Source organism: Paraburkholderia dipogonis, assembly GCF_042680985.1.
In the GTDB taxonomy this organism is placed as follows: domain Bacteria; phylum Pseudomonadota; class Gammaproteobacteria; order Burkholderiales; family Burkholderiaceae; genus Paraburkholderia; species Paraburkholderia phytofirmans.
Map to the genome: position 1 here is coordinate 382970 of NZ_JBHUFR010000018.1, position 57355 is coordinate 440324.

Genomic DNA, 57355 nt, shown 5'->3' on the forward strand with positions numbered 1-57355 from the left:
AACGCGGCGTGGCAAGATTAGTGGTAACTCCAAAACCCTGCCACAGAAACACGCCGACCTGCAAGGCTTTGCAGGCTGCGCTTCGATTCCTAGATTCCGGCCCTGGCACCAAAGAATTCGAAAGACTGCTGTTTCAGTATTTCCTCGAACCCCGCTAGCACATGCTGCTCGCGGGGTTTGTCGTTTCTGGCCCGTCTAAAAAACCTCAAGGGATTCAAACGGCGCGAGCGCGAACGTCGCCCTCACGCCATTCGAAACACCTTACCGCCCCACGACCCGCGCCCCACCCTGCACAGCCGCGCGCCGGCGCTTGAACACATATCCAGCCCACATCACCACCAGCCACGCCGGCACCAGCCACACCGAAACCGACAGACCCGGCGTCATCGCCAGAATCACGAGGATCAGCGCCATGAACGCGAGGCAGATCCAGTTGCTGACCGGAAACCAGAACGACTTGAACACGAGCGTCTCGCCGGCCGCGACCATCGCCTTGCGCGACTTGAGATGCGTCAGGCTGATCAGCGCCCAGTTCAACACGAGCGCGGCCACCACGAGCGCCATCAGCAAGCCGAGCGCTTCGGCGGGAATCAGATAGTTGACGATCACGCACGTGAACGTGGCGAGCGCCGACAAGCCGATCGCCATATACGGCACGCCGCGCCGGTCGACCTTCATCAGCGCGCGCGGCGCATTGCCCTGCTCCGCGAGGCCGTACAGCATGCGGCTATTCGCATACACGCCGCTGTTGTACACCGACAGCGCGGCAGTCAACACCACCACGTTGAGGACGTTCGCGGTCAGCGTCGAACCGATCTGCGAGAAGATCATGACGAACGGACTGCCGCCGGCCGCCACTTCGTTCCATGGGTACAGCGACAGCAGCACCGTCAGCGAGCAGATGTAGAAAATCAGAATCCGGTAAATCACCTGATTCACGGCCTTCGGAATGCTCTTCTGCGGCTGGTCGGCTTCCGCCGCCGTAATGCCGATCAGCTCGAGCCCGCCGAATGAAAACATGATGACCGCGAGCATCATGAACAGGCCATGAAACCCATGCGGGAAGAATCCACCGTAGGACCAGAGGTTGGTGATCGAGGCTTGCGGGCCACCGTGTCCGCTGATCAGCAGGTAACCGCCGAACACGATCATGCCGATCACCGCCACGACCTTGATGATCGCGAACCAGAACTCGGTTTCGCCGTAGGCTTTGACGTTGGCAAGATTGATCGCGTTGATCAGAGCGAAGCACACCAGCGCCGACACCCACGTCGGCACGCCCGGCCACCAGTAGTGAATGTAAGTGCCGACAGCGGTCAGTTCGGCCATGCTGACGAGCACGTACAGCACCCAGTAGTTCCAGCCGGACAGAAAGCCGGGAAAGTCGCCCCAATACTTGTAAGCGAAGTGGCTAAACGAACCGGCCACCGGCTCCTGCGCCACCATTTCGCCCAACTGCCGCATGATCATGAAAGCGATGATGCCGCCGATCGCGTAGCCGAGAATCATCGAAGGTCCGGCTGCCTGCAACACGCTGGCAGAGCCGAGAAACAGACCGGTGCCGATCGCGCCGCCCAGCGCGATGAGCTGGATATGGCGATTCTTGAGCCCGCGCTTCAGGCCGTCTTGCTGTTGTGCACTATTCAACGTTGCGCCCCAGTGTATGGATATCGATCACCCGATCGGACTCGTGGTCCGGCCCGGCAGAACCTGAAATTTTACCGTGGCCGATAAAGCCTAAATACTGGGAGCAACCCGCGCTTGGTTCTGCGCCGCACTTAACGGCGAGGATAGTGATTGTCACTGGCGCAGGGCTTCTGTATGTTGCCCTAGTCGAGCTTTAAGCCTTCGGAGATTCAACATGTCGCCCAAACGTCTGTTTTGCGCCGCTGCTGTGTGTCTCTGCTTCACGGGGGCCGCCGCGCTCGCCCAGACTAACGCGCCCGCCGCGACGCCCGCGCCCGCGCCTGCGCCTGCGCCCGCCATGGCGCCAAGCGTGGCGCCCGCGGCCGAGCCGGCCGACGAACCGGGCACGGAGGCAAGCGCGCCCGAAGCGCCGACGCCGGCACCGATGGCACCGATGGCACCGATGGCACCGAGCATGCCCCCCGCCGCGCCGCCCGCCAAAGCCGCCGCCAAAGCCGCCGCCGCACCGCCGCCCGCAGCGCCCGCCGCACCCATGGCCGGCCCGGTGCGCAACGTCGTGCTGGTGCACGGCGCGTTCGTCGATGGATCGAGCTGGAACGGCGTGGTCGCCAAATTGCAGCAGAAGGGTTATCACGTGAGCTCGGTGCAGAATCCGCTCACCTCCCTCGCCGACGATGTCGCCGCAACCCGCCGCGTCCTCGCGCGTCAGAACGGCCCGACCATTCTGGTGGGACATTCGTGGGGCGGCGTCGTGATTACCGAGGCGGGCGCGAACGCGCCGAACGTCGCCGGCCTGGTGTATGTCGCGGCGATCGCGCCGGACCTGCACGAGTCGGCCATGGATCTGATGAAGCGCGCCGCGCCGGCGTCCGGCGGCGCCGGCATCATGAAGGATTCGAGCGGCTTCCTCTGGCTCGACCGCACGAAATATCACGCCGACCTGGCTGCGGATGTCCCCGAAAATCTGACGCGTGTGCTGGCCACCGCGCAGGTGCCGATCGCCGCGACGGCTTTCAGCGAAACGGTCAGCCAGGTCGCGTGGAAGGAAAAACCGTCGTGGTACGTGCTCACGACTCGCGACCGTGCGGTGTCGCCGGAAGTGGAAAAATTCATGGCCGACCGGATGGGCGCCAAGATCGTGCCGATGGCGTCGAGCCACCTGGCGCCCGTGTCGCACGCGGGCGCGATCGCCGACGTGATCGACCGCGCGGCGCGTGAATTGAGCCGGCAGCAATAGTCGAAGTCAGGCGTATGCGCGAATGCCTTCGCGCATACGCCAGTCGCTCCCAAACTCGTCTCAGCGCAGATTGGTCGTCGCCAGTTCGACGACCTCATCCCCGCGACCGTTCAGCACCGCCTTCAGCATATACAGGCTGAAGCCCTTGGCCTGCGCCCACTGGATCTTTGGCGGCATCGCGAGTTCGTGCTTCGCGGTCACCACGTCGATCACGGCCGGACCCGGATGCGCGAACGCCTCGCGCAACGCCGGCTCGATGTTCTCCGACAATTCGATTCGGACACCGTATATTCCCGCGCCTCGCGCGATCGCCGCGAAGTCGGTCGTCGCCAGATCGGTGCCGGCCTCCAGATAACCGCCCGCCTTCATCTCCATCGCGACGAAGCCGAGCACGCTGTTGTTGAACACCACGACCTTGATCGGCAGATCGAGCTGGCGCGCGGTGAGCAGATCGCCGAGCAGCATCGACAGCCCGCCGTCGCCCGATAGCGAAATCACCTGGCGGCCCGGCTCGACCGCCTGCGCGCCCAAGGCCTGCGGCATCGCGTTGGCCATCGAGCCGTGATTGAACGAACCGTGCAGCGTGCGCTTGCCGTTCATGGTCAGATAACGCGCGGCCCAGAGCGTCGGCGTGCCGACGTCGACAGAAAACACCGCGTCCTCATTGGCGACCTTGTCGACGATGCTGGTGAGGTATTGCGGATGTATCGCGCGACCCGGCGCGGACGGCCGTGCTAGATCGTCGAGGTCTTTGCGCGTATCCGCATAGTGCTTGCGCGCATTCTCCAGGAAACGCCGGTCGCTCTTATGCTTGAGCCGCGGCATCAGCGCCTGCAAGGTCGCCTTCACATCGCCGACCAGACCGAGCTTCAACGGCGCGCGCTTGCCGAGCGCCGAACCGCGCCGGTCGATCTGCACCACGTTGCCGTGCGACGGATAAAAGTTGCGATACGGGAAATCGGTGCCGAGCATCACGAGCGTGTCGCACGACATCATCGCGTGATAGCCGGAGCTAAAGCCGATCAGCCCGGTCATGCCGACATCGAACGGGTTGTCCCATTCCACGTATTGCTTGCCGCGCAGCGCATGCACGGTCGGCGCGCCGAGCTGATCGGCGAAGGCGACCACTTCGTCGTGCGCGCCCGCGCAGCCGCTGCCGCACAGCAGCGTCACGGCGCCCGCCTGGTTGAGCAGATCGGCGAGCCGGTCGAGATCCGCCTCGGACGGCACGATCGTCGAGCGTTCCAGCGTGCCGGCCCATGCGGGCGTCTCGTCGGGCGCATCGCCCAGCGCGACGTCGCCCGGCAGCACGATCACGGCGACGCCGCGCTCTTCGATCGCGGTGCGCATGGCGCGCGCCAGCACGCGCGGAAACTGCGACGGGTTCGTCACCAGTTCGACGTAGTGACTGCACTCCTTGAACAGCTCTTGCGGATGGGTTTCCTGAAAGTAGCCGAGGCCGATTTCCGAAGACGGAATATGCGCGGCAATCGCGAGCACAGGTTGATGATTGCGATGGCAGTCGTACAGGCCGTTGATCAGGTGCAGATTGCCGGGACCGCAACTGCCCGCGCAGACGGCGAGCTTGCCGGTCGCGGCGGCATCGGCGCCGGCGGCGAAGGCGGCCACTTCTTCGTGGCGCGTGTGCATCCAGCGAATCGAACCGAGGCGTTGCAAGCTATCCGACAGGCCGTTCAGGCTGTCGCCCGTCACGCCCCAGATTCGCTCGACGTCTGCCGCCGCCAGTGTTTTGGCCAGATAATCCGCGATAGTCTGCTTACCCATGCTGTACCCCGCTCAGTGAGAAAGACGCCGCCTCCGGAATGCAGGAGAGTAACGCTTCCTCACGAAACGTGCAGTCACGGTGCCGCTGTAAGCGTGGTGCAATGGCCGCGTGTGAAAACGGCCCGTTGCCGCGCGCTCAGCGCAGCATGAACGACATCGCGGACAGGCAATTCAGCATGCGAACCACATGTTCCGCCGACGCCGCGCTAAAGCGCAGCGTGACTGCGTCGACACGTGTGAGCGTCGGCCATTGGCAGAACAGATCGGCGAGCGCGCTGGTTTGCACACGCAGTTCGCATTCCACCGGCTTCGCCTCGGCGCGGGTCGATTGACGCGCGTGTCCCCTTGCGAGATGCTGCTGGACCACTTCACGCGCGGCGGCTTCGATAGCGGCGCGCGCGCTGGCCGGCGATTGCGTGACGCCGCTCGCATGCCCCGTCGCGCTCTTGGTGACGACAAAACGCGCGCCCGGAAAACGCGGCGCGGTTTCTTCGGCGAAGACGTCGTCGCCGGATAAAAGCCCTACCTGTGCACCATATTCTTCCGCCAGCGCGCCATAGATGCCCGCCTCGCCGACCTCGACGCCGTTCAACGAAACGCGTGCGAAAGCAAAGCTGTTGACGGTGTGGGCGAGGATGCCGCGCGTTTGCGACATGGCGTGATAGCCGATCATGAAGACCAGCGCCGCGCCGTATTCGAGCCCGGCCATCATGCCCAAAGTGCGCGGCTTGCCGAGCACGATCTGCGCGCGCGCGTCGAGCAGGTCGGGCAGCAAATTGCGAAAGCCGCCATGAGAGTCGTTGACCCACACTTGCGTCGCGCCGCCGGCGAAGGCGCCTTCGATCGCCGCGTTGGCTTCGAGCGTCATCCAGCGGCGCGCGGCTTCGTATTCGCCGTTGCCCGCGCGTGTCTGTTCAGGGTGAAACACGCCGGCAATGCCTTCGATGTCGGCGGAAATAAGGACTTTCATCAGCGAGTGCGTTCGAGTAGTTGGGCAAGATCGGGCACGGAGTCACGCAGCGATAGACGCTGGTGAGCGTCGCGCCCGGTTACGGATACGGCGCTCCACAAGGCGTCGAGAATCGCCTGCTCGACGCTGTCGGCGCATGCGCGAAAGAGCGGGTCGAGACGTTCGTCGGCAAGAAGCGGTGGGAGCGTGATGAAGTCGGCGCCGTGCGGCACGGTATAGGCCGTTGAAAACGCGAGCGCGATATCGCCGCTGCCGTGGCCGTACACCGAACCCGTACGCGCGAGACCCGCCGCCGCGCGCAAGGAGAGACGTTTGAGCTGGCGTGCGTCGAGCGGCGCATCGGTGGCGACGATCACGATGATCGAGCCTTGCTCCGGCTTCATTGTGGACGTGGCCGATGATGCCGCCGTCGCCGCTTTGGCCGCTTTGGCCGCCCGCTCGGCGAGCATACGGCCGAGCGGCGTGCCGTCGACGGTCAGCATCGGCAGGCGGCCAAAGTTCGCCAGCACGAGTGCGCCGACGGTATAGCTACGGTTCGCCACGCCCACCACGCGCGACGCATTGCCAATGCCGCCCTTCATATCGAAGCACGACATGCCGCGCCCCGCGCCGACCGATCCGCTTGCGACACTTGCGCTGGCGGCTGCACACGCATCGTCGAAATGTTGCGCGGTGACGGCCAGTGCCTGGATATCGTTCAGATACCCGTCATTGCATTCGAACACCAATGGATTGACGGTCGACCACTCGCGCCCAATTCGCGGATTCGCGCGAATGGCCGCACGAATCTGCGCCTGCGCGACGGCGCCGACACCGAACGTGTTGGTCAGCGCGATCGGCGTTTCCAGCGTGCCGAGTTCTTCGACTTGCACGAGCCCGATACTTTTGCCGAACCCGTTGATCACCGACGCCGCCGCCGGCACCTTCGCGAGAAACGGATCGCCGTCATGCGGACGGATCACGGTCACGCCGGTTTGCACGGCGCCTGCATCGAGCGTGCAATGTCCGACTGTCACGCCATGTACATCCGCGATCGTGCCGAGCGGACCGCCTGGCAACGTGCCGATATGCGGCGCGTTTTGAAGCTCGCTCGAATTCATGGCCGGTCGAGCTTCGGATCGAGCGCATCCCGCAAACCGTCGCCGAGCAGATTGAACGCCAGCACGGTCAGGAAAATCGCGAGACTCGGAAACAACGCGATATGCGGCGCCGTGACCATGTCCGCGCGCGCTTCATTGAGCATCGCGCCCCACTCCGGCGTTGGCGGTTGCGCGCCGAGACCGAGAAACGAGAGGCTCGCAGCGGTAATGATCGAGGTGCCGATACGCATCGTGAAGTACACCACCACTGAGGAAATCGTCCCCGGCAGAATGTGCCGCACGATGATCGTCCAATCCGACGCGCCGATGCTGCGCGCCGCCTCGATATACGTGAGTTGCTTGAGCATCAGCGTATTGCCGCGCACGAGCCGCGCGAACGCCGGGATGCTGAAGATCGCGACCGCGCAGATCACGTTGATCATGCCGTTGCCGAGAATCGCCACCACGCCGATGGCCAGCAAAATGCCGGGAAACGCGAACAGCACGTCGGCCACGCGCATGGTGATGCGGTCCCACCAGCCTTCGTAATAGCCGGCCAGCAAACCGAAGAACGTGCCGATCACCGCGCCGATCGCAACGGACAGAAAGCCCGCTTCAAGCGAAATGCGCGAGCCCGCGAGAATGCGGCTGAAAATATCGCGGCCCAGCGAATCCACGCCGAACCAGTGCGCCGCGGACGGCCCCGCGTTCAACGCGTCGTAGTCGAAGAAATTCTCCGGGTCATACGGCACGATGTGCGGTGCGACGATCGCGACCGCAATCAACAGCAGCACGAAGATGCCGGCGCCAAGCGCCACGTGCTGCTTACGGAATTTGCGCCAGAACTCGCTCCACGGCGTGCGGATCGCGCGTTCGGTTTTGACAGGGTTGGCCGCGTTCGGCTCGGTGGCGGTCGTGCTCATGCGGGCCTCACTTGAAACGGATGGTGGGGTTGATCACGGCGTACAGCACGTCCACGACCAGATTGATGATGATGAATTCCAGCGAGAACAACAGCACTTCAGCCTGGATCACCGGATAGTCGCGCATCGAAACGGCATCCACCAGCAGGCGTCCGAGGCCTGGCCAGTTGAACACCACTTCCACCACGATTGAACCGCCCAGCAGAAAACCGAATTGCAGACCCATCATCGTGATGACGGGAATCATCGCGTTGCGCAGGCAGTGTTTGACGATCACGAGACGCTCGGGCACGCCCTTGGCGCGCGCGGTCCGCACAAAGTCTTCGTTCATCACTTCGACGAACGACGCCCGCGTGAAGCGCGCCATCACCGCCGCGACGGCCGCGCCGAGCGTGAGCGACGGCAACACATAGCTCTGCCACGAACCGTCGCCGACGATCGGCAGCCAGCCGAGCTTCACCGAAAAAATCTCCATCAGCAGCATGCCGAGCGCGAAAGCGGGAAACGAAATACCCGATACCGCGAGCGTCATGCCGAGCCGGTCCGGCCAGCGGTTGCGCCACACGGCAGAGACGATGCCGATGCCCATGCCCAGCACGACCGCCCACACCATGCTGGCGAGCGTGAGCAGCAGCGTCGGCATGAAGCGCTCGCCGATTTCCTGGCTGACCGGGCGCTTGCTGCGCGTCGAAATGCCGAAGTCGCCGTGCGCGATCTTCACGAAGAAATTCGCGAACTGCTGCGGCATCGGCTTGTTCAGGCCGAGATCGGCACGCACCAGCGCGACAGTCGCCTCGTCCGCATCGGGACCGGCGGCGAGCCGCGCCGGATCGCCCGGCAGCATATGCACGAACAGGAACACCAGCACGGCGACGATGAAAAGCGTCGGCAGCAGGCCAAAGAGACGTTTGACGAGGAAATTCAGCATGACATTCAATCCGGCAATGATGCGGGCAACGAAAGATCTTGTGCGGCGCGTAGCGGCACGTAGCGGCGCAAAGCAGCGACCGTGCAACGCGGCGTGCCAATGAAACGGCACACCCGCGCTCACGGCCGGCTCATCACTTGATCGCGATCTCGTCGAAATTGAACGAACCGTCCGGCGCCACATACGCACCCGACAGACGCTTGCTGCGCGCGTACACGACCTTCTCCTTGACGAGGAAAATCCACGGCGCGTCGGCCCAGATGCGTTTTTGCGCGTCCGTGTAGAGCTCGGCTTTCTTCGTGCGGTCGGTGGTTTCGAGCGCCTGCTTCAGATCGCTGTCGACGGTATCGTTCTTGTAGTACGCGGTGTTGACCATCTTCGGCGGGAACGAGACCGACGCGAGCAGCGGCGTGATCGCCCAATCCGCTTCGCCCGTCGACGACGACCAGCCCGCGTAGTACATGCGAACCGGCGCCGTCGCGGCGTCTTGCGCGCTTTCCACCTTGGCGACGCGTTGACCCGCTTCGAGCGCTTCGACCTGCGCCTTGACGCCCACTTGCGCGAGCTGCTGCTGCACGAACTGGATCACCTTCTGCGCGGTCGAGTAGTTATACGCGGACCACAGCGTGGTTTCGAAACCGTTCGGATAACCGGCTTCCTTCAGCAACGCGCGCGCCTTGGCCGGATCGTACGGCCACGGGCCCTGCTTCACCGCGTAGTCGACGCCTTGCGGCACCACGCCGTCAGCCGGCGTCGCGTAACCGGCGAACACGACCTTGGTGAGCGCGTCCTTGTTGACCGCATAGTTCAGCGCTTCACGCACCTTCGGATTGTCGAACGGTTTCTGATTCACGTTCAGGCTGATATAGCGCTGAATGATCGACGGCGACGCGATCAGATCGACCTTCGGGCTCGACTGCAATTGCGCGGCCTGTTCGAACGGCACCTGGAACGCGAAATCCGCTTCGCCGGTGCGCATCAACGCAGCACGCGTGTTGTTGTCGACCACCGGCTTCCAGTCGATCGCGTCGACCTTCGGGTAACCCTTCTTCCAGTAACCGGCAAACTTCTTCACCGTCAGATCGCCCGCCGGATCCCACTTCACCAGTTCGAACGGACCCGTGCCGACCGGATGGAACGCGATGTCCTTGCCATACTTCTTCAGCGCGTCCGGCGAAATCATTACCGCCGACGGATGCGCCAGCACGTTGACGAACGCCGAGAACGGCGCCTTCAGCGTGATCTTCACCGTGTACGGATCGACCACTTCGGTCTTCTCGATGCGGTTGAACATGTTGTAGCGCTTGAGCTTGTTCGCCGGATCGGTCACGCGGTCGAAGTTCGCTTTCACCGCCGCTGCGTTGAAGTCCGTGCCGTCCTGGAACTTGACGCCGTGGCGCAGCTTGAACGTGTAGACCTTCGCATCCGGGCTGGCTTCGTAGCTGTCGGCCAGCACGTTGACCAGCTTCATGTCCTTGTCGAAGCCGAACAGCCCCTGATAGAACGACTTCGCGACGGCTTGCGAGAGCGTGTCGTTGGCATCGTACGGATCGAGCGTCGTGAAGGTTGAGGCGACAGCCATTACGGCCGTGGTGTCGGCGTGCGCCGCATTGCCCGCGAGCATCGCGAACACCACCGCGCCGCCGCTGATCAGCGCGCGCAAACGAAACGGAGAAGACGGGACCAGCAGGTTCATGAGGTTGGCTCCAGGCTGCGAAATGAAAACAGGTTGTGATGCTGCGAGAAGAAACGTGTGGCTAGAGGTTCTGCTATCTGGTTTTAGTACGCGCCACCCACGTGATGCCGGGCGACGAAATGATCCGGGCCGACTGCCACGAGCGGGGCCACGATAGGCTCATCGTTCAGCGCGCGGATCGGGCTCGGAATCTCGTCGGCGGCGAGCATGCGCTTTGCGTGACGGCGCGCCGGATCGGCAACCGGCACCGCGCCCATCAGCTTGCGCGTGTACGGATGCTGCGGCGCTTCGAACACCGCGCGGCGCGGGCCGATTTCGACGATCTGGCCGAGATACATCACCGCGACGCGATGACTGACGCGTTCGACCACGGCCATGTCGTGCGAAATGAACAGATACGCGACGCCGAGTTCACGCTGCAGATCGAGCATCAAATTGACGATCTGCGCTTGCACGGAGACGTCGAGCGCCGACACGGATTCGTCGGCGATCACGACTTTGGGGTTCAGCGCCAGCGCGCGCGCAATCGCGATGCGTTGCCGTTGACCGCCGGAGAATTCGTGCGGATAGCGCCGCGCGGCTTCGGGCGGCAGGCCGACTTTGTCGAGCAGCCACGCCACCCGCGCCTGCGCTTCGGCGCCCTGCGCGACGCCGTGCACGAGCAACGGCTCCATGATTGAAAAGCCGACCGTCAAACGCGGATTCAGCGACGCGAACGGGTCCTGGAAAATAAACTGGATATCGCGGCGCAGCGCCTGCAATGCGGGGCCGGTCAGCGAGCTGATTTCCTTGCCGTTGAATTCGATCGACCCGCTTTGACTTTCGACCAGACGCAGCAGCGAGCGGCCCGTGGTCGATTTGCCGCAACCGGATTCGCCGACCAGTGCGAGCGTTTCGCCGGGCCGCAAATCGAAGCTGACTTTTTCCACCGCATGCACGCGGCCCGTTAGGCGGCCGAACAACCCGCTCTTGACCGGAAAGCGCGTGACCAGATCGCGAACCCGCAGAATCGGCGGCGTGGTTTCCTGCACCAGCGGCTGCGTTTCTTCCGCGACGGCGGCAGCGGGACGCACGGCCTGGTCAGTGCCGCTCAGGCTCGCCTGCTCGACGGTCAGGATCGGAAACTTGGCCGGCTGATCGGTGCCTTGCATCGCGCCGAGACGCGGCACGGCGGCGAGCAACGCCTTCGTATAAGGATGCGACGGCGCGGCGAACAACGCGTCGGAGGCGCCCTCTTCCACCTTCTCGCCGCGATACATCACCAGCACGCGGTCCGCCACTTCGGCGACCACGCCCATGTCGTGCGTGATGAAGATCACGCCCATGTTCATCTCGTCCTGCAAGCCGCGGATCAGTTGCAGAATCTGCGCCTGGATCGTCACGTCGAGCGCGGTGGTCGGCTCGTCGGCGATCAGCAATGCAGGTTTGCACGACAGAGCCATCGCGATCATCACGCGTTGACGCATGCCGCCCGACAGTTGATGCGGAAACCGCGCCGCCACACGCCGCGCCTCAGGAATGCGCACGAGTTCGAGCAGACGCAGCGTTTCAGCATGCGCGGCGGAGCGGCTCTTGCCCTGATGCAACGCGATCGCCTCGCTGATCTGATCGCCCACCGTGAAGACCGGATTGAGCGAGGTCATCGGCTCCTGAAAAATCATCGCGATGTCGGCGCCGCGAATCGAACGCATCGTGCCGGACGACGCTTTCGCGAGGTCAAGCACGCTGCCGTCGCGGCGCCGGAAAGCGATGCTGCCGCCGGCAAGGCGCCCACCGCCATGCTCGATCAGCCGCATCAACGCGAGCGAGGTCACTGACTTACCCGAACCCGATTCGCCGACGATCGCCAGCGTCTCGCCGCGCTCGACCGTCAGCGACAGATTGCGCACCGCGTTAAAGGTGGTGTCGCCGCTGCGGAAGGCGACCGACAGATCGTCGACCGCGAGCACGCGTTGTGGCGGCAAGGTTTCGATAAGCGGACGGGCGGTGTGCGATGAAGTCGGCACGGTGGTTCCTTTGAATTCGAACGCGGCTAACGGGGGTTCAAGCGGGGGTTCAAGCTGTGAGCGGCCAGACTGACTAGCGGTAAATCGCCGTGACCGGCGTTTCGCCGAGCCGCGCGAAACCGCGGTACATGCCTTCGGTGTTGAACGGCAGCGTGACGTTGCCGCGCGCATCGACGGCGATCAGGCCGCCGCGTCCGTCGATCTTCGGCAGGCGGTTCATCACCACGTCGTCGGCTGCTTCCTGCAGCGATACGTTGCGGTAGGCCATTTGCGCGGCGACGTCGTAGGCCGCGACCATGCGCATGAACATCTCGCCCGAGCCGGTGGTCGAGACCGCGCAGGTCGCGTCGTCCGCATAGCAGCCCGCGCCGATCAGCGGCGTATCGCCGACCCGCCCGACCTGCTTGTTGGTGACGCCACCCGTCGACGTCGCCGCCGCCACATGGCCGTGCTGATCGAGCGCGACCGCGCCGACGGTGCCGAACTTGCGGTTCGGATCGATCGGTTCATGCGGCGTCGGATCGTCGTCATTCGAAGACGGCGCGGCGGCGAGCGTCGCGCCATCGTGATCGAGCATGGCGCGTTGCTGACCGCGCGCGATCAGCCATTGACGATGACGCGCCTCGGTATGGAAATACTGCGGCTCCGCAAATTCGAGACCTTGCGCGGCGGCGAACGCTTCCGCGCCTTCGCCGGTGAACAGCACATGCTCGCTGCGTTCGAGCACACGGCGCGCGGCAAGAATCGGATTGCGCACGCGTTTCACGCAGCAGATCGCGCCGGCTTCGAGCGTGCTGCCGTCCATGATCGCTGCGTCGAGTTCGTGCGTGCCGGCCGCTGTGTAGACCGCGCCGTGGCCCGCGTTGAAGAGCGGACAATCTTCGAGCAGGCGCACGGCTTCGCTGACGGCGTCGAGCGCGCTGCCGCCGTCGGCGAGCACGCGCTGCCCGGCGCTTAGCACCGCGTGCAAGGCAGCGTGGTATTCGGCTTCGGCGCTGGCCGACATCGACGAGCGCAGGATCGTCCCTGCCCCGCCATGAATGGCAATGACTGCGTTGGAGTTCATCGTTTGGCTTTCGTAGTGCGAGGAGTACGGGAAGTGCGGGTGGCTCGGGTCGCGCCGCGCGCGGGCCGCGCGTTCGTGCCGGCGGCCTCCGCTTGTGGATCGACGAGCCACGGCAGCAGGAATTCGCTGACTTCGGCGGCGGCCTTCACCGAGCGTTTCGCGCGATACGCGACCGCGTCGCACAGCGCTTCGATCACGGCGAGCACGGCCGAATCGGCGTTCGCCGCGAGCCGCCGATCGGCGCGGATGTAGAGCGAGATATCGGCGAACTGCGCGAGCGGTGAACGCGGACTGTCGGTGAGCGCAAGCACGCGAGCGCCACGGCCTGCCGCGCGATGCGCGAGTTCGATCGTGTCTTCGACGTAGCGCGGAAAAGCGAGGCCGATCACGAGATCGCTCTCGCTGGAAGCGAACAGACGCCGCGCGGCATGCGACGGTCCGCCCATCAGCGCGAGCGACTGCACGTTGTCGTGATACGGCATCAAGCCGTGTTCCATCAGACCCGCGAGAAACGCGCTGGCGCCGAAGCCGAGCACGAACACGCGGCGCGCGGCGATGATCGCTTCGACGGCGGCTTCGGCCGCGGCGCTGTCGATTGCCGTGCGGGTGGCTTGCAGATTGTTGGCGGCCTGTTCGAGCGAGGCGTCGACCACATCGTCGCCGGCTGCGAGCGACTCCTGCGCACTGCGCAAGCGCTCGACCGGCGCGAGCGTCGCCTCGAAGCCACGCACCAGCGCCTCACGAAATTGCGGGTAGCCGTCGAAACCGAGCGCGCGGGCGAAGCGATTCGCCGTCGCCACCGAGGCGCCGACCACGCTCGCCAGTTCGTCGATCCGCATGGTCGCCGCGCGAAACAGATTGGCCAGCACGTAGTCGCCCATGCGCCGGTGAATCGGCGTGAGGGTCGGCATGGCCGCGGCAATGCGTGCGGCAATGGCCTGCTCGGCGGAGCCGGATGCAACGGACGGTTGATGAATCATGCGAGCGAGGGCGTGCCGGAGACGTAATGAAAATGAATGAAAGTATATTTACACGGAAATCTCGTAGAAAAAAATTCATTTTCATTTTCGAGGGTTTTCACCGACGAGCGGCGCTGAAAAACGACGCGTGTCGGACGCACCGACACGCAGTATGAAAATCCGTTTTCAGCAAACCGCGGCGCTTTGCTCTGGAATGCGAGCCAGCCGCGCCGCCGGCGACATCACGATGATCGACGCCTGCACGAGGAACGCCACTGCCGCCGCGACCAGACACGCGTCCATGCCCCAGCGCGCGCTGATCGCCGCACCGAGCAACGCGCCCACCGGCCGCGCTCCGTAGGTGGCGGTGCTGTTGAGCGCGGAGACGCGGCCCATCATCCGTTCGGGCGTGATGGCCTGGCGCAGCGTGGTCGAGCCGACCACCCACAGAATCGGTCCGGCGCCGAGCAGGAAGAAGCTCAGCATCGCCAGCCAGAACGACGGCGTGACGAGTGTCGCCACCATCACGAGCGATGCGAGCAGCCCGCACGACGGCCCGATAATCAGCACGCGGCCGAATGCGAGACGTCGCGCGATGGCGGGTGCAGCGAGCGCACCGCACACCATGCCGACACCGTAAGCGCCGAGCGTCACGCCAACCGCCGACGCGCTCAGACCCAGCCGATGCACCGCGTACGGCACATACACCGCTTGCAGCACGAAGAAGCCGAGGTTGAAAAAAACCGCGGTGGCGAGCATCGGACGCAGCAGCGCATCGCGCAGCACGAAACGCGTACCGTCGCGCAGTTCCAGCATGAAGTGACGTTGCGGCAACGCCGTGCGCGGTGGCTCGCGCAAGCCCGCCAGCAACGCGACGGCCAGCGCCGACAGCGCGGCCGCGCAGCCATACGCCCAACCCGCGCCGATCCAGCCGACCAGCAGGCCGCCGAGCGCGGGCCCCGCGGAATACGCCACGCTGCGCGCGAGTTCGAGCCGGCCGTTCGCGCTGGCATACGCTTCGCGCGGCACGAGCGCGGGCACGAGCGACGGAGCCGCGACGTTGTAGGCCACGGTGCCAGTCGCGGCGATGAAGCCGAGCGCGGCGAGCAGCGGCAAGCTCAGCGTATGGGTCATGACGAGCAGCAGCACGCACAGCATGGCGATCGCGCGCACGCTTTCGGCGAGTGTCATCAACGTGCGGCGCGAGCGGCGGTCGGCCCAGACGCCGAGCGGGATCGACAGCAACAGGAATGGCAGCGTCTGGGCGGTTTGCAACAGGCCCGTATCGCGCGCGTCGGCGCCGAGTGCGAAGACCGCGACGAGTGGCGCGGCGGCGAGGCTGATCTGCTCGGCGGATTGCGCGACCAGGTTCGACCACCCGAGCCGCTGAAAGGCGGCCGGCAGTCGAGGCGCGGAAGATGTTGAGGATGTAGCGTGCATCGATGAACTCCTGCAATGTGACAAGAAGGAGTTCATCGTCGTCCGACTCGTGCCGCGGGGCGCTCCGCTTCTTGCGGTGTTATTCTTCGCTCGCCATGAATCTCGAAAGCATCCTCTTCACTCAAGGTTTCGGCTCGCGCCGCCAATGCCGCGCGCTGATCGCCGACGCGCGCGTGAGCATCGGCGGCGTTGCCTGCACCGATGCCGACGCCGATTTCCCCACCGGCGACACCGCCTTCTCCTTCAGCGTGGACGGCGTCGTCTGGCCGTATCGCGAGCACGCCTATCTGTTGCTGAACAAGCCGGCGGGCTATGAATGTTCGCGTGATCCGCAGCATCATCTGAGCGTGTTCAGCCTGTTGCCGCCGCAGTTCGCCGAGCGCGGCGTGCAATGCGTGGGCCGCCTCGATCAGGACACCACCGGCCTCCTGCTGCTCTCCGACGACGGCAAGTTCGTGCACCTCTTCACATCGCCGAAACGCAAAGTGCCGAAGGTGTATGTCGCGACTACGCGTCATCCGCTCGACGACGCGCAATTGAGCGCGCTGCGCGACGGCGTGCTGCTGCACGGCGAGCCCAAACCGATTGCCGCAGTCGACGCGGCGGCGCGCGGCGCTCACACGCTCGCGCTCACCGTGATGGAAGGCAAGTATCACCAGGTCAAGCGGATGATCGCCGCGGCCGGCAACCGTTGCGAGGCGCTGCATCGCGAGCGGATCGGCGGACTCGCGTTGCCCGACACGCTTGCGCCGGGCGCATGGCAATGGCTCGACGAAACCGACCTCGGATCTTTACGGAGCGGGTAAACCGGTAGCGCCCCTTTAAGCTCTTGATGCAGCAGGAAAACGCATGAGCGGCTGCCCACATAGCGCGCGCGGCGCCTGGTCACGCGCTGCGTCGCAGCATGATCTTCCTTACACCTCGCCCTATACTCGTTTAAACAAAGACTACAAAGAGTTCAAGGAGGGGCGCCATGATCATCCACGATGGTTTCCAGATTTCGTCCGTGATGATTGCTTTCGTGTGCGTCGGACTGATCCTGATCGGCGGATTGCTGGTCGTGATGCGGCTGCGCCACAAATATCATCCGAACCTGATCGGCGCATTGATCGGCGCGATGCTGTGTTTCCTGTTGCTGGAAGCATTGCCCGCGCTGACGTAGGCCTCGCGAGGCCGCGTCGCGCTGATGAAGTAGAGCGCGGCGCGGGTTGGATTGTCCAGGCGACGCCTGGAGAGATGGCTTTTCCCCGCGTTTTTTCGTGGTTTCTGCGGTGCGTGAGGCGGCTTGGTACGGCGAGCTTCGCGCTACGCCTTCACGCCTTCACGCCTTCACGCCTTCACGCCTTCACGCCTTCACGCCTTCACGCAGAAAATCTTCCACGCTCGGATACCGCAAGCGCACCCGCAATTCCCCTTTAAGACGCCGGTTTATCAGCCGCCTTGATTCACGCATGAACGACAGCAAGGTCGGCTCGATCTGCGACTCCGCTTCGGCTCGCGTGATGCGCGGCGCGCGCGCGAGACCGAACGCGTCCGCGACCTCGTCGAAGTACTCGCCCATTTTCAGCGACGTGTCGTCGGACGCGTGCACGACGCGCCCCGGCCGTCCGTGCGTGGCGAGGCGCACGAGGATCGCGGCCAGATCGTCGGCGTGAATGTGGTTGGTGTAGACGTCGTCGGCATCGATCAGGGCCGGCGTGCGCTTTTCGAGCCGCGCGAGGGGCAGGCGGTTGCCCGCATAGATGCCCGGAATCCGCGCGATGCTCGCGGCGACGCTGCCGCGCGCGGTCGCGCGCCGCAATTGCCGTTCGGCCGAAACGCGCCGCTTGGCGCGCGGGTTGGCGGCTTGCGTCGCGCGGGTCTCGTCGATCCACGCGCCGCCACAGTCGCCATAAACGCCCGTCGTGCTCGCGTACACGAGGCGCACGGGCGCACGCGAAGCGGCGGTCCGGCGCACCCCGTCGGGTACAATATTGGCTGCTCCAGATTCCGCCCACGAGGCACGAAGTTGGCGCAACCGCCCCACCGGCGGGACCGCAGGCGCCACGGCGGCCCGCGCTAAAGCGCGGCGCGTGCCTAAAGTAGCGAGCAAGGCGCCGGTACGGCGGTCGTCGTCGCCGGTTTTCTGTGGCGGCGCGAGATGCAGCACCGTCGGTGCGAGGCCCGCCAACCGTTTCAGGCTGCCGCGCACGTCGAGATCGCCGACCAGCGGCGTGACGCCCGCGGCGCGCAATTCGGCGCAGCGCCCGGCGTGGCTGGTCAGCGCGAAGACATGCGCGCGCGGCCGCAGCAAGGGCACGCAGCGCATGCCGACATCGCCGCAACCTACGATTAACACGCGCGGCCGGCGGAAGTTTCGTGTCGCTTTCATGGTGGACGCATTGTAGCCGTCAAGCGCGGCACGTACCGCGCAGTTGACACGCCGGGTCCGATCGCGCGGGTCCGATAACGATTACCGACTTTTCGATTTCGAACACTTTATGGCATTTAACGTCACGCTCCGGCAAAGCGGCCGGCAGTTTCAGGTAGAACAGGACGAACCGGTGCTGAGCGCCGCCTTGCGCCAGGGCGTCGGCCTGCCCTACGGCTGCAAGAACGGCGCTTGCGGTTCGTGCAAGGGCACTGTGGTCAGCGGGGAAATCGAGCAGCGTGCGCATTCGTCGTCGGCTTTGTCGAACGACGAAAAGACGCGCGGCATGGCGCTGTTTTGCTGCGCGACCGCCTGCACCGATCTCGAAGTGGACATCCGCGAAGTGGCGGGCGTCGGCGACGTGCAGGTCAAGAAGCTGCCCTGCCGCGTGAACGCGATCGAGCGCAAGGCCGACGACGTCGTCGTGCTGAAGCTGCAATTGCCCGCCAACGAGCGTCTGCAATATCTCGCCGGCCAGTACCTCGAATTCATTCTGAAAGACGGCAAGCGCCGCAGCTATTCGATGGCAAATGCGCCGCACACCGAAGGTCCGATCGAATTGCACATCCGTCACATGCCCGGCGGCGCGTTCACCGATCACGTGTTCAACACCATGAAAGAGCGCGACATCCTGCGCTTCGAAGCACCGCTCGGCACGTTCTTCCTGCGTGAAGATTCGGACAAGCCGATCGTACTGCTCGCATCGGGTACGGGCTTCGCGCCGCTGAAGGCGATCGTCGAGCACGCGGTGTTCAAGAACCTGAACCGGCCCATGACGCTCTACTGGGGCGCACGTCGCAAGAAGGATCTGTATCTGCTCGAGTTGGCCGAACAATGGGCGCGCGAGATTCCGAACTTCAAGTTCGTGCCGGTGCTCTCGGAACCGGACGCGGGCGACGCATGGACGGGCCGCGTCGGTTTCGTGCATCGCGCGGTGATCGAGGATCTGCCGGATCTGTCGGCGTATCAGGTGTATGCGTGCGGCGCGCCGGTGATGGTCGAGTCGGCGCAACGCGATTTCACGCAGCACCACGGTTTGCCGGGAGACGAGTTCTACGCGGATTCGTTCACAAGCGCAGCGGATCTGGCGAACGCGGTTTGATGGGACACGCGGCCTGATCGAGCAATCGGTCAGGCCGCGCCTGAGCAACGTGTCAGCATGATGGCCGGCGCACAAAAATCTGTTTCGACGCCGTCCAACGCAAATTCATGGTTTACACCGGCGCTTTCCTTGTCGTATTCTTTCGCGCATGAACCGCATCCAGTCCGAACTTCGACGTCGCCGCTCGCCGCTCCCCTAGGGACGCCGCTGGCTTCGTCACGGATTCGCGCCACACCAAGGCGCAAGCTGTTCGAATCATGAAAGCCACGGCATGCCGTGGCTTTTCTGTTTTTCCGGCCGCTGGTTTGTAGTTGGCCAATCTTCATCCACCCCTCACCCCCGCTGTCTGGAGCCTGCCGTCATGAATTTCAATGAATATCCGATCGAGTCGCTGATGTACATCACGAACCGGCCCGAAATCGTTTTCACGCACGGCAAAGGCTCGTGGCTCTACGACAACAACGGCAAGCGATATCTGGACTTCATCCAGGGCTGGGCGGTCAACAGCCTCGGCCATTGCAACGACGGCATGATCGAAGCGCTGAACAAGCAGTCGCAATTGCTGATCAACCCATCGCCGGCCTTCTACAACCAGCCGATGGCGCAACTCGCCGGTCTGCTCACGCAACATAGCTGCTTCGACAAGGTGTTCTTCGCGAACAGCGGCGCTGAGGCCAACGAAGGCGCGATCAAGCTCGCTCGCAAGTGGGGCAAGAAGTTCAAGGACGGCGCGTTCGAAATCATCACGTTCGATCACAGCTTCCACGGCCGCACGCTCGCCACCATGTCGGCGAGCGGCAAGCCGGGTTGGGACACGATCTATGCACCGCAAGTGCCGGGCTTCCCGAAGGCGGATCTGAACGACATCGCGTCGGTGGAAAAACTCATCAACGCGAAAACCGTTGCCGTGATGCTGGAACCGATTCAGGGCGAAGGCGGCGTGATTCCCGCCACGCGCGAATTCATGCAGCAACTGCGCGAGCTGACGAAGAAGCACAACCTGTTGCTGATCGTCGATGAAGTGCAAAGCGGCTGCGGCCGTGCCGGCACGTTGTTCGCGTACGAACTGTCGGGCATCGAGCCGGACATCATGACGCTTGGCAAGGGCATCGGCGGCGGCGTGCCGCTCGCAGCGCTCCTCGCGAAAGCGGAGATCGCCGTGTTCGAGGCCGGCGATCAGGGCGGCACCTACAACGGCAATCCGCTGATGACCGCGGTCGGCTACTCGGTGATTTCGCAACTCACGGCGCCGGGTTTCCTCGAAGGCGTGCGGGCGCGCGGCGAGTATCTGCGCGCGAAGCTGCTGGAGTTGTCGGAAGAGCGCGGCTTCGAGGGCGAACGCGGTGAAGGGCTGCTGCGCGCACTGCTGCTCGGCAAGGACATCGGCAACCAGATCGTCGAAAAAGCGCGCGACATGCAGCCCGACGGCCTGCTGCTGAACGCGGCACGTCCGAACCTGCTGCGCTTCATGCCGGCGCTGAACGTGACGAACAAGGAAATCGACCAGATGATGGCGATGCTGCGTTCGATTCTCGACACACTGTAAGCGAACAGGACCGCGCGTATGACGACGAGCGCAACGTTATCCATCCGCCGCTTCGAAGCGAGCGACACCGATGCCGTGGTCGCACTGTGGCAACAAGCCTTCCCCGAGTACCGGGACGTGACGCGGCCGCAGCGCAATCCGCATCTGTCGATCGCCAACAAGCTGGCGACGCAGCCGGAACTGTTCTTTGTCGCGGTGCTCGGCGAGCGGATCGTCGGCACGGTGATGGGCGGCTACGACGGCCATCGCGGCTGGCTGTATTCGCTCGCGGTGGATGAGTCGCTGCGTCGTCACGGGATCGGCACGCGTCTCGTCGCGCATGTCGAAAACGCACTGACGGAGCGCGGCTGTCCGAAGCTGAATCTGCAGGTGTTGTCCGCGAAGGCCGACATCCGTGCGTTTTACGAGGCGCTCGGTTATCGCACCGATGCGGTGATCAGCCTCGGCAAGCGTCTGGGTGAATTCGCGGACGCCGCGCCTGCCGCCTGACTTGAGTCACCCCAGATAGACAAAGGCCGCATGCGTTTTCACGCATGCGGCCTTTCTTATAGGCAGAGCAAACTAATCAGGCTTATTCACCCAAATACGCGGCGCGCACCTTCGGATCATCCAGCATCTGCTTCGCGTCACCCGACATCGTGACCAGACCCGAGTCCATCACGTAGCCGCGATTCGCTGCTTGCAGCGCCAGACGCGCGTTCTGCTCGACCAGCAGCACCGTCATGCCTTCCGCCGAGATCGCCCGCACCACTTCGAAGATCTTCTCGACCATGATCGGCGACAGGCCCATCGACGGTTCATCCAGCAGCAACAGCTTCGGACGCGAGATGATCGCGCGCGCCATCGCCAGCATCTGCTGTTCGCCGCCCGAAAGCGTGCCCGCGTACTGCGTCGCACGCTCCTTCAGACGCGGGAAAAAGCCGAACATGCGATCGACGTCGGCCTTGATGCCGTCCGTATCCGTACGCAGATAAGCACCCATCTGCATGTTCTCGACGATCGACATGCGCGCGAAAATACCGCGGCCTTCCGGCACCATCGCGAGCCCCTTCTTGAGCAGCAGGTGCGGCGGCACGCCCTTGATCGACTCGCCCATGTACTCGATGTCGCCGATCGTGTAAGGCTTCAGACCCGTGATCGCCTTCATGGTCGTGGTCTTGCCCGCGCCGTTCGCGCCGATCAGCGTGACCAGCTCGCCCTGCGCAACCTCGAGGTCGATCCCCTTGACTGCCTGGATGCCGCCGTAATTGACCTGCAGGCCCTTGATTTTCAACATTGCTGTAGCCATTAGTGGACCCCCGCACCCAGATAAGCTTCGATCACCTTCGGATCCTTCTGCACGTCCTGCGGCAGACCTTGCGCAATCACCTTGCCGTAGTCGAGCACCGTCATCTGGTTGCACAGACCCATCACGAGTTTCACGTCGTGCTCGATCAGCAGGATCGTCTTGCCGTCGGCGCGGATCTTGTCGAGCAACTTGGTCAGCTCGACCTTTTCCGTCGCGTTCATACCGGCGGCCGGTTCGTCCAGCGCGAGCAGCTTCGGATCCGTTGCCAGCGCGCGGGCGATTTCCAGACGACGCTGGTGGCCGTACGACAGGTTGCGCGACGTGTAGTCCGCGTACTGCGCAATGCCGACGTACTCCAGCAGTTCGATCGCGCGTTCCTTGATCTCGCGCTCTTCCTTGCGCTCTGCCGGCGTCTGGAACACCGCGCCCAGCAGGCCGTGCTTGGTGCGCACGTGGCGGCCGACCATCACGTTTTCCAGCGCGGTCATGCCGCCGAACAGACGGATGTTCTGAAACGTGCGCGCGATACCGGCCTTCGCCACCTGATAGACCGCGGTCGGCGTGTAGTTCTCGCCGTCCAGCTTGAACTCGCCCGAATCCGGCGTGTACAAGCCCGTGATCACGTTGAAGAAGGTCGTCTTGCCGGCGCCGTTCGGGCCGATCAAACCGTAAATCTGGCCGGACTTGATCTCAAGCCCGACCTCGGACAGCGCCTGCAAACCGCCGAAGCGTTTGTTCACGCCCTTCACGGACAGTCGAATGTTATCGCTCATAGTTATTCACCTCGTGTCCGTTAGGCCCGTACCGGCTTCTTGCCGCTACGCTTCGACAGTTTCGCGATCTTGTCTTCATGCTTGGGCGACGGCCACAAGCCTTCCGAGCGGTACAGCATGATCAGCACCATGGCCAGTGCGTAGACCAGCTGACGGATCACTTCCGTATCGACGATTTCATGACCGAACACCATGTTCTGCAGCGGACCCATGGTCGAGCGCAGGAATTCCGGCAGCACCGCGAGCAGCACCGCGCCGAGAATCACGCCGGGAATGTGGCCCATGCCGCCCAGCACCACGCACGCCAGCACCACGATCGACTCCGGCAGCGTGAACGATTCCGGCGACACGAAGCCCTGGAAGGAGCCGAACATCGCGCCCGACAGGCCGCCGAACGACGCGCCCATCGCAAACGCCAGCAGCTTCACGTTACGGGTGTTGATGCCCATCGCCTTGGCGGCGATTTCGTCTTCGCGGATCGCGGCCCATGCACGGCCGATACGCGAGTGCTGCAGGCGCGTACACACCCAGATCACCAGCAGCGCGGCCAGCACGAACAGGTAGTAGTACGAGTACACCGACGGGAACTGGAAGCCCAACAGCGAGTGCGTTTGCGCGAGGCTGAAGTCGCCGACGTGCACCGGGTCGATCCCCGTGATCCCCTTCGGGCCGTTGGTGATGTTCACCGGACGGTCGAGGTTGTTCAGGAAGATCCGCACGATTTCCCCGAAGCCCAACGTCACGATGGCGAGGTAGTCGCCGCGCAGACGCAGCGTCGGTGCGCCGAGAATCACGCCGAAGAACGCGGCAACCGCCATCGCGCAGGGCACGATGATCAGGAACGGCACGTGCAGGCCGTTCGGTGCGAGATGCGCGATCCACTCGAACTGCGAGGCCAGATGCGGCGAACTCAACAACGCGGACGTGTAGGCGCCGACCGCATAGAACGCGATGTAGCCCAGGTCGAGCAGGCCGGCGAAGCCGACCACCACATTGAGGCCGAGCGCGAGCATCACGTACAGCATCGCGAAGTCGAGCACGCGGACCCAGTAGTTGCCGCCAGCGGCGCCGATGATCATCGGTGCGGCGATCACGAAGATCGCGGTGAGGATGCCGACGGTCAGCGTCTTCGTCAGGTTCTTTTCAGGGATGAGCGTCGTGGACGGCTCGATCGGTTGAATTGAGGTCATGTCTGTTTTCTCCCGGGATCAGGCGCGATCCGCAACACGTTCGCCAAGCAGGCCCGACGGACGGAACACCAGCACGATGATCAGCACGATGAAAGCGAACACGTCCTGATAGTTACTGCCGAACACACCGCCAGTGAGGTTGCCGATATAGCCGGCGCCCAACTGTTCGATCAGGCCAAGAATCACGCCGCCCACCATCGCGCCGCCGAGATTGCCGATACCGCCGAGCACCGCCGCGGTAAAGGCCTTCAGGCCGGGGATGAAGCCCATATAGAAGTGTGCGTTGCCGTATTCCGACGCGATCATCACGCCGGCCAGAGCGGCGAGCGCCGAGCCGATCATGAAGGTGGCCGAGATCACGAAGTTCGGGTTCACGCCCATCAGCGAGGCATTGCCCGGGTTTTCCGCGATGGCTCGCATCGCGCGGCCGAGCTTGGTCTTGTGGACCAGCAGCAGCAGGCCGCCCATCACGAGGAACGCCACCACGATGATCACGATTTCAGTCATCGAGATCACGGCGCCAGGCGTCGTGTCGGTGGCCTTGATCACGTTCAGCGGGTCGGTGGGCAACAGCTGCGGGAACGGCAGCGGGTTGCGCGACCAGATCATCATGGCCAGCGTCTGCAGCAGGATCGACACGCCGATCGCGGTGATCAGCGGGGCGAGACGCGGCGCTTTGCGCAACGGCCGGTAGGCCACGCGCTCGATCGTGTAGCCGACCGCCGCGCACACAATGGCCGCAATGATCAGCGCGATGATGAGCGTCGGCACATTGCCGAGGCCGGGGAAGTGGTTCTGAAGCACGCCTATGGCTGAGAGCGCAACCATCGCGCCCACCATCAACACATCGCCGTGAGCGAAGTTGATGATGCCCAAGATGCCGTAAACCATCGTATAGCCCAGTGCGATGATGGCGTAAACGCTGCCAAGCACCAGCCCGTTGAGGACCTGCTGGATGAAAATATCCATTTAATGCTCCTTAGCCCGTGCGACTGGATTCGCGTTCTTCATCAGCCGGTGGGCGGTGATGCGGTACGCCAATCTCAACGGCACTGCGGGTACTGATGTAAAAGACCGGTAAGGGTTATCCGCCGCCGGTTTGCCATGACGACCGGGTTGCGGTCGCAGGCTCGCCTTGAGCGGATGCAAAAACGGCACCGTTGGGTGGTTTCGGTGCCGTCAGGCTGAACGTTCCGTCATCACATCTTCACGACGTCGAGAACCGCTTTTTTGCCGTCCTTGAAGTCGTAAAGCGTAATGGCGCCCTCTTTCAAATCACCCTTGTCGTCGAACGCGATGTGACCGATTACCCCGTTGTAATCGGTCGACGGCATCGCAGCCAGCACCTTGGGCGCCTCGATCGAATTAGCGCGCTTCATTGCATCGACAATCACGTACACAGCGTCATACGTGAACGGCGCGTAAATCTGCACCGGTGTGTGGAAGCGGTCCACGTACTTCTTCTCGAAGTCCGCTCCCTTGTCCATTTTCGAAAGCGCAAGTCCTGCCTCCGAACAGACCAGGTTTTGCACGGCGGTTCCCGCCAGCTCACCCACCTTGTCGGTACACACACCGTCGCCGCCAAGGATTTTTGCCCTGATACCGAGCGCCGCCGCCTGTTTGGTAAACGGCCCGCCCGTTGCGTCCATGCCGCCGAACATGATCACGTCCGGCTGAACACGCTTGATCTTCCTAAGGACGGCCTGAAACTCCGTAGCCCTGTCATTCGTGGTTTCGCGCGCAACGATCTTTGCCCCGCTCGCCTGTACTGTCTTCGCAAACTCGTCCGCCAGGCCCTTGCCGTAGACGCTCGAGTCATCGACGATCGCGATGCGTTTCGCGTTAAGCACTTTCGTTGCGTAGTTGGCGAGCGCCGGCCCCTGCTGGGCATCGGTCGCGACCACGCGATAAGTCGTCTTGAAACCTTGTTGCGTGTACCCCGGGTTCGTGGACGACGGCGAGATTTCCAGGATCCCGGCATCGCTATATATCTTGGACGCCGGAATCGAGACGCCGGAATTCAAGTGGCCGATCACGGCGACGACATGATCGTCGACGAATTTTTCAGCGACCGCCGTGCCCGTTTTCGGGTCCGCAGCGTCGTCTTGCGCGTCGAGCTCCAACTGGATCTTGTGGCCGTCGATAGTCAAACCCTGGGTGTTGATTTCATCGATCGCCAAACGCGCGCCGTTTTCATTGTCTTTACCGAGATGTGCAATGGGCCCAGTCAATGGGGCCGCATGGCCGATCTTCACGACAGTCGCTTCGCTCGCCGGTGCCGCTGCAACCGTCGCCGCCGACGCACCCGCTCCCGCCTCGCCATCCTGTTTCTTGCCGCACGCGGTCAACATCGCGACCGCGGCCGCGATGGACACGGCGTAAGCAAATCTGACTCGCATTAAGTAGGTCTCCTGCGCCTTCCAGAAACTATTGTTCGGGGCCCTAAGGCCTTGAGAACGCGCGCATTGTAACTCCAATTTTGCGACGGGCAATATTGTTGAACCGGCAGGGTTTTCCTGCATTGCAACCTTATTTTGAGAGCGAAATCCCCTAAAAGGCGCAACCCGGTTGCGATTGTTTTTCGTGCATCAGTTGCACCAGCGTTGCACCCAATGGCATCAAGTGTTGCAGCGAATTCCCCCGACGCCCGGTTAGAGCGCGGTTCGCCTTAGATATTACGTTTCCATCGATATCGAGACGCACGCACTATCTTAGTGCGTCAAAAAAACGCGCGACCGGCTTAGGTCATATAAAACGGGGACGCATCAATTATAAATCTATAAAAAACCAGATCACATTTCAAAGAAATTTGTGCGAGCGGACACCAAAACGGGCAATTTCTTATGATCTGACACTTTATATTCAATGAGCTTGTTGAAGTCTGGAGATAAAAAAAGCGCGCCCTGGGGCGCGCTTTTCTTTCAGCAGTTGGCGGATTGTCAGGCCGGCAGACCGAGCCCGCGCGGCAGCGGAAACGCGATGTTTTCCTCGATGCCCTCCAGCGCGCGCACGTTGCGCACGCCCAGTTCACGCAGCCTGGCGATTACCGCCTGCGCCAGCACTTCCGGCGCCGAAGCGCCAGCCGTCACGCCGATGCGGCGTTTGCCTTCGACCCAGACCGGATCGATCTGATCAGGCGAGTCCACCATATAGGCGGGCACGCCGAGCTTTTCGGCCAGTTCGCGCAGCCGGTTGGAGTTCGAACTATTCGGGCTGCCCACTACGATCACGACGTCGCATTGCGGCGCCATGAACTTCACAGCGTCCTGACGGTTTTGCGTGGCGTAGCAGATGTCCTGCTTCTTCGGCTCGCGGATGGACGGGTATTTGGCCTTCAACGCGCCGATAATCTCGGCGGCGTCGTCGACCGATAGCGTGGTTTGCGTAACGAAGGCGATCCGCTCGGGGTCGGCCAGCTGCAAGGCCTGCACGTCGTCGATATCTTCCACCAGATGCATGCCCTCGCCCGCCTGTCCCATCGTGCCTTCGACTTCAGGATGGCCTTTGTGGCCGATCATCACGATGTCGAAGCCGTCTTGGCGCATCTTTGCGACTTCGATATGTACTTTGGTTACGAGCGGACACGTCGCGTCGTACACGCGCAACCCGCGCGACTCGGCTTCCGAGCGCACGGCCTTCGACACCCCATGCGCGCTGAAAATGACCGTGTTGCCGGCCGGCACCTCTTCAAGCCGCTCGATGAAGATCGCGCCTTTTTTGCGCAGATCCTCGACGACATATGCGTTATGGACAATCTCGTGACGCACGTAAATCGGCGAGCCGTGCAGCTTGATAGCCCGCTCGACGATCTCGATCGCCCGGTCGACGCCGGCGCAGAACCCGCGCGGCTGCGCCAGCAGGATCTCGGTTTCAGCAAGAGTCGTATCCGTGGTGCTCATGTTTACAGAATCCCGATGATTTTCACTTCAAATGCCAGCGCCTGGCCTGCAAGCGGGTGGTTGAAATCGAACAGAGCCGAGGTTTCGCCGACTTCTTTAAGGACGCCGGCGTAACGGCCGCCACCCGGCGCGTTGAATTCGACCAGGTCGCCCGGCGAAAAATCCTCGCCGATCATGCTGTTTTCCCGCAACGTGGCCAGCGACACGCGCTGAATCAATTCCGGATTGCGGGGACCGAACGCCTGGCCCGGCGCTAGCTGAAAGGTCGAGTGGTGGCCCACCTTCAAACCTAGCAAAATATCTTCCAACGGCGGCGCCAGTTGGCCGGCGCCGAGCAGCAGCGTGGCCGGCTTGTCGTTAAACGTATTGATGACTTCGGCGCCATCGGCAAGGGAAAGCCGGTAGTGAAGCGTCACATGTGAACCGGGTTTCACTTCGGAAATGTCGATGATGCTCATGCAATGCTCGCTCAGTCGAAGCGCGCTGCACGCGTGCGCCGCTGGCGCGGTCGACGCGTGTGGCAAACCGTCGGGTGCCGTGCGCAAAGCGTCTATTGTAAGCCACATGGCGGGCTGCGGCTTGCGTCGTGGCGCCCCAATCCGAAGCGGAGGACACTATATATATGGCAGATGACGTCACCCTGTTTGAAGAGGCCGCCCTCGAGGCGGCGACCAGCGAGGCGCCGCCGCCTAAGGCGCCGGCTTGCGGCGCACTCGCGCCCTCGCCGCTCCTGCGGGGCAAATGGCTTAAAGACGACATGCCGCGCGAGCGGTTGCTGAGGCAAGGGCCCGGCGTGCTATCGGATACCGAGATGATCGTGTTGATACTCGGGTCCGGCCTGCCCGGTCACGACGTCTTCAGCATCGCGCGCGAGTTGCTGGACCGTTTCGGCTCGCTGCGCGCCATGCTCGACGCGACCTACACGGATTTCGACGGCCTGCGCGGCATCGGCCCGGCGAAAAAAGCGCAACTGCTCGCCATCATGGAAATGGCGCGACGTTCGTTGGTCGACAAGCTGCGTTCGCGCTCGCTGCTGAATTCACCCGAAGCCGTGGAAAATTACCTGCGTTTGCGGATCGGCGGGCGTCCACTGGAGGTTTTCGTATCGCTCTTCCTTGACGCGCGGCATCGACTGATACACTGCGAGGAAAGCGCGCAAGGCACGCTCACGCGCATGGCCGTGTATCCGCGCGAAATCGTGCGGCGCGCACTGAGCCTGAATGCCGCCAGCCTGATCGTCGCGCATAATCACCCGTCGGGCGCGGTCCAGCCGAGCGCAAGCGACTGCCGTCTGACGCATACGCTGCGCGACGCCCTGACACTGATCGACGTGCAACTGGTCGATCATCTGGTGGTCGGCGTCGACAGCGTTTACTCGTTTGCGCGCGCCGGCTGGCCGTGAGACGACACGAACCGGACTCGCGCAGACATTGCGCCGGGTCTGGCATCGCAAATAAGGTTTGATTTTGCGGCTTTTTTTCCGCTATAATTCCGGTTTGCCTATTTCCAACCCCCTGTTCCGAAGCCACCAAGGCGTTCCGGAAAGGAAACGTGCCTAGAGTTGTCACAAGCTCAGCGCGAGTCTTTTCGGGAAACTTTCACGGCGTTCGAACTCAGAATTAGCGTATTAGGAGTGCTCTCATGGCACGCGTATGCCAAGTAACTGGGAAAGCGCCGATGAGCGGCAACAACGTTTCCCACGCGAACAACAAAACCAAGCGCCGGTTCCTGCCGAACCTGCAAAGCCGCCGTATCTGGGTGGAAAGCGAAAACCGTTTCGTGCGTCTGCGCATTTCGAACGCCGGTCTGCGCTTGATTGACAAGAACGGTATCGACTCCGTGCTCGCAGATCTGCGCGCACGCGGCGAAGCCTAAGGAGTAAATCATGGCAAAAGGCGCACGCGACAAGATCAAGTTGGAATCGACCGCAGGCACGGGTCACTTCTACACGACGACGAAGAACAAACGCAACATGCCGGAAAAGATGCTGATCAAGAAGTTTGATCCGGTCGTCCGTAAGCACGTTGAGTACAAGGAAACCAAGATTAAATAAATCTTGGCTCCAGCCTGACGAAGGCAAAAGACAAGCAAAAAAGCCTCGCATTCGTGCGAGGCTTTTTTGTTTTCAGCGCGTGTTTGTTTTTGCTCCAAGGTTTCTGTTGCTACCTATTCGCCAACGCAAACAGTCTTATGTCGTTCGGCCAGCTTTCCCTCATCCGTCGCGGCGCGTATCCTTTCTCGTTTTAGCGGCGAGCGAATGGCACGCCGTCACCGCAAAACGAAAAGACGGAGATGTAGGCAATGGAATTCGATGTGGCGATTGTCGGTAGCGGTCTGGCTGGGTTGAGCGTCGCGCTCAATCTGGCTGAGACACGGCGTGTGGCGGTGGTCGCCAAGCGATCCATGACCGAAGGCGCAAGCGACTGGGCGCAAGGCGGCATCGCAGCAGTTCTGGATTCGGCAGACAGCATCGAAAATCACGTGCGCGATACGCTGATCGCAGGCGGCGGTCTTTGCGACGAAGCGGCCACGCGCTTCATCGTCGAACATGGGCGTGCGGCGATCGAATGGTTGATCGCGCAAGGCGTGCCGTTCACCAAAGACGACGCCGCCGAACTTGGCTTCCACCTCACACGCGAAGGGGGTCACAGTCACCGCCGGATCATTCACGCGGCCGACGCAACGGGCCATGCCGTGGTGGCCACGCTCAGTGAGCGGGTGCGCCGCCACCCGAACATCACGCTGCTCGAAGATCACTACGCCATCGACCTGATCACGTCCGACCGCCTCGGTTTGCCGGGTCGACGTTGTCACGGCCTGTACGCGCTAGATCTGCGAAGCGGGCGCACGGTCACGATCGAGGCGCCGCATACCGTGCTGGCCACCGGCGGTGCGGGCAAGGTCTATCTCTACACCACGAATCCCGACACCGCGACGGGCGACGGCATCGCAATGGCGTGGCGTGCCGGTTGCCGCGTGTCGAATATGGAGTTCATCCAGTTCCATCCAACCTGCCTGTTCCATCCATATGCGAAGTCATTTCTGATCTCGGAGGCAGTGCGCGGCGAAGGCGGCATTCTTAAACTACCGGACGGCACGCGCTTCATGCCGAATCACGACGAACGCGCCGAACTCGCGCCGCGCGACATCGTCGCGCGGGCGATCGACTTCGAAATCAAGAAGCGCGGCATCGACTGTGTGTATCTCGACATTAGCCATCAACCGCCTGAATTCCTGCGCGAACATTTCCCGACGATTCTGGCGCGCTGCCAGGAATTCGGCATCGACATCACCAAAGAAGGGATTCCGGTTGTGCCGGCCGCGCACTACACGTGCGGCGGCGTCGTCACCGATCTGGCGGGCCGCACGGATCTCGCGGGCCTCTATGCGGTTGGCGAGACGTCATGCACGGGCCTGCATGGTGCAAACCGGTTGGCCAGCAATTCGTTGCTCGAGTGCCTGGTGATTGGGCGCTCCGCCGCGCAGGCCATCGAAGAAGAAGGCTTTAGCGCCGCCGTCCACGCTCCGCTGCCGGACTGGGACGAAAGCCGCGTGTCCGATCCCGACGAAGAAGTCGTGGTCGCGCACAACTGGGACGAACTGCGCCGCCTGATGTGGAACTACGTCGGCATCGTACGAACCGACAAGCGGCTCGCGCGAGCGAAGCACCGGCTCGCCCTGCTGCGCGACGAGATCCACGAGTACTACGCGAACTTCAAGGTGAGCCGCGACCTGCTCGAATTGCGCAATCTGGTCGACGTGGCGTCGCTGATCGTCGAAGGCGCGCGTTCGCGGCGCGAGAGCCGCGGCCTGCACTTTAGCCGCGACTGGCCGGCGACCTTGCCCAAAGCACTGCCGACCGTGCTCTCGCCGGAGCATGTACGCAACCGCAACGTGTGATCGAGGCAAGCGAAAACGAAAAGGCCATCGCCGAAATGATCCGGCGATGGCCTTCTGTCCAATTCGACGTGACTGATTGCGCGCTTGAGCGTCAGACGATCCGCATGGAGTAATCCGTTGCGCGCACGTCTTTCGTCAGCGCACCGATCGACACGCGATCGACGCCGGTTTCCGCAATCGTACGCACCGTGTCGAAGTTCACGCCGCCCGACACCTCCAGCACCGCTCGCCCCGCTGTGATGCGCACCGCGTCACGCATGGCATCGAACGAGAAATTGTCCAGCAGAATGGATTGCGCGCGATGAGCCAGCGCCGTTTCCAACTGCTCAAGCGTCTCGACTTCGATCTGGATCGACACGCCCGCATTCAGCGCCAGCGCCGCGTCCATAGCCGCGCCCACACCGCCAGCCGCGGCAATGTGGTTTTCCTTGATGAGAATGCCGTCGTATAGCGCGAGCCGTTGGTTCGCCCCGCCACCCACGCGCACCGCGTACTTCTGCGCGAGCCGCAAGCCCGGCAAGGTCTTGCGCGTGTCGAGAATGCGCGTGCGCGTATGCGCGACAGCATCGACATAACGGCGCGTCGCGCTCGCTACGCCCGACAGCAATTGCAGGAAGTTCAGCGCGTTGCGTTCCGCGGTCAACAGCGCGCGAACGGGGCCGCGCATTTCACAGACCGTTGTGTCGGCCGTCATCCGCTCGCCTTCTCGATAACGCCACTTGACTTCGATACGCGGATCGACCTGGCGCATGACCGCTTCGAACCACGGCACACCGCACAGCACCGCATCTTCGCGCACGATGATGCGGGCCTCGCGCACGTCGTCCGCGGGAACGAGGCGGCCTGTCTGGTCGCCCGTGCCGATGTCTTCGCCCAGTGCGTCGGTTACGTTGCGCGTCAGCGCGGCGTCGAATGCCGTGCCGTACTGCGCGTAAATTTCAGCGAACAGCGGCGACACCGCTTCGAGCTTGTTGCCTTCTGCCGCGCCCATTAAGCCGCCCCCACGTTCGAATAGAGTTGCGTGTCGCGCGCGAGATCGCCGCTTGCCTGCACGCGCTTCTTGTGACGCGCCGCGAAGTCCAGCATCCGGTCGATCGGCAGGCGCGCACGCTCGCCGATTGCACGATCGACGAAAATTTCGTTGTGGCCGCGCTCGAGCACATCGGCCAGGTTCGCGAGGCCGTTCATCGCCATCCACGGACAATGCGCGCAGCTCTTGCAGGTTGCGCTGTTGCCGGCCGTCGGCGCGGCTATCAAGGTCTTGCCGGGCGCCGCGAGCTGCATCTTGTGCAGAATGCCGAGATCGGTCGCCACGATGAAATGCGTTGCGTCGAGTTTTTGCGCCGCGTCGATCAATTGCGTGGTCGAACCCACCACGTCCGCTTGCGCGACAACGTTAGCCGGCGACTCCGGATGCACCAACACTTTCGCGTTCGGATATTCGGCGCGCAGCAGATCGAGTTCGATACCTTTGAACTCGTCGTGCACCAGACACGAACCTTGCCATAGCAGCATGTCCGCGCCGGTCTTGTTCTGGATATAGCTGCCGAGGTGCCGGTCCGGCGCCCAGATGATCTTTTCGCCGCGCGCGTGCAGATCGGCAACGATCTCCAGGCCGATCGACGACGTCACCATCCAGTCCGCGCGCGCCTTCACCGCCGCACTCGTGTTCGCGTACACGACCACCGTGCGGTCCGGGTGCGCGTCGCAGAACGCCGAGAATTCATCGACCGGGCAGCCGAGATCGAGCGAACAGGTCGCATCGAGATCTGGCATCAAAATGCGTTTGTCCGGACTGAGGATTTTTGCCGTCTCGCCCATGAAGCGCACGCCCGCGACGACTAGCGTTTGCGCGGCGTGATCGCGCCCGAAGCGCGCCATTTCCAGCGAGTCGGCCACGCAGCCGCCGGTTTCGTCGGCCAGCTCCTGCAATTCCGCATCGACATAGTAGTGCGCGACAAGCACCGCTTTCTCGCGTTCGAGCAATGCGCGGATGCGTGCCTTCAGCGCCACCTTCTCTTCCGCCGACGGCATGTCGGGCACCTTCGCCCACGCCTGCCCGATGCCGCAGGTCGTGCCCTGCGCCTGCGGCCGGTCGTATTCGACGGTCCTGATCGCCTGCTGATCCATGATCTCCTCTGCCTTCGCTCTGCCGCCGCGGACTGTCAATCGGTGTCGTTGCAGTTTCCGCGGCCCAAAAAGCAAAACCCCGCCAACGCGGGGTTTTGTGACGTACAGAGATTTTAATGGATTTCGCTGTCAGGCATAACGACGCAGTCGCATCGCAAACTCTTGCAGCGCTTTAATACCGCTCTGCTCAGCGCGATGACACCAATCTTGCAACTGGATCAGCAACTGGTCGCGCGATGCATTCGAGCGCTCCCACATGGCAGCGAGCTCATTGCGCATGTCGATGTAGGTCTTGAGCTTCTGACTGTTCGCGAAGATTTGCGGCAGCTGGCGTTTTTGCGGCTCGTCGAGACCCGCTTCTTCCTTGTGGAACCAGCTACGCGCGCCGCGCATGACCTGATACTTCTCGCGCGCGCCGACTTCCTTCAAATGCGCCAGTTCCTGACGATAGGCGCGCTTGAGCGCCTTACCGTAACGCGCCATCACTTCGTAGCGGTTGGCCAGCACGGCTTGCAGCGTATCCTGATCGAGCACCAGCTTGCCGGTAGTCAGACGCGGGGTGGGTGCCACCTTCTTCACCTTGGCCAGACGGAATGCCGACATGATTCGGATGTACATCCAGCCGATATCGAACTCGTACCACTTGTTCGACAGCTTGGCCGACGTTGCATACGTGTGGTGATTGTTATGCAGTTCTTCACCGCCGATGATGATGCCCCACGGGAAGATGTTGGTGCTCGCATCCGACGAGTTGAAGTTGCGATAGCCCCAGAAGTGCGCCAGGCCGTTGACCACGCCGGCGGCCCAGAACGGGATCCACACCATTTGCACGGCCCAGATGGTCAGACCGACGACGCCGAACAACGCGACGTTCAGCACCATCATCAGGCTCACGCCGAGGATCGGGTACTTGGTGTAGACGTTGCGTTCCATCCAGTCGTTCGGCGTGCCGTGACTGAACTTGCGCATGGTTTCTTCGTTTTTCGCCTCGACGCGATACAGTTCCGCGCCTTCGAGCAGCACCTTCCAGATGCCGCGCGTCTGCGGGCTGTGCGGATCTTCTTCGGTCTCGCACTTGGCGTGGTGCTTACGGTGAATCGCGGCCCACTGGCCGGTCAACATGCCCGTGGTCATCCACAGCCAGAAACGGAAAAAATGACTGACGACCGGATGCAGCTCCAGCGCACGGTGCGCCTGGCAGCGATGCAGGTAGACCGTCACGCCGATGATCGTGATGTGCGTCGCGATCGCCGTGTACAGCACAAGTTGCCACCACGAGAAGTGCAGCAGACCGTGGGCAAGGAAGTCGAGCAAAGAATTCAACAAGGCAATTTACCTGTGGAACGAGAGACACGAGACACACGCAAAATGCGCGTGTCAAGAAAGTGAAAGCATACAGCGGGATTGGACGACATTCTACTTGAAGCGTTCCAAGTGTTTGTAACAAATAGGGATTTTTTGTGCGGGATCAACCGAGGGAACGCGCCGAATGCCTGAGTAAGACCTGTTGGCGCGCTCAAAGTGCCCGTCAGCGGGCGCTGTCGGACGGATTAACTGCCGAGGCGGTCATTGTTACCGGTTGCGGCATCACGTCGCTGACGTTGCCGACGATTCGCACTTCGCGTTGCGCGAATGGAATCGTGATGTCGTGTTCGGAGAACAGACGCCAGATATTGCGATTGACAGCCGAGCGCACACCCGAAGTGCCGGTGGCCGCGTCCTCGATCCAGAAGCCCAGTTCGAGGTTGATCCCGTCCGAGCCGAAACCGGCAAGATAAGCCGTCGGCGACGGCTCCTGCAGCACCCGCGGCACGCCCTGTGCGGCTTCGGCGAGCAACGTCATGGCCTGCTCGACGTCGGACGTGTAGGCGACCTGCACCGCCGCCTTCGCGTGGCCGCGCGTCAAATAAGACGACTGGTTCTGCACCACGTCCGTAATCAGCTTCTCGTTCGGAATCAGCGTTTCGATGCCGTCCAGCCCGCGTACAACCGTGTAGCGCGTACGAATCTGCGTGACCATGCCCTGCAGGCCGCCCACGCTGATCGTGTCGCCGATACGCAGCGAGCGGTCGATCAGGATGATGAAGCCCGAGACATAGTTGCTCGCGATCTTCTGCAGGCCGAAGCCGAGTCCGACACCCAGCGCGCCGCCGAACACGCCCAGCACGGTGATATCGATGCCGACCAGCGACAGGCTGATCAACACCGCCGCCAGCACGAACGCCGCCCGGCCGACCCGCGCCACCACGACCTTCAGGTTGGCGTCGAGCGTCTTCGAGCGCATCAGGCGGTCTTCGAAGGTGGAGCCGAGCCACATCGCGACGATCATCGTCACGCACACCCACAGCAAACCGGAGATAAGCGAGAGCAGCGTCAGATGCGCGTTGGCGACGCTGAAATGCACGCCGGCCATCCACGCGATCACGTCGTCCTGGATGCCCATCACCGTGAGCACCATGCCGACCCAGACCACCAGCGAGACGATTTTCTCGACGAGGAAAAGCAGCGGGTGAGTCTCGCCGTCGTGGCTGAAAACCCGTCGCGCGAGGAAAAACACGATGTAAATCAAGCCGATGCCGAAGAGCGGCACCAAAGCCAGGTCGAGCAGCGCCGTGTGCATGAACTGGCCGGTGATCGACCGCGCAAGCCACACGAGGACCGCGCCGATCAGCGGAAAGAACGCGCGGTTCAGGCTTTCCGCGCCGAAACGCAGCGTCTGGTAACGCGTCTGCCGGCGCAGATCCAGCGCGCGGCGCAACGCGCGCGCGAGCAGCCACGCGATCGCGAGCGTCGCGACCAGCACGCCGACCTGCCATAGCATCACGGGCTGGCCGAAGTCGCGCGCGAGGTCGCTGAACATATGAGGGAAGAGACGGTTTTGCATGATGTCGCCGCAAATCGCCGGCGCACGGACAGATTCTTGAATCAAACCCGCGCGCGCCGGCAAAAGCCTGTTGCGCTTAGCTCTGGCGTTCCAGCACGGCGGCGAAAAAGCCGTCGGTTGCGTGGCGATGCGGCCACAGCGAAAGGTAATCGCCCATTTCCAGGTCGATGCGCTGCTCGGCCAGCACGTCGCGCGCGGGCACCAGAGCGAAATCCGGATGGTCGGCGAGGAATTGCTGCACCACGGCTTCGTTTTCCGCCTCCAGAATCGAGCAGGTGGCGTAGACGAGACGGCCGCCCTTCTTCACCAGACGCGCCGCGCTGGCCAGAATCGACGCCTGTTTCGGCGCCAGTTCGGCGACCGATTCCGGCGACTGACGCCACTTCAGGTCCGGATTGCGGCGCAGCGTGCCCAAGCCGCTGCACGGCGCGTCGACCAGCACGCGGTCGATCTTGCCGGCAAGCCGCTTGATCTTGGCGTCGTGTTCACTGTCGATCAGCACCGGATTCACGTTCGACAAACCGCTGCGCGCAAGCCGCGGCTTCAGCTTGGCGAGACGCCGCTCGGAGATGTCGAAGGCGTACAACCGGCCGGTGGAGCGCATTGCGGCGCCCAGCGCCAGCGTCTTGCCACCCGCGCCCGCGCAGAAGTCGACGATCATCTCGCCGCGTTTGGGCGCGACCAGCGAGCACAGCAACTGGCTGCCTTCGTCCTGCACTTCGACCCAGCCGTGCTGGAACGCGTCGAGCTTGGTGAGCGGCGGCTTGCCGACCACACGCACGCCGAACGGCGCGAACGGCGTCGCGCCGCCCTCGATGCCGGCCTTCGACAGCGCGTTCAGCACGTCGTCGCGGCTCGCCTTGATCGGGTTCGCGCGCAGATCCAGCGGCGCCGGGTAATTCAGCGCCGCGGCCAGTTGCGCCAGTTCCGCGGCGTCGAAACGATTTGAGAGCGCCTGATAGATCCAGTCAGGCAGATTCAGGCGGATCCGCAACGGCAAGCTTTCCGGGTCGATCTTCGACACGTGTTCGAGCCAGATCAACTCCTGTTCCGACACGAACGGCTTGAGCGCGTTACGCCCGGCCGTCTGCATCAGGCCGAGCAACGCCATGCGGCGTGCCGGGCTGCCGGCGCCGCCTTCGGCCAGATGGGCGAATTCCATCCGGCGACGCAGCACCGCGAAGACGGCCTCGGCGATCACGCCGCGCTCGCCGTGCCCGAGCTTCGGATGCGCGCGGAAGAAACGGCTCGTGGTGGCATCGGCCGGGCCGGTAAGTTTTAGGACTTCAGCCAGCAAAGTCTCAGTTTGTCCAATCAGAAAACCATGCAATCTCATGCGCCCTCTCCGGCGGTGTGACCGGCAAAGAGCCATTGCGGCTCCGGCGGCGTAAGCGTGACACGCAGGCCATCCAGAGCAAGACGCCCTTCGACGAACCAGCGCACCGCGCGTGGATAAATGATGTGTTCGGTTGCCAGCACGCGTTCGGCGAGCATGGCGGGGGTGTCGCCTGTTTCGACCGGAACCGCCGCTTGCGCGACGATCGGCCCGTGATCGAGCTGCGACGTGACAAAATGCACGGACGCGCCGTGCAGCCGCACGCCCGCGTCGAGCGCCTGCTGATGGGTTTTCAGGCCCGGAAAGCTCGGCAGCAGCGACGGATGCACGTTCAGCATGCGCCCGGCGTAACGATCGACGAAACCGGCTGTCAGCACCCGCATGAATCCAGCGAGCACCACCAGGTCTGGCGCGAAACTATCGATTTCTTTGGCGAGCGCGGCGTCGAAGCTGTCGCGCTCGGGAAACTGGCGGTGGTCGACCACCGCCGTGGCAATGCCGTGCGACGCCGCGAACGCGAGGCCCGCGGCGTCGGGACGGTTGGCAATCACGGCGGCGACTTGCGCCGGCCAGGCCTCGCTTGAGCACGCTCGAACGATGGCTTCCATGTTGCTTCCCCGTCCGGAAATCAGGATGACGAGTTTTTTCATGCGCGGATTTTATCATTCGGGGACACCGAAACCGCGACGCGCCGCCGTCTACTGCGCTGAACGTTTATAATCGATTGTTTTGCGGCACCCCGCCCGCTCCATCTCAAACCCGCTATCGTGAGAGTCTTCCGCGGTCTTCCCAATGCTGAAAGCCGTGCGCCCTGCGCACTGACCATCGGCAACTTCGACGGTGTCCACCGCGGCCATCAGGCTTTGCTCGCCCATGTGCGCGCAGCTGCCGACGCGCGCGGCCTGCCCGTCTGCGTGATGACCTTCGAGCCGCACCCGCGCGAGTTCTTCAATCCGGCGGGCGCGCCGCCGCGCATCGCCATGCTGCGCGACAAGCTCGAGGCGCTGCGCACCAACGGCGTCGACCGGGTGGTGGTCGAGCACTTCAATCACACGTTCGCGAGCCAGTCGCCGGACACGTTCGTCGAACGGATCATCGTCAACGGGCTGCATGCGCGCTGGGTGATGATCGGCGACGACTTCCGCTACGGCGCGAAACGCGCGGGCGATTTCGACTCGCTCAAGGCCGCGGGGCAGCAATACGGTTTCGAAGTCGAGCAGATGGCCACGGTGGCCGACCCGTCGGGCGCGCGCATTTCCAGTTCGGGCGTGCGCGCCGCGCTGGTGGCGGGCGACCTCGACTCGGCGCGCGCCGCTCTGGGCCGCGATTATCTGATCAGCGGCCATGTCGTGCACGGCATGAAGCTCGGCCGCGATCTCGGCTTCCCCACGCTCAATCTGGCGATTGCCCACAAGCGGCCTGCGCTCTCGGGCATTTTCGTGGTGCGCGTGCACGGTGTAGCGGACGAACCGTTGCCGGGCGTCGCGAGCCTCGGCCTGCGTCCCACGGTAGACGACTCCGGCCGCGTGCTGCTCGAAGTTCACCTGCTCGACTGGCACGGCGACGCGTATGGCAAACTCGTGCGCGTCGAATTCCTGAAGAAGCTGCGCGACGAGGAAAAGTACGTCGACCTCGAGACGCTGACCGCCGCCATCGCGCGCGACGTCGCCAACGCCCGCGCGTGGTTCGCGGCAGTCGGCGCCGGCACGCCGGGCAGCCGTTCCACGGGCTTCGCCACCTCGGCCACTGATCGAATTAGATAGCCGCCGTGGTCCATGCAAGCGTGCTGAGCGCCGCGTGTGTGGACCCTCGCCGCGCGCATCGAAGGGCGTCCGTGGATCACGCGACATGCCTGCCGGGCGCGCCCAACGCCCTCGCGCATCGTGCGCATTCCGCGCGCTACCGCGCATAGAAAGAATTCACCGCGACCTCATCATGAGCAATAAGAAAGCCGATTCGAAACCGCAGTCACGCTACCCGGTCAACCTGCTCGACACGCCGTTCCCGATGCGCGGCGACCTGCCCAAGCGCGAGCCGCAATGGGTCAAGGAATGGCAGGAGCGCAAGGTCTACGAAACGATCCGCGCCGCCTCCAAGGGCCGCAAGAAGTTCATCCTGCACGACGGCCCGCCGTATGCGAACGGTGACATCCACCTCGGCCATGCGGTGAACAAGATCCTCAAGGACATGATCGTCAAGGCGCGCAATCTGGCGGGCTTCGACGCGGTCTACGTGCCGGGCTGGGATTGCCACGGCATGCCGATCGAAATCCAGATCGAAAAGCAGTTCGGCAAGTCGCTGCCGGCCGCTGAAGTCATGCAGAAGGCGCGCGCCTACGCGACCGAGCAGATCGAGAAGCAGAAGGTCGGATTCCGCCGCCTGGGCGTGCTCGGCGACTGGGACAATCCGTACAAGACCATGAACTTCACGAACGAAGCCGGCGAAATCCGTGCGCTCGCGAAGATCATGGAGAAAGGCTACGTGTTCCGCGGCCTGAAGCCGGTGAACTGGTGTTTCGACTGCGGCTCGGCACTCGCCGAAGCGGAAGTCGAATACAAGGACAAGACCGATCCGACCATCGACGTGCTGTTCAGCTTCGCCGAGCCGGAAAAGACGGCGCAAGCGTTCGGTTTGAATGCGCTGCCGCGCGAGGAAGGCGGCATCGTGATTTGGACCACCACGCCGTGGACCATCCCCGCCAACCAGGCGCTGAACCTGCATCCGGAAATCGTCTACGCGCTGGTCGATACGCCGCGCGGCCTGCTGATCCTCGCTGAAGAGCGCGTTGAAGCGTGCCTGAAGCTGTACGGCCTCGAAGGCACGATCGTCGCCACCACGCCGGGCGCGAAGCTCGTCAACCTGCGCTTCAACCACCCGCTCGCGTCCGCGCATCCGGGCTACAAGCGCACGGCGCCGGTCTATCTCGGCGACTACGTGACGACCGAAACGGGTACGGGCATCGTGCACTCGTCGCCGGCATACGGCGTGGAAGACTTCGTGTCGTGCAAGGCGCACGGCATGGCCGACTCGGACATCATCAATCCGGTGATGGGCGACGGCCGTTACATCGAATCGCTCGCGCTGTTCGGCGGCCTGTCGATCTGGGCGGCCAACCCGCAGATCGTCGAAGCGCTGCAAGGCGCCGGCTCGCTGATGCGCACCGAGAAGTACACGCACAGCTACATGCACTGCTGGCGCCACAAGACGCCGATCATCTACCGCGCGACGTCGCAATGGTTCGCCGGCATGGACGTCAAGCCGAACGATACCGACAAGACGCTGCGCGAAACCGCGCTCGAAGGCATCGAGAACACCGCCTTCTATCCGGCGTGGGGCAAGCAGCGCCTGTTCAGCATGATCGCCAACCGCCCGGACTGGACGCTGTCGCGCCAACGCCAATGGGGCGTGCCGATGGCGTTCTTCGTGCACAAGGAAACGGGCGAACTGCATCCGCGTACGCTGGAGTTGCTTGAGGAAGTCGCGCAACGCGTGGAAAAGGCCGGCATCGAAGCATGGCAAACGCTCGACCCGCGCGAATTGCTCGGCGACGACGCCAACATGTACGAAAAGAACCGCGACACGCTCGACGTCTGGTTCGATTCGGGCACCACGCATTGGCACGTGCTGCGCGGCTCGCACAAAGACGAACTGCAATTCCCGGCTGACCTGTATCTGGAAGGCTCGGACCAGCATCGCGGCTGGTTCCACTCGTCGCTCTTGACCGCCTCGATGCTCGACGGCCGTCCGCCGTACAACGCGCTGCTCACGCACGGCTTCACCGTGGACGGCGAAGGCCGCAAGATGAGCAAGTCGCTCGGCAATGGTATCGATCCGCACGAAGTGGCGAATCGCCTCGGCGCGGAAATCATCCGCCTGTGGATCGCGTCGACCGATTATTCGGGCGAACTGGCGATCTCGGAAGAAATCCTGAAGCGTGTGACGGAAGGCTATCGCCGTATCCGCAACACGCTGCGCTTTCTGCTCGCGAATCTGTCGGACTTCGACTTCGCGCAACACGCGCGTCCGGTCGAAGACTGGCTGGAAATCGATCGCTATGCGGTGGCGCTGTCGGCGAATCTGCAGAACGATATCCTCTCGCACTACGACAAATACGAATTCCACCCGGTGGTCGCCAAGCTGCAGACGTTCTGCTCGGAAGACCTCGGCGGCTTCTATCTGGACGTGCTGAAGGACCGTCTGTACACCACGGCCGCGGACTCCGTCGCGCGCCGCTCGGCGCAGACCGCGCTGTATCACATCGCGCACGGCCTGCTGCGTCTGATGGCGCCTTTCCTGTCGTTCACCGCCGAAGAAGCGTGGAAGATCTTCCAGCCGAATAGCGAAACGATCTTCACCGAGACGTATCACGCGTTCCCGGCCGTGCCGGACGCCGGCGCGCTGCTCGACAAATGGACGCTCCTGCGCGCCGCGCGCAGCGACGTGACCAAGGCGCTGGAAGAAGCGCGCGTCGCGAACCTGATCGGTTCGTCGTTGCAGGCGGAAGTGGAAATCCGCGCGAGCGGCGCACGCTACGACGCGCTCACGAGCCTCGGCGACGACCTGAAGTTCGTGCTGATCACATCGGCTGCAACGGTCGTGAAGGTCGACGGCGAAGCCGAAGAAGGCGTCGAAGTCATCGCCTCGAAGTATCTGAAGTGCGAACGTTGCTGGCACTATCGCGCGGACGTCGGCGCGAATGCCGAACACCCCACGCTGTGCGGCCGCTGCTTCAGCAATCTGTTCGGCAACGGTGAAATCAGGAGCGCGGCATAATGGCCAGAACCATGTCGAAAACCGCGCCGAAAACATCTGCTGCAAACGGGTCGCTGGCGCCCTGGCTGGGCGTCGCGCTGATCGTCATCCTGTTCGATCAGCTGACGAAAATCGCGGTGCAGAAAGTGTTCGCCTACGGTGTCGCGCACGAGGTCACGTCGTTCTTCAATCTGATCCTCGTGTACAACCGCGGTGCGGCATTCAGCTTCCTCGCGATGGCGGGCGGCTGGCAACGCTGGGCGTTCACCGCGCTCGGCGTGGTGGCCGCGTTGGTGATCTGCTATCTGCTCAAGCGTCACGGCGGGCAGAAAATGTTCTGCACGGCGCTCGCGCTGATTCTCGGCGGCGCGCTCGGCAACGTGATCGACCGGCTTGCGTATGGCCATGTGATCGACTTCCTCGATTTCCACCTGCGCACGTGGCACTGGCCGGCGTTCAATCTCGCCGACAGCGCGATCACGGTCGGCGCGGTGCTGCTGGTGCTCGACGAGTTGCGGCGCGTGCGCGGCTCGCGCTAACGGCACACGCTGACTGCGCGCTGACGTTTGCGCGCAAGTACGCTTTGAAAGACGCGGCGGCGGGGACGCAACGCCTCGCTGCCCGCCATCATGCTTTGTCGGAGGCTTTCGTTGGCAACCGCAGAACTCGCAGGAAAACACCTCGTCCTCGGCATGACGGGCGGCATTGCCTGCTACAAGATCGCCGAACTCACGCGTCTGTTGACCAAGGCCGGCGCAACCGTGCAGGTCGTCATGACCGAAGCGGCCACGCAGTTCATCACCCCCGTCACCATGCAGGCGCTCTCGGGCCGTCCGGTCTACACCAGCCAGTGGGACGGGCGCGTGCCGAACAACATGGCGCACATCGATCTGTCGCGTGAAGCGGATGCGATCGTGATCGCGCCCGCCTCGACCGACTTCCTCGCCAAACTCGCGCACGGCATGGCCGACGATTTGCTGTCCACGTTGTGCGTCGCCCGCGACTGTCCGCTGCTGGTGGTACCGGCCATGAACCGGCAGATGTGGCAGAACCCGGCCACGCAACGCAATGTCGGACAAGTGCGCGCGGACGGCATCGAAGTACTCGGACCCGATTCCGGCCCGCAGGCGTGCGGCGAAGTCGGCGACGGCCGCATGCTCGAAGCCGCGGCCACTTACGAAGCGATCGCCTCGTTCTTCGCGCCGAAAATTCTCGCCGGCAAGCGTGTGCTGCTGACCGCCGGGCCGACGTTCGAACCGCTCGACCCGGTACGCGGCATCACTAACCGCTCGAGCGGCAAGATGGGCTTCGCGCTGGCGCGCGCCGCGCAGCAGGCGGGCGCCGAAGTGCATCTGATCGCCGGCCCCGTCGCGCTCGAAACGCCGTGGGGCGTGTTCCGCCAGGACGTGCAAACCGCGCAGCAGATGCATGACGCGGTGATGCGCTCGGTCGCGGACGCCGACATTTTCATCGGCGTGGCCGCGGTGGCCGATTGGCGTGTCGATCACGCCAGCGAGCACAAGATCAAGAAGACTGCGGAGCGTGCGCTGCCCACGTTTTCCTTCGTTGAAAATCCGGACATTCTGGCCTCGGTGGCGAAGCTGCCGCATCCGCCGTTCGCGGTCGGTTTCGCGGCGGAAAGCGGCGATCTGGAAGTTCACGGCGAAGAAAAGCGCGTGCGCAAAAACGTACCGCTTCTGATCGGTAATCTCGGCCCGCTGACCTTCGGCCTCGACGACAACGAAGTGATCCTGTTCGAAGCAAGCGGCGCCACGAAGCTGCCACGCGCCGACAAGCAGACGCTCGCGCGCGCGCTGATCGCGGAGATCGCGAAGCGTCTGCCCGACACAAGTCTGATTCGCTGAACGATTCCGGCGGTCGCTTGAATGCGGTCGCCGTGGGTTGCGTTGGCGAAGGGAATCATCTGGAGCGGTACTGACATGACGCGACTCTCCGTACTCGATCAAACGCCCGTGATTGCCGGGCACTCGGTGGCGGATGCGATTGCCGCCACGGTCGAACTCGCGCAACTCGCCGACGACCTCGGCTACACGCGTTACTGGTGCGCCGAGCATCACGGCTTGCGCGGCGTGTCGAACCCCTGCCCCGAGGTAATGCTGGCGCGCCTCGGCAGCGTGACCCGGCACATCCGGCTCGGTTCCGGCGGCGTGATGCTGCCGTACTACAGCCCGTTCAAGGTTGCTGAGCAATTCATGATGCTCGAAGCGCTGTTCCCCGATCGCATCGATCTGGGCGTGGGACGCGCGCCGGGCGGCGACATGCACACGGCGCAAGCCGTCGCTGCCGGAGCCTACAATCGCGGCGATATCTTTCCGCAGCAGGTGGCCGATCTGCTTGGGCTGATGCACGGCACCTTGCCCGCCGATCACATTGCGAGCGGCGTGCTGCTGCAGCCGCAAATCGATACGCGTCCGCAGGTGTGGATGCTCGGGTCGAGCGAATTCGGCGGCTTGCTGGCGGCGCAGCTCGGCATTCCCTTCGCGTTTGCGCACTTCATCAACGCGCATTTCGGGCATCAGGTCGCGCAGGCGTATCGTGAGCGCTTCAAGGCCGGCCAGGACATTCAACAAGCGTATCTCGCGGCCGCCGTATTCGTGATTTGCGCCGACACCGAACAGGAAGCGGCCGATCTGGAGAAAGCCGTCGATCTGCGCCGCGTGCAAATGGCCTACGGCCTGAACGAACCGATCCCGACGATCGAACAGGGCGTCGCGCAGGAATACGGCGAGCGCGAGCGTCTGGTGATCGATCGCGAAAAGCCGCGCAGCATCATCGGTACGCCGGAAACGGTCACTGAGCGCTTGCACGCCTTGCAGGAACAGTTCGACGCCGACGAACTGATCGTGCTCACCGTTGCGGGCAGCTACCGCGCCCGTCTGCGCTCCTATGAACTTCTCGCCGAAGCGTTCCAGCTCGAACGCCCGGCTTCCACTTCTTAACCTTCGAACCTGCATGAAACTCGACCTGAAGATCCTCGACGCGCGCATGCGCGATCAGCTCCCAGCTTACGCCACCACCGGCAGCGCGGGCCTCGACCTGCGCGCGTGCCTCGACGAACCGTTGACGCTGAAGCCCGGCGAAACCGCTCTGGTGCCTACAGGTCTGGCGATTCACGTCGGCGATTCGGGCTATGCCGCGTTGATTCTGCCGCGCTCGGGCCTGGGACATAAGCATGGGATCGTGCTGGGCAATCTGGTCGGCCTGATCGATTCGGATTACCAGGGTCAACTGATGATTTCGACGTGGAACCGTGGCGAGACCACGTTCGTTTTGAATCCGATGGAACGTCTTGCGCAACTGGTAATCGTGCCGGTCGTGCAAGCGGAGTTCAATATCGTCGACGATTTCGAAACCAGCGATCGCGGCGCCGGCGGCTTTGGCAGCACAGGCAAGCATTAAGTCTGTCACGTTTGCCTAAAACCGTGCTGAATAAGCTTAAATCAGCACGGTTCCCTCCCCCTTCACATATCCCTCGCCCTTCGCGAGCGGCAGATTAAATTCGGACTTGTCCCATTTGGACATGACCACCCTCCACCTATAAATCAATCAACATCACTAACGATTCGGTCGGCCTAAAAAATTAATCGACATTCGGCCGTCTTATTGCTTGCCTTTCCCACTCTTATCCACGCAAACGCAGGAGGCTAAAGACCGAAAGCACATTCTTAGATCAGACCTGTTATTTAGGCATACGTATTAATTTTAACGTATTGCTGATAATCAACCGTCCGGACAGAACTCTTTTTTAGCCCATGCGGGCGCTCGGTGTTCGCCGGTCTACGCTGAATGGAGCTTGTATGAAGATCGAATATGATGCAATCGTTGGTTCAGGCGCTAACGAATGGTATGGCACGATCATCGTTTCCAACCTGCGCTATGAAGACGGTAGTGCGGTCGCCGTCAACCAGTTCCTCGAGTTCAACTTTCGCTCGCCGGCCAATCTCGACGCTACGGCTATCCAGCCGTCGTACAGCACATGGGTCATCGGCGACATCACCGCGGACGCCACGCAGATTGGCGACGGCACCTTCGATGTCACGGCCATGATCCGCTACCTGACCAGCTATACCATGCAGCCGGCCGACCAGATTACGATCGGCGTGAACGGTGATCTCTTGACCGACCCGCAAACCTGGCTCGATTCATTCGTGTTCGCCGCCGACGAGGCGCCCGCCATCAGCGGGACGGTGTCCGTAACCTGCGCGCCCGCGCCGGATCCGGCGCTCGCCGGCATTGCGCCCGTCCTCACCCTCACGCGAGGGGACGCAGACGTCACGATGCCGCTTGGCTATGGGGCCACTGACAGCATCACCGTCGACCAGGGCACCTACGCGGTGACGGGCGACAGTGTCAGCACGAGCGATCAGACGGTCATAGCGCCGCTTGTGATCGACCACAACACGATCGACGTCGTGGCTGGCGCGACGGCCACGCTAGGGGTGACATTCGCTCCCGTCGAATACTATTGCGCACTCGATATTTCGATTGGGTCGCTGTCTGGGTTATCGACCGAAACGCTCAACGTCACATTGACCGACAGCACGACAGGCGAAACGCTGGCCGCATTCGCCACGACGACCAACCACGTCACTTCCTTGCGCAAGCTGCCGCCATCGGGCACGGCACGCGTGTCGATTCAGAACGTCGCACTCGACAATGTCGACTATTCGTTCAACGTCCCGCTTGTCACGCTGACGAACTCACTGCAGACCGTAGCCATCGACAATTCCATGGTGAAAACGGAAAACGTCGACACCACGGGATACGCCAGGGTCGCGATCAATGTCACCGCCGACGACCCGCTCGACCGGCAGCTGCCGTTGCGGCTGATCGGCGGCAGCATGAACTATCTGCAGAACGTCACGGCAACGTCGCAACAGACCGCTTTCTCGGCCCTCGTTCAACCGGGCGACTACACCGTAGTGGCCGACGATTTCCTCGACACCAGCGTCGTCTACGCGGTCGAGACATCATCGCTTTTGAGCGTGCCAGGCAGCGGCAGCGCTGAACTCGACGTGACGATCGAGGCATCGGCCAATCTCAGTGTGCGCGGCTTTCCCGCCTACCTGTGCTTCGGCGGCTGCGCCAACCTGACGCCGTCCAATCAGGCGGACTTCGCTGCGGCACGCGCGACCTCGGTCTTCGACTACGCCGGCACCGACGGCGCCGGCGATTCGTCCGTCTATCTGACCGACGACCCGCAGACCCGAGCGACCATCACGCTCGCGCGCACCGTCGAAACCCAACTGGGCAACATTCAGCCCGTCTTGCCCGTCATGGTGTCGTACACGTGCAATCTGTCGCTCGGCGACACGCCCACCATCCTCGCCAACGCCGACGCGCACGCGCACAGTTTTTCCAACTACATTCTGGCGCTCAACATCGCGATGGAGGCCGTCGACACCGAGCACCCAGTCCCCGCGGGCTTTATCGTGAACCCCGACTTTCTGGGCGCTTGCCAGCAGGCCAACTACGGGGCGACCTACCCGATGCCCGTGCGTGGACCGCTACAGCAGGCACTCGACCGCTGGTCGATCACGGCCGCCATTCCTGTCGACGTCAGCGAGACTATTGCGGGCTACGTGCTCGCGGTGAACTGGCTGACGCGCACGGTCGCGCCCAGCGTGACGTTCGGCTGGCAGATCAATCTCTGGGGCGTCGGCTTCTCGGAATGGATCTACGCGGACGACATCGATCCGGCCGAGATGGCGCAACAGACCGCGGACTATGTGACGAGCCTCGGCGTCTACAGTGCGCCCTACGCGCCCGACTTCCTGGCGATCGACCGCTACGAAGCCGACGACTTCACGCAACGCGCCTACGTGAACGGCTACTGCTACGGCCCACGCGAATGGGATCGCTACTTCGATTTCTGCAAGGCAGTCAGCCGCGCGCTCAAATTGCCGGTGATGCCATGGCAGATGCCCGCGAGCCGCATTCCGAACACGACCGACCCGGTCGCGACGAATTTCGACTCTCAACACTGGGGCACGGGCGGGAGTTGTCTGCTCGGCGATCCCGCAATCGGCTCCGACTACCACAACGTGCATCCCACCATTCTCGCGTTGCAGTTCCCGGAAGCGTTCCAGCAGAACATGGGTGCTACGGCCGAGGACATGTTCATCCGCTCCGAACCATTCGACATTTCGAGCCCTCTGTACGCCGACTTCCCGTTGCGAGGCATCTTCAGCGTGCTGCTCGGCGGTGGCGCAACGACGGGCATCGTCTCCGCAATCGGTAATCCCGAGCCTTGGGCAAGACAGAAACTGAACGCTTACATGAACAAGCCGATCACATTCGATCAATAACGTCGGCTCGAAAAAAACGGCGTGGACCTAGTCCACGCCGTTTTTTTCCAGTACTACCGCGTACGCTTACTCGATTTCCACCGCTTCCGGATTCGGATTGCGCGGCGCCGGATGTTCGTCGAAGGTCAACTGCACCTTGTCTTCGGCATCCACATCAACCGACACACGGCCGCCGTTCATCAGCTTGCCGAACAGCAGCTCGTCGGCCAGTGCACGACGGATCGTGTCCTGGATCAGACGTTGCATTGGCCGCGCGCCCATCAACGGATCGAAACCGTGCTTGGCGAGATGCTTGCGCAGCGCGTCGGTGAAGAGCGCATCGACCTTCTTCTCGTGCAACTGATCTTCCAGTTGCATGAGGAACTTGTCGACCACGCGCATGATGATTTCCTCATCGAGCGAGCGGAAGCTGATCGTTGCGTCCAGACGGTTACGGAACTCAGGCGTGAACATACGCTTGATGTCGACCATTTCGTCGCCGGTTTCCCGACGATTCGTGAAGCCGATCACCGACTTGCCCATTGCCTCGGCGCCCGCGTTGGTCGTCATGATGATGATGACGTTGCGGAAGTCCGCCTTGCGCCCGTTGTTGTCCGTCAGCGTGCCATGGTCCATGACCTGCAGCAGCACGTTGTAGATGTCCGGATGCGCTTTCTCGATTTCGTCGAGCAGCAGCACGCAATGCGGCTTCTTCGTGACAGCTTCAGTCAGCAGACCGCCCTGGTCGAAACCGACATAGCCCGGCGGCGCGCCGATCAACCGGCTGACCGCATGACGTTCCATGTATTCCGACATGTCGAAGCGGATCAGCTCGATGCCCAGCGTGAACGCCAGTTGCTTCGCCACTTCGGTCTTGCCGACACCGGTCGGACCGGAGAACAGGAACGCGCCGATCGGCTTATCCAGCTTGCCGAGACCCGCGCGCGCCATCTTGATCGCGGCCGACAGCGCGTCGATGGCCGGGTCTTGCCCGAACACCACGCTCTTCAGGTCGCGATCCAGCGTTTGCAGCTTGCTGCGATCGTCTTGCGACACGCTTTGCGGCGGGACGCGGGCGATCTTCGAGATGATTTCCTCGATCTCATTCTTGCCGATGGTCTTCTTCTGCTTCGACTTCGGCAGGATGCGTTGCGCCGCGCCCGCTTCGTCGATCACGTCGATCGCCTTGTCCGGCAGATGACGATCCGTGATGAAGCGTGCCGACAACTCAGCCGCCGCCGACAGCGCGCCCGACGAATACTTCACGCCGTGATGCTCTTCGAAACGCGACTTCAGGCCACGCAGGATCGCCACCGTCTGTTCGACGGTCGGCTCGGTCACATCGACCTTCTGGAAACGGCGCGACAACGCCGCGTCTTTTTCGAAGATGCCGCGATATTCCGTGAACGTGGTCGCGCCGATGCACTTCAGCGTGCCCGACGACAACGCCGGCTTCAGCAGGTTAGACGCATCGAGCGTGCCGCCCGACGCGGCGCCTGCGCCGATCAGCGTATGAATTTCGTCGATGAACAGGATCGCGTGCGGACGTTCCTTCAATTCCTTGAGGACCGTCTTCAGACGCTGTTCGAAGTCGCCGCGATATTTGGTGCCGGCGAGCAGCGCGCCCATGTCGAGCGAATACACCTGGGCATCCGCGAGAATGTCCGGCACTTCGCCGCGCGTAATGCGCCAGGCGAGACCTTCGGCGATCGCCGTCTTGCCGACGCCCGCCTCACCGACTAGCAGCGGATTGTTCTTGCGACGGCGGCACAGCACCTGGACGACACGCTCGACTTCCGACTCGCGTCCGATCAGCGGATCGATGCGGCCGTCTTTCGCCATCTGGTTCAGGTTCTGGGTGAACTGCGCGAGCGGGGTTTCCTTCTGCGCGGCGGCTTCGTCGGATTCGGCATTCGCGTCGCTCGCTTTCGCGGCGTCCGTGCTGCTCGTCTTGGCGATGCCGTGCGAGATGAAATTCACCACGTCCAGACGCGTCACGCCCTGCTGTTGCAGGTAGTACACCGCATGCGAATCCTTTTCGCCGAAGATCGCCACCAGCACGTTCGCGCCGGTCACTTCCTTCTTGCCATTCGAGGTGGACTGCACATGCATGATCGCGCGCTGGATCACACGCTGGAAACCCAGCGTGGGCTGCGTGTCGACGTCGTCCGTGCCAGGCACGGTCGGCGTGTTGTCATGAATGAAGTTGCGCAGGTTCTGGCGCAGATCCTCGATATTGGCCGCGCATGCACGCAACACCTCCGCGGCCGTTGGGTTGTCCAACAGTGCCAGCAAAAGATGTTCGACCGTTATGAACTCGTGCCGCGCCTGGCGTGCTTCCATGAACGCCATGTGCAGGCTGACTTCCAGTTCCTGGGCAATCATGCTTCCTCCATCACACACTGCAGCGGATGCCCGGCCTGCCGTGCGTGGGTAACGACTTGCTCGACTTTGGTCGACGCGATGTCCCGCGTATAGACCCCACAAACTCCCCTGCCCTCGCGATGCACCTTCAACATTACCTGTGTTGCGGTTTCACGATCTTTATTGAAATATTCCTGCACGACCATCACGACAAATTCCATTGGCGTGAAGTCGTCATTCAGCAGCACCACCTTGTACATGGATGGCGGCTTGAGCTTTTTCTCCTGCCGCTCCAGTACGGTGCCGTCCTGCTTGTCCGGGATAATCGCCATACACCCATTCTAAACAACTAGGACAGGCCCGCAATCCTGTCAAAACCCGGCAACCGGCCGGTGAGCCCGTTCGCTACGCCTGATGGGTGATTACCCGCCATGGGTGCGTTGAATCGACGAGCCGATTGCGGAGCCGGCCCCTATCCTGTGATGCCTTGCGGCCGTGTTGCACCGCAGTCGGATCGAGTATCGCACAACCTGCCTTAACTGGCTGACGGCTCGCCCGGCCTGAACTTGAGCGGTGCGCGCCGCAGAACAGCATGTGAGTCGATTATGCGACTTTTCAAGACGGCCCGCTTGCGCAACCGCACATAACGAAAGCGGGAAAAACCCTGGAAAGGGCCTGTTTGCAACGTCACAACTGCGTCTCAAAATTTTCTTGACACCCGAATAAAGAGCCTCAACAATCAAGCTGGCACTTTTTTCACTGCGCCATAATTTCGAAAAAATGCCGATGGTGAGCTTGTGAGGAGGGAGCGGCTGCATCGCGCGGTCGTCGAGCTTTTCGAGGGCTCGTGGTAGTGACATGAGTTACAGGGGAAGTTGGAATGGCAACTGGTACGGTCAAATGGTTCAATGACGCAAAAGGTTTCGGATTCATCACGCCTGACGAAGGTGGTGAGGATCTGTTTGCACACTTCTCGGCCATCCAGATGAATGGGTTCAAGACCCTCAAGGAAGGCCAAAAGGTGACCTTCGAGGTCGTGCAAGGCCCGAAAGGCAAACAGGCATCGAACATCCAGGCACCTGCCTGATACTGCTCGATACCCGTCCTTTGAAACCCGGCTTCGTGCCGGGTTTCTTTTTTTGGACGTCGGTATCTAGCCGTGCTGATCGGACGAACGTCCCATATATCGGGTCGCGCTCCGGTTCAATGCCGGCTTCCGGTTTTGCGATGATGGCCGTGCACCGTTTCCGCACCAGGCGTCGGCAGGCAGCACCGGCGCCACGCCTATGCGGCGGTATGGCGCATCATCGAGCGCTGCAGTTCCAGACTTCGGGCGACGTCGCCTTCGTACACGGCAATGCCCTGGTGTGTCAGGTTCGAACGGGCGTCGAGCGCCGGCGTGATGCCGATGCTCGCCACCAGCCGGCAGAACCAGTAGTCCTCGGACAGGTACGCCCGCGTCTCGGGATCGATGCCGGTGTCGAAAAACGCATAGAAAAAGTCAGCCGCCTTGCCCGCGTCGAATTCCGGGCGGCCGACAAAGCGCGAGCGGCACTGCAACTCGGGATACTCCCGAATCAGCGCGAGAAACACTTCGCGCCGGATCAGCATGAAGCCGGTCGGCGCATCGAGCGCATCGAGGAATCCGTCCGCGTCCGGTTCGAGCGTGTCGGAACGCGCCGCCGCCGGATACGACGCGTGCATCGCCCGGAAGTCCGCGCGCGTCGAACCGGCCGGCAGCGGCTGCGCGAGACCCGCGGCGGGCCAGCCATCGTTCTTCATCGGATAGACGCCGGCCACGACCGGACGGTTCGCCCGCAGAAGGCGCACGACATCCTCGCCCTTGAAACCGATATCGCTATCGATCCACATGAGATGCGTAAAGCGATCGTCGGCAAGGAACTCCGCGACCATGGTGTTGCGGGCGCGTGTGATGAGACTGTCGAAACTGTTGAAGTTCACGCGCACGCCGAAGCCGTATTGCTGCGCCAGATCGTGCAGATCCAGAAGCCCGAGCGCGTAACCGGTGGTGACGACGGCGCCATAGCTCGGCGTCGCGACATAGACATTCGCGACGATGGGTGTGAGGTTCGTATTCATCGTTATTGTGTTTGCATGCAGTGATGCGGCCGAGGCTCGGGCCAGCGTGCACGAGCCTCGCGCCGGGCGAGCGGGCGCTCGCTGCGGCGTAACTTAACCGACGCCGCAACGCAGGCATCTCAATAACAGTTCGCAATGCCTATCACGCTCGTGACGGCCGCGCCGGCGAAGCGATAGCGCGTTTTTTGCGGTGTCGCGATGCGTCCGAATTCGCGACATTCCGCGCGCTCAAAACAAACAACCCCGGCCGCTTCTCAGCGCCGGGGTTGCGGATACGACCTGCGTCAGTTCAGCGCAAATCACTCACATATTTTCGATCAGCACCTGGCCAAAGCCCGAGCACGACACCTGCGTCGCGCCTTCCATCAAGCGCGCGAAGTCGTACGTGACGCGCTTTTGCAGAATCGATTTTTCCATCGACTTGATGATCAGGTCCGCCGCCTCGGTCCAGCCGAGATGGCGCAGCATCATTTCCGCCGAGAGAATTTCCGAACCCGGATTCACGTAGTCCTTGCCGGCGTACTTCGGTGCCGTGCCGTGCGTGGCTTCGAACATCGCGACCGAATCCGACAGGTTCGCGCCCGGCGCGATACCGATACCGCCGACCTGCGCGGCCAACGCATCCGACACATAGTCGCCATTCAGGTTGAGCGTGGCGATCACGTCGTACTCCGCCGGACGCAGCAGGATCTGCTGCAGGAACGCGTCGGCGATCACATCCTTCAGGACGATGTCGCCGCCGGTCTTCGGATTCTTGATCTTCATCCACGGGCCGCCGTCGATCAGTTCCGCGGCGAACTCTTTTTGCGCCAGCGCATAACCGTAGTCGCGGAACGCGCCTTCGGTGAACTTCATGATGTTGCCTTTGTGCACCAGCGTGACCGAGCGGCGTTCGTTGTCGATCGCGTATTGAATCGCTTTGCGCACCAGACGCTCCGTGCCTTCACGCGACACCGGCTTGATGCCGATCCCCGACGTATCCGGGAAGCGGATCTTCTTCACGCCCATCTCTTCGCGCAGGAACTTGATGACCTTCTTCGCCTGTTCCGATTCGGCCGGCCATTCGATACCGGCGTAGATGTCTTCCGAGTTCTCGCGGAAGATCACCATGTTGGTTTTCTCCGGCTCACGCACCGGCGAAGGCACGCCCTTGAAATACTGCACCGGCCGCAAACACACGTACAGGTCGAGCTCCTGGCGCAGCGCGACGTTCAGCGAGCGGATGCCGCCGCCGACCGGCGTGGTGAGCGGGCCCTTGATCGACACGACGTATTCCTTGAGCACCTGCAGCGTCTCTTCCGGCAGCCACACGTCCGGGCCATACACCTTGGTCGATTTCTCGCCGGCGTAGATTTCCATCCAGTGGATTTTCTTTTTGCCGGCGTACGCTTTTTCGACCGCGGCGTCCACGACCTTGATCATGACCGGCGTGATGTCGAGGCCGGTGCCGTCGCCTTCGATATACGGAATGATCGGCTGATCGGACACGTTGAGCGAGAAATCGGCGTTGACGGTGATCTTGTCACCACCGGTCGGAACCTTGATGTGCTGATACGGCATGATCGGACTCCAGTGAAGGCTGTGCTGAAAGCTGATGGGGAGACTGCGAAATGGGGCGCTCCTCGCTACGCGCAATGCCGGACGACTGCAAGCGGCCTGGCCGCTATTCTAGCCCACGCAGCGGCCGCTCCGAGGCGGCGGCGGCTCGGGGTTTTCCAACATGGACGAATGCTAAACGGTGAGGCATGAGTCTTATGTCTTATATAAGACCCTAGGCATCTGGCCACGCATTATGCTTTATTATCCCGCCATTTACGGTCGGCCCGGCGCCTCCTGGCGCTCTCGCAGGCCTCGCTTCGTCATTCTTCTTTTGCCTATGCGCCTTCTCGCTCTGAACAAACCGTTCGGCACCATCTGTCAGTTCTCGCCGCACGAGACGCGCGCGTCGCTAGCCGACTGGGTCAAGGTGCCCAACGTGTACCCCGCGGGCCGGCTCGATTCCGACAGCGAAGGCCTGCTGCTTCTCACCGACGACGGCGCATTGCAAGCGCGTATCGCCGAGCCGCGTCACAAGCTTGTCAAACGTTACTGGGCGCAAGTGGAAGGCGCCGTCGATGCGGCCACGCTGAAAAAACTCGCGCGCGGTGTCGATCTCGGCGACTACGTGACACGGCCTTGCCGCGCGGAATACGTCGAGCCGACGGACGCCCTCTGGACACGCACGCCGCCGATCCGTTTTCGCGCCGCGATACCGACCACATGGATCGAGCTATCGATCACCGAAGGCAAGAACCGACAGGTGCGTCGCATGACAGCCGCGGTGGGGTTCCCGACGCTGCGTCTGGTACGTGTCGGGATCGGCGCGCTCGACATTTTTTCGCTGGGGCTGCAACCGGGAGAGAGCGTCGAATTGTCACCGAAGGCGCCGTGGGAAGGCATCGCCTGATCATCCGCACACACGCGTCGACTGACGATCGAAGCCACAACACGCCTGCGATTCACGTCGCCAAAAAATAAGCTAACTCGTTGTATCCGCAAACAAAAATAGCGCGTGAAACTAGTGTGAAAACGCGTGAAACAAATGCATGCGCGCGTACGCCGCAGTCTCGCATTCGCCCCAACGCAAGCGCATATAACTTTTCCGCAAAATTCACGTCAACCGGCGCGCGAGCTCAGGCGTTATTCGACGCAGATGCCGCCTAAAGCTATCCGGCATTCAGCCTTAAGGGCCTTTGTGCAAGCCGCTCTTGCGGTAGGTGCGGGCAGTCTGAGCGCTAAAGCAGACGTGTCGAAAAATTTGTCGATGCGGATGTCAACCGAAAGGTGGATGGCACGTTTACCGACATGACTCTACATATAACCGGGTCATTTGGTTAATTAACTAAAGCTGAGGATTCACAAAATGAACAAACTGATCGCCGCTCTGGTCGCTGGTCTCTTCGCAACGGCAGCATTCGCACAAGCTTCGGCACCGGCAGCAGCTTCGGCAGCTCCGATGGCAGCAGCTTCGTCGGCAAAGAAGACCACGAAGCACGCTCACAAGAAGTCGCACAAGAAGGCAGCAGCAGCTGCTGCAGCTTCGGGCGCTTCGGAGTAAGTTTGTTGTAAAAACGCAGTCAAGAACTAGCTTCATTGCCGTTCTTACGGCGTTGAAAGGCAGATCACCGCAAGGCGATCTGCCTTTTTGTTTTTGACGCGCTCGCGTAACATTCGCGGGTTAATTTCCAGCAAGGAGTCATGCCGTGCGATTTTCCATGCGCTCGTTGATTGCGCGTTTCGCTGTTGCCGTTGCACTGCCGCTCGCCGCACTGCCCGCATCTATTACATTGGTCGCTACCGCCGCCGCGCCCGCGCATGCGCAGCAGATGCCGGCCGGCGCCAAGCAGCCTGGCGAATTTCCCCGTGCGAAGCTGACCGCGGGGATGTTCGTGATCGACGCCGCCGTCGCCGCGAACGACGCGGACCGCGAGCAAGGCCTGATGTATCGCACGAATCTCGCGCCGAACGAAGGCATGCTGTTCGTCTTCGGCGAAAATGCCGTGCACTGCTTCTGGATGAAGAACACGCTGATCCCGCTGTCGATCGCGTTCATGCGCGCCGACGGCACGGTCACCGACATCGACGAGATGCAGGCCGA

At 62.6% G+C, this 57355-nt stretch carries 51 protein-coding genes (1 of these 51 only partly in view); 21 read left to right on the plus strand and 30 right to left on the minus strand.

Annotated elements, in window-relative coordinates; all coding sequences use genetic code 11:
* Positions 1–261 precede the first annotated feature (261 nt).
* Positions 262–1647, minus strand: a complete 1386-nt coding sequence (locus ACFSNN_RS25425) for an amino acid permease (protein WP_134458027.1) — start codon at positions 1645–1647, stop codon at positions 262–264.
* 214 nt (positions 1648–1861) lie between these two features.
* Between ACFSNN_RS25425 and ACFSNN_RS25430 the strand changes: the two genes are divergently transcribed.
* The gene (locus tag ACFSNN_RS25430; RefSeq protein ID WP_134458026.1) at positions 1862–2884 is read left to right on the plus strand and encodes an alpha/beta fold hydrolase; all 1023 of its coding nucleotides are present in this window, start codon (positions 1862–1864) and stop codon (positions 2882–2884) included.
* 60 nt (positions 2885–2944) lie between these two features.
* On the opposite strand, the gene poxB is transcribed toward ACFSNN_RS25430, so the two are convergent.
* From poxB to ACFSNN_RS25480, 10 genes are all read right to left on the minus strand, one after another.
* Positions 2945–4669, minus strand: coding sequence for a ubiquinone-dependent pyruvate dehydrogenase (gene poxB, locus ACFSNN_RS25435; RefSeq protein WP_134458025.1), 1725 nt, complete (start codon positions 4667–4669; stop codon positions 2945–2947).
* Positions 4670–4805: 136 nt separating this feature from the next.
* A complete protein-coding gene (locus ACFSNN_RS25440) occupies positions 4806–5639 on the minus strand; it encodes a M55 family metallopeptidase (RefSeq protein WP_134458024.1) in 834 nt (277 codons plus the stop codon).
* Positions 5639–6739 (minus strand): DmpA family aminopeptidase, encoded by a 1101-nt coding sequence (locus tag ACFSNN_RS25445; protein WP_134458023.1) that lies wholly within the window; start codon positions 6737–6739, stop codon positions 5639–5641. Before ACFSNN_RS25445 ends, ACFSNN_RS25440 begins: the two co-directional genes overlap by 1 nt.
* Positions 6736–7641 carry a glutathione ABC transporter permease GsiD gene (gsiD, locus tag ACFSNN_RS25450; RefSeq protein ID WP_012434093.1) on the minus strand — a complete coding sequence of 302 codons (906 nt, stop codon included), beginning with the start codon at positions 7639–7641 and terminating at the stop codon, positions 6736–6738. Before gsiD ends, ACFSNN_RS25445 begins: the two co-directional genes overlap by 4 nt.
* Before the next feature lie 7 nt (positions 7642–7648).
* On the minus strand, positions 7649–8569 hold the full coding sequence (gene gsiC, locus ACFSNN_RS25455) for a glutathione ABC transporter permease GsiC (RefSeq protein WP_134458022.1): 921 nt from the start codon (positions 8567–8569) through the stop codon (positions 7649–7651).
* Positions 8570–8702: 133 nt separating this feature from the next.
* Entirely contained in the window at positions 8703–10265 is a 1563-nt protein-coding gene (gene gsiB / locus ACFSNN_RS25460) for a glutathione ABC transporter substrate-binding protein GsiB (RefSeq protein WP_134458021.1), read from the minus strand.
* Between the two features lie 83 nt (positions 10266–10348).
* Positions 10349–12271: a dipeptide ABC transporter ATP-binding protein gene (locus tag ACFSNN_RS25465; RefSeq protein WP_134458020.1), complete on the minus strand. Its 1923-nt coding sequence runs from the start codon at positions 12269–12271 to the stop codon at positions 10349–10351.
* A gap of 73 nt (positions 12272–12344) precedes the next feature.
* Entirely contained in the window at positions 12345–13337 is a 993-nt protein-coding gene (locus ACFSNN_RS25470) for an isoaspartyl peptidase/L-asparaginase family protein (RefSeq protein WP_134458019.1), read from the minus strand.
* The gene (locus tag ACFSNN_RS25475; protein ID WP_134458018.1) at positions 13334–14317 is read right to left on the minus strand and encodes a MurR/RpiR family transcriptional regulator; all 984 of its coding nucleotides are present in this window, start codon (positions 14315–14317) and stop codon (positions 13334–13336) included. Before ACFSNN_RS25475 ends, ACFSNN_RS25470 begins: the two co-directional genes overlap by 4 nt.
* A gap of 165 nt (positions 14318–14482) precedes the next feature.
* On the minus strand, positions 14483–15736 hold the full coding sequence (locus ACFSNN_RS25480) for an MFS transporter (RefSeq protein ID WP_377688780.1): 1254 nt from the start codon (positions 15734–15736) through the stop codon (positions 14483–14485).
* Positions 15737–15831: 95 nt separating this feature from the next.
* Here ACFSNN_RS25480 and ACFSNN_RS25485 point away from each other — a divergent pair, with 95 nt between their 5' ends.
* Positions 15832–16542, plus strand: a complete 711-nt coding sequence (locus ACFSNN_RS25485) for a pseudouridine synthase (RefSeq protein ID WP_134458017.1) — start codon at positions 15832–15834, stop codon at positions 16540–16542.
* 167 nt (positions 16543–16709) lie between these two features.
* Positions 16710–16898 carry a hypothetical protein gene (locus ACFSNN_RS25490; protein ID WP_134458016.1) on the plus strand — a complete coding sequence of 63 codons (189 nt, stop codon included), beginning with the start codon at positions 16710–16712 and terminating at the stop codon, positions 16896–16898.
* A 183-nt stretch (positions 16899–17081) separates the two neighbouring features.
* Here ACFSNN_RS25490 and ACFSNN_RS25495 read toward each other — a convergent pair whose 3' ends face one another.
* Complete coding sequence (locus ACFSNN_RS25495) at positions 17082–18107, minus strand: NAD-dependent epimerase/dehydratase family protein (protein WP_134458015.1); 1026 nt, start codon at positions 18105–18107, stop codon at positions 17082–17084.
* 109 nt (positions 18108–18216) lie between these two features.
* Here ACFSNN_RS25495 and ACFSNN_RS25500 point away from each other — a divergent pair, with 109 nt between their 5' ends.
* On the plus strand, positions 18217–19248 hold the full coding sequence (locus ACFSNN_RS25500; RefSeq protein ID WP_134458014.1) for a CDP-6-deoxy-delta-3,4-glucoseen reductase: 1032 nt from the start codon (positions 18217–18219) through the stop codon (positions 19246–19248).
* A 29-nt stretch (positions 19249–19277) separates the two neighbouring features.
* Here the strand turns inward: ACFSNN_RS25500 and ACFSNN_RS25505 are convergent, their stop codons facing one another.
* Positions 19278–19574, minus strand: coding sequence for a hypothetical protein (locus tag ACFSNN_RS25505; RefSeq protein WP_134458013.1), 297 nt, complete (start codon positions 19572–19574; stop codon positions 19278–19280).
* Positions 19575–19609: 35 nt separating this feature from the next.
* On the opposite strand from ACFSNN_RS25505, the gene ACFSNN_RS25510 reads away from it, so the two are divergent.
* Entirely contained in the window at positions 19610–20794 is a 1185-nt protein-coding gene (locus ACFSNN_RS25510; RefSeq protein WP_134458012.1) for an acetylornithine transaminase, read from the plus strand.
* Positions 20795–20812: 18 nt separating this feature from the next.
* On the plus strand, positions 20813–21283 hold the full coding sequence (locus tag ACFSNN_RS25515) for a GNAT family acetyltransferase (RefSeq protein WP_134458011.1): 471 nt from the start codon (positions 20813–20815) through the stop codon (positions 21281–21283).
* An 82-nt stretch (positions 21284–21365) separates the two neighbouring features.
* Here ACFSNN_RS25515 and ACFSNN_RS25520 read toward each other — a convergent pair whose 3' ends face one another.
* From ACFSNN_RS25520 to ACFSNN_RS25550, 7 genes are all read right to left on the minus strand, one after another.
* Positions 21366–22082 carry an ABC transporter ATP-binding protein gene (locus tag ACFSNN_RS25520; protein WP_134458010.1) on the minus strand — a complete coding sequence of 239 codons (717 nt, stop codon included), beginning with the start codon at positions 22080–22082 and terminating at the stop codon, positions 21366–21368.
* Positions 22082–22855 (minus strand): ABC transporter ATP-binding protein, encoded by a 774-nt coding sequence (locus ACFSNN_RS25525; RefSeq protein ID WP_134458009.1) that lies wholly within the window; start codon positions 22853–22855, stop codon positions 22082–22084. The genes ACFSNN_RS25520 and ACFSNN_RS25525 overlap by 1 nt, the downstream gene beginning before the upstream one ends.
* A gap of 20 nt (positions 22856–22875) precedes the next feature.
* The gene (locus ACFSNN_RS25530) at positions 22876–24045 is read right to left on the minus strand and encodes a branched-chain amino acid ABC transporter permease (protein WP_134458008.1); all 1170 of its coding nucleotides are present in this window, start codon (positions 24043–24045) and stop codon (positions 22876–22878) included.
* An 18-nt stretch (positions 24046–24063) separates the two neighbouring features.
* Positions 24064–25014, minus strand: coding sequence for a branched-chain amino acid ABC transporter permease (locus ACFSNN_RS25535; protein ID WP_012434109.1), 951 nt, complete (start codon positions 25012–25014; stop codon positions 24064–24066).
* A 230-nt stretch (positions 25015–25244) separates the two neighbouring features.
* Entirely contained in the window at positions 25245–26444 is a 1200-nt protein-coding gene (locus tag ACFSNN_RS25540; protein WP_134458007.1) for a branched-chain amino acid ABC transporter substrate-binding protein, read from the minus strand.
* A gap of 540 nt (positions 26445–26984) precedes the next feature.
* Positions 26985–27944, minus strand: coding sequence for a 4-hydroxy-3-methylbut-2-enyl diphosphate reductase (gene ispH, locus ACFSNN_RS25545; protein WP_012434111.1), 960 nt, complete (start codon positions 27942–27944; stop codon positions 26985–26987).
* Positions 27945–27946: 2 nt separating this feature from the next.
* Positions 27947–28402, minus strand: coding sequence for an FKBP-type peptidyl-prolyl cis-trans isomerase (locus tag ACFSNN_RS25550; protein WP_075302429.1), 456 nt, complete (start codon positions 28400–28402; stop codon positions 27947–27949).
* A 164-nt stretch (positions 28403–28566) separates the two neighbouring features.
* Between ACFSNN_RS25550 and radC the strand changes: the two genes are divergently transcribed.
* The 4 genes from radC (at position 28567) to nadB (ending at position 31844) form a co-directional block, all read left to right on the plus strand.
* Positions 28567–29346 carry a RadC family protein gene (gene radC / locus ACFSNN_RS25555; protein WP_134458006.1) on the plus strand — a complete coding sequence of 260 codons (780 nt, stop codon included), beginning with the start codon at positions 28567–28569 and terminating at the stop codon, positions 29344–29346.
* 239 nt (positions 29347–29585) lie between these two features.
* The gene (gene rpmB, locus ACFSNN_RS25560; protein WP_012434114.1) at positions 29586–29819 is read left to right on the plus strand and encodes a 50S ribosomal protein L28; all 234 of its coding nucleotides are present in this window, start codon (positions 29586–29588) and stop codon (positions 29817–29819) included.
* 10 nt (positions 29820–29829) lie between these two features.
* Positions 29830–29997, plus strand: coding sequence for a 50S ribosomal protein L33 (gene rpmG / locus ACFSNN_RS25565; protein ID WP_007180630.1), 168 nt, complete (start codon positions 29830–29832; stop codon positions 29995–29997).
* Between the two features lie 248 nt (positions 29998–30245).
* Positions 30246–31844, plus strand: a complete 1599-nt coding sequence (nadB, locus tag ACFSNN_RS25570) for an L-aspartate oxidase (protein ID WP_134458005.1) — start codon at positions 30246–30248, stop codon at positions 31842–31844.
* 91 nt (positions 31845–31935) lie between these two features.
* On the opposite strand, the gene nadC is transcribed toward nadB, so the two are convergent.
* From nadC to purN, 6 genes are all read right to left on the minus strand, one after another.
* Positions 31936–32835: a carboxylating nicotinate-nucleotide diphosphorylase gene (gene nadC, locus ACFSNN_RS25575; protein WP_134458004.1), complete on the minus strand. Its 900-nt coding sequence runs from the start codon at positions 32833–32835 to the stop codon at positions 31936–31938.
* Positions 32835–33974, minus strand: a complete 1140-nt coding sequence (gene nadA / locus ACFSNN_RS25580) for a quinolinate synthase NadA (RefSeq protein WP_134458003.1) — start codon at positions 33972–33974, stop codon at positions 32835–32837. The genes nadC and nadA overlap by 1 nt, the downstream gene beginning before the upstream one ends.
* Positions 33975–34103: 129 nt before the next feature.
* Complete coding sequence (locus ACFSNN_RS25585; RefSeq protein WP_012434118.1) at positions 34104–35300, minus strand: DesA family fatty acid desaturase; 1197 nt, start codon at positions 35298–35300, stop codon at positions 34104–34106.
* Positions 35301–35502: 202 nt separating this feature from the next.
* Positions 35503–36858, minus strand: a complete 1356-nt coding sequence (locus tag ACFSNN_RS25590; protein ID WP_134458002.1) for a mechanosensitive ion channel family protein — start codon at positions 36856–36858, stop codon at positions 35503–35505.
* A gap of 76 nt (positions 36859–36934) precedes the next feature.
* Positions 36935–38194, minus strand: a complete 1260-nt coding sequence (locus ACFSNN_RS25595; RefSeq protein WP_134458001.1) for an RsmB/NOP family class I SAM-dependent RNA methyltransferase — start codon at positions 38192–38194, stop codon at positions 36935–36937.
* Positions 38191–38844, minus strand: coding sequence for a phosphoribosylglycinamide formyltransferase (gene purN, locus ACFSNN_RS25600; RefSeq protein ID WP_134458000.1), 654 nt, complete (start codon positions 38842–38844; stop codon positions 38191–38193). Before purN ends, ACFSNN_RS25595 begins: the two co-directional genes overlap by 4 nt.
* 117 nt (positions 38845–38961) lie before the next feature.
* Between purN and ACFSNN_RS25605 the strand changes: the two genes are divergently transcribed.
* From ACFSNN_RS25605 to ACFSNN_RS25635, 7 genes are all read left to right on the plus strand, one after another.
* Positions 38962–39957 carry a bifunctional riboflavin kinase/FAD synthetase gene (locus ACFSNN_RS25605; RefSeq protein WP_012434122.1) on the plus strand — a complete coding sequence of 332 codons (996 nt, stop codon included), beginning with the start codon at positions 38962–38964 and terminating at the stop codon, positions 39955–39957.
* Positions 39958–40129: 172 nt separating this feature from the next.
* A complete protein-coding gene (ileS, locus tag ACFSNN_RS25610; protein ID WP_134457999.1) occupies positions 40130–42967 on the plus strand; it encodes an isoleucine--tRNA ligase in 2838 nt (945 codons plus the stop codon).
* The gene (gene lspA / locus ACFSNN_RS25615) at positions 42967–43485 is read left to right on the plus strand and encodes a signal peptidase II (protein ID WP_012434124.1); all 519 of its coding nucleotides are present in this window, start codon (positions 42967–42969) and stop codon (positions 43483–43485) included. Before ileS ends, lspA begins: the two co-directional genes overlap by 1 nt.
* 111 nt (positions 43486–43596) lie before the next feature.
* Positions 43597–44811, plus strand: coding sequence for a bifunctional phosphopantothenoylcysteine decarboxylase/phosphopantothenate--cysteine ligase CoaBC (gene coaBC, locus ACFSNN_RS25620; RefSeq protein ID WP_134457998.1), 1215 nt, complete (start codon positions 43597–43599; stop codon positions 44809–44811).
* A 75-nt stretch (positions 44812–44886) separates the two neighbouring features.
* Positions 44887–45906 (plus strand): LLM class flavin-dependent oxidoreductase, encoded by a 1020-nt coding sequence (locus ACFSNN_RS25625; protein ID WP_134457997.1) that lies wholly within the window; start codon positions 44887–44889, stop codon positions 45904–45906.
* 13 nt (positions 45907–45919) lie between these two features.
* Positions 45920–46366 (plus strand): dUTP diphosphatase, encoded by a 447-nt coding sequence (gene dut, locus ACFSNN_RS25630; RefSeq protein ID WP_134457996.1) that lies wholly within the window; start codon positions 45920–45922, stop codon positions 46364–46366.
* A 398-nt stretch (positions 46367–46764) separates the two neighbouring features.
* Positions 46765–49275 carry a hypothetical protein gene (locus ACFSNN_RS25635; protein WP_134457995.1) on the plus strand — a complete coding sequence of 837 codons (2511 nt, stop codon included), beginning with the start codon at positions 46765–46767 and terminating at the stop codon, positions 49273–49275.
* Positions 49276–49341: 66 nt separating this feature from the next.
* Here the strand turns inward: ACFSNN_RS25635 and clpA are convergent, their stop codons facing one another.
* Together clpA and clpS are read right to left on the minus strand one after the other, a co-directional pair.
* The gene (clpA, locus tag ACFSNN_RS25640; protein ID WP_012434129.1) at positions 49342–51639 is read right to left on the minus strand and encodes an ATP-dependent Clp protease ATP-binding subunit ClpA; all 2298 of its coding nucleotides are present in this window, start codon (positions 51637–51639) and stop codon (positions 49342–49344) included.
* Positions 51636–51950 (minus strand): ATP-dependent Clp protease adapter ClpS, encoded by a 315-nt coding sequence (gene clpS / locus ACFSNN_RS25645; RefSeq protein ID WP_012434130.1) that lies wholly within the window; start codon positions 51948–51950, stop codon positions 51636–51638. Before clpS ends, clpA begins: the two co-directional genes overlap by 4 nt.
* Before the next feature lie 548 nt (positions 51951–52498).
* Between clpS and ACFSNN_RS25650 the strand changes: the two genes are divergently transcribed.
* Positions 52499–52705: a cold-shock protein gene (locus ACFSNN_RS25650; RefSeq protein ID WP_007180614.1), complete on the plus strand. Its 207-nt coding sequence runs from the start codon at positions 52499–52501 to the stop codon at positions 52703–52705.
* A 197-nt stretch (positions 52706–52902) separates the two neighbouring features.
* Here the strand turns inward: ACFSNN_RS25650 and ACFSNN_RS25655 are convergent, their stop codons facing one another.
* Together ACFSNN_RS25655 and icd are read right to left on the minus strand one after the other, a co-directional pair.
* Positions 52903–53718 carry a hypothetical protein gene (locus tag ACFSNN_RS25655; RefSeq protein ID WP_134457994.1) on the minus strand — a complete coding sequence of 272 codons (816 nt, stop codon included), beginning with the start codon at positions 53716–53718 and terminating at the stop codon, positions 52903–52905.
* A gap of 303 nt (positions 53719–54021) precedes the next feature.
* Positions 54022–55278 carry an NADP-dependent isocitrate dehydrogenase gene (icd, locus tag ACFSNN_RS25660; protein WP_134457993.1) on the minus strand — a complete coding sequence of 419 codons (1257 nt, stop codon included), beginning with the start codon at positions 55276–55278 and terminating at the stop codon, positions 54022–54024.
* Between the two features lie 316 nt (positions 55279–55594).
* Between icd and ACFSNN_RS25665 the strand changes: the two genes are divergently transcribed.
* The 3 genes from ACFSNN_RS25665 to ACFSNN_RS25675 form a co-directional block, all read left to right on the plus strand.
* Positions 55595–56164 carry a pseudouridine synthase gene (locus ACFSNN_RS25665; protein WP_134457992.1) on the plus strand — a complete coding sequence of 190 codons (570 nt, stop codon included), beginning with the start codon at positions 55595–55597 and terminating at the stop codon, positions 56162–56164.
* A 456-nt stretch (positions 56165–56620) separates the two neighbouring features.
* Positions 56621–56815, plus strand: coding sequence for a hypothetical protein (locus ACFSNN_RS25670; RefSeq protein WP_041758551.1), 195 nt, complete (start codon positions 56621–56623; stop codon positions 56813–56815).
* 145 nt (positions 56816–56960) lie between these two features.
* Positions 56961–57355 carry the 5' portion of a DUF192 domain-containing protein gene (locus tag ACFSNN_RS25675; protein ID WP_134457991.1) on the plus strand. Its footprint extends 124 nt past the window's final position, so the window shows 395 of its 519 coding nt (coding positions 1–395); its start codon is at positions 56961–56963; the stop codon falls past the right edge of the window.

What these genes read in the sequence shown, in the direction of transcription:
- ACFSNN_RS25650 (WP_007180614.1), top strand. Translation starts at nt 52,499, where the DNA reads ATGGCAACTGGTACGGTCAAATGGTTCAATGACGCAAAAGGTTTCGGA.
- ACFSNN_RS25535 (WP_012434109.1), bottom strand. Translation starts at nt 25,014, where the DNA reads ATGGATATTTTCATCCAGCAGGTCCTCAACGGGCTGGTGCTTGGCAGC.
- ACFSNN_RS25440 (WP_134458024.1), bottom strand. Translation starts at nt 5,639, where the DNA reads ATGAAAGTCCTTATTTCCGCCGACATCGAAGGCATTGCCGGCGTGTTT.
- ACFSNN_RS25515 (WP_134458011.1), top strand. Translation starts at nt 20,813, where the DNA reads ATGACGACGAGCGCAACGTTATCCATCCGCCGCTTCGAAGCGAGCGAC.
- ACFSNN_RS25635 (WP_134457995.1), top strand. Translation starts at nt 46,765, where the DNA reads ATGAAGATCGAATATGATGCAATCGTTGGTTCAGGCGCTAACGAATGG.
- radC (WP_134458006.1), top strand. Translation starts at nt 28,567, where the DNA reads ATGGCAGATGACGTCACCCTGTTTGAAGAGGCCGCCCTCGAGGCGGCG.
- ileS (WP_134457999.1), top strand. Translation starts at nt 40,130, where the DNA reads ATGAGCAATAAGAAAGCCGATTCGAAACCGCAGTCACGCTACCCGGTC.
- gsiB (WP_134458021.1), bottom strand. Translation starts at nt 10,265, where the DNA reads ATGAACCTGCTGGTCCCGTCTTCTCCGTTTCGTTTGCGCGCGCTGATC.
- ACFSNN_RS25475 (WP_134458018.1), bottom strand. Translation starts at nt 14,317, where the DNA reads ATGATTCATCAACCGTCCGTTGCATCCGGCTCCGCCGAGCAGGCCATT.
- rpmG (WP_007180630.1), top strand. Translation starts at nt 29,830, where the DNA reads ATGGCAAAAGGCGCACGCGACAAGATCAAGTTGGAATCGACCGCAGGC.
- poxB (WP_134458025.1), bottom strand. Translation starts at nt 4,669, where the DNA reads ATGGGTAAGCAGACTATCGCGGATTATCTGGCCAAAACACTGGCGGCG.
- ACFSNN_RS25505 (WP_134458013.1), bottom strand. Translation starts at nt 19,574, where the DNA reads ATGAAGATTGGCCAACTACAAACCAGCGGCCGGAAAAACAGAAAAGCC.
- ACFSNN_RS25665 (WP_134457992.1), top strand. Translation starts at nt 55,595, where the DNA reads ATGCGCCTTCTCGCTCTGAACAAACCGTTCGGCACCATCTGTCAGTTC.
- ACFSNN_RS25655 (WP_134457994.1), bottom strand. Translation starts at nt 53,718, where the DNA reads ATGAATACGAACCTCACACCCATCGTCGCGAATGTCTATGTCGCGACG.
- ACFSNN_RS25525 (WP_134458009.1), bottom strand. Translation starts at nt 22,855, where the DNA reads ATGAGCGATAACATTCGACTGTCCGTGAAGGGCGTGAACAAACGCTTC.
- ACFSNN_RS25445 (WP_134458023.1), bottom strand. Translation starts at nt 6,739, where the DNA reads ATGAATTCGAGCGAGCTTCAAAACGCGCCGCATATCGGCACGTTGCCA.
- ACFSNN_RS25595 (WP_134458001.1), bottom strand. Translation starts at nt 38,194, where the DNA reads ATGAGATTGCATGGTTTTCTGATTGGACAAACTGAGACTTTGCTGGCT.
- rpmB (WP_012434114.1), top strand. Translation starts at nt 29,586, where the DNA reads ATGGCACGCGTATGCCAAGTAACTGGGAAAGCGCCGATGAGCGGCAAC.
- ACFSNN_RS25470 (WP_134458019.1), bottom strand. Translation starts at nt 13,337, where the DNA reads ATGAACTCCAACGCAGTCATTGCCATTCATGGCGGGGCAGGGACGATC.
- ACFSNN_RS25540 (WP_134458007.1), bottom strand. Translation starts at nt 26,444, where the DNA reads ATGCGAGTCAGATTTGCTTACGCCGTGTCCATCGCGGCCGCGGTCGCG.
- ACFSNN_RS25670 (WP_041758551.1), top strand. Translation starts at nt 56,621, where the DNA reads ATGAACAAACTGATCGCCGCTCTGGTCGCTGGTCTCTTCGCAACGGCA.
- dut (WP_134457996.1), top strand. Translation starts at nt 45,920, where the DNA reads ATGAAACTCGACCTGAAGATCCTCGACGCGCGCATGCGCGATCAGCTC.
- ACFSNN_RS25530 (WP_134458008.1), bottom strand. Translation starts at nt 24,045, where the DNA reads ATGACCTCAATTCAACCGATCGAGCCGTCCACGACGCTCATCCCTGAA.
- gsiD (WP_012434093.1), bottom strand. Translation starts at nt 7,641, where the DNA reads ATGAGCACGACCGCCACCGAGCCGAACGCGGCCAACCCTGTCAAAACC.
- clpA (WP_012434129.1), bottom strand. Translation starts at nt 51,639, where the DNA reads ATGATTGCCCAGGAACTGGAAGTCAGCCTGCACATGGCGTTCATGGAA.
- ACFSNN_RS25500 (WP_134458014.1), top strand. Translation starts at nt 18,217, where the DNA reads ATGGCATTTAACGTCACGCTCCGGCAAAGCGGCCGGCAGTTTCAGGTA.
- nadC (WP_134458004.1), bottom strand. Translation starts at nt 32,835, where the DNA reads ATGGGCGCGGCAGAAGGCAACAAGCTCGAAGCGGTGTCGCCGCTGTTC.
- gsiC (WP_134458022.1), bottom strand. Translation starts at nt 8,569, where the DNA reads ATGCTGAATTTCCTCGTCAAACGTCTCTTTGGCCTGCTGCCGACGCTT.
- purN (WP_134458000.1), bottom strand. Translation starts at nt 38,844, where the DNA reads ATGAAAAAACTCGTCATCCTGATTTCCGGACGGGGAAGCAACATGGAA.
- ACFSNN_RS25495 (WP_134458015.1), bottom strand. Translation starts at nt 18,107, where the DNA reads ATGAAAGCGACACGAAACTTCCGCCGGCCGCGCGTGTTAATCGTAGGT.
- ACFSNN_RS25485 (WP_134458017.1), top strand. Translation starts at nt 15,832, where the DNA reads ATGAATCTCGAAAGCATCCTCTTCACTCAAGGTTTCGGCTCGCGCCGC.
- ACFSNN_RS25430 (WP_134458026.1), top strand. Translation starts at nt 1,862, where the DNA reads ATGTCGCCCAAACGTCTGTTTTGCGCCGCTGCTGTGTGTCTCTGCTTC.
- ACFSNN_RS25490 (WP_134458016.1), top strand. Translation starts at nt 16,710, where the DNA reads ATGATCATCCACGATGGTTTCCAGATTTCGTCCGTGATGATTGCTTTC.
- ACFSNN_RS25625 (WP_134457997.1), top strand. Translation starts at nt 44,887, where the DNA reads ATGACGCGACTCTCCGTACTCGATCAAACGCCCGTGATTGCCGGGCAC.
- ACFSNN_RS25550 (WP_075302429.1), bottom strand. Translation starts at nt 28,402, where the DNA reads ATGAGCATCATCGACATTTCCGAAGTGAAACCCGGTTCACATGTGACG.
- icd (WP_134457993.1), bottom strand. Translation starts at nt 55,278, where the DNA reads ATGCCGTATCAGCACATCAAGGTTCCGACCGGTGGTGACAAGATCACC.
- ACFSNN_RS25480 (WP_377688780.1), bottom strand. Translation starts at nt 15,736, where the DNA reads ATGCACGCTACATCCTCAACATCTTCCGCGCCTCGACTGCCGGCCGCC.
- lspA (WP_012434124.1), top strand. Translation starts at nt 42,967, where the DNA reads ATGGCCAGAACCATGTCGAAAACCGCGCCGAAAACATCTGCTGCAAAC.
- ACFSNN_RS25520 (WP_134458010.1), bottom strand. Translation starts at nt 22,082, where the DNA reads ATGGCTACAGCAATGTTGAAAATCAAGGGCCTGCAGGTCAATTACGGC.
- clpS (WP_012434130.1), bottom strand. Translation starts at nt 51,950, where the DNA reads ATGGCGATTATCCCGGACAAGCAGGACGGCACCGTACTGGAGCGGCAG.
- ACFSNN_RS25590 (WP_134458002.1), bottom strand. Translation starts at nt 36,858, where the DNA reads ATGCAAAACCGTCTCTTCCCTCATATGTTCAGCGACCTCGCGCGCGAC.
- ACFSNN_RS25510 (WP_134458012.1), top strand. Translation starts at nt 19,610, where the DNA reads ATGAATTTCAATGAATATCCGATCGAGTCGCTGATGTACATCACGAAC.
- nadB (WP_134458005.1), top strand. Translation starts at nt 30,246, where the DNA reads ATGGAATTCGATGTGGCGATTGTCGGTAGCGGTCTGGCTGGGTTGAGC.
- ispH (WP_012434111.1), bottom strand. Translation starts at nt 27,944, where the DNA reads ATGAGCACCACGGATACGACTCTTGCTGAAACCGAGATCCTGCTGGCG.
- nadA (WP_134458003.1), bottom strand. Translation starts at nt 33,974, where the DNA reads ATGGATCAGCAGGCGATCAGGACCGTCGAATACGACCGGCCGCAGGCG.